This window comes from Marinilactibacillus sp. XAAS-LB27 (assembly GCF_036039175.1).
Taxonomy (GTDB): domain Bacteria; phylum Bacillota; class Bacilli; order Lactobacillales; family Carnobacteriaceae_A; genus Marinilactibacillus.
Genome location: NZ_JAYXKP010000007.1, coordinates 115,343 through 173,013, shown reverse-complemented (window position 1 = coordinate 173,013; position 57,671 = coordinate 115,343). Strand labels below are relative to the sequence as shown.

The following is a 57,671-nucleotide window of genomic DNA, read 5'->3' as shown; positions in this document are numbered from 1 at the left end:
CAAACTCGGTTACACCCCAAGATTCAACAAGCTCACGCATACGGTCAACAAGTTCCGGTTCAGATCCTGCAATTTCTTCTGCAATCGCAATCGTCGCACCATTAGCAGAATAGATTGCCAACGCTTGGTACAGCTCTTCAATGGTATACGTTTCACCTTGTCTTAAGGGAACATTAGACAATTCATAATTCTGGCTGACCTGATGAGCATACTCACTGATCGTCGTTTCTGTGCTCCAATCAAGGTTCCCAGCTTCAATCTCTTGGAATAATAAGTACTCTACTAACATTTTAGTCATTGAAGCGATACCTCTTTGACTATCTGCATTCTGATTCAACAAAATTTGATTTGTATCAAAGTCTACTACTAATGCTGCTTCTGCTTCAATTTCCGGTGCTTGAGGCGCTGCTTGAACGACTGACTCTGCATTCAATGCGATGGGCGCGACTATACTAGCGGTGATTCCTGAAATGATCATACTTTTAAAAGTTTTTTTGAATAGTTTCATAAATAAATACGTTCTCCTAAATGATGCGATTTACATCGAGTTTTTTTGGGTTGAATTTTTCTGGTCGGCTTGTTGCTGATTGTTCTTCAATTTCAACCTTCTTCATGGTACTCTCTCGCTTATGAAAAAACAACTACTTTTCCAGTATCTTCATAAAATAGACATGACTATGTACGTCTATTTTCACTTAGCTTCTTTTTTTAGATGATTGTTACAAAAAAAACACCTATCTTGGGAGGATAGATGCTTTTCAAACTAGCTATTCTTCTTGGATCAAGGGTAATTGAATATCAAAGCTTGTCCATTTTTTACTAGACTGTGCGGTGATGGTTCCTCCGTGTAACTCAATAATACTCTGAGCGATTGCGAGACCAAGTCCTGTACCTGCGGTTTCTTGAGATCTGGATGTCTCTGCTCGGTAGAAACGTTCAAATATCTGGTCGACCGCTTCTTTAGGTAAAGGCTCTCCATCGTTTTTAACAGAAATCACAGCTTTTTCACCTACTCTATTGATTTCTATTGCAATCGTGTTGCCACCTTTTCCGTACTTCAATGCATTGGAAATCAGATTATTAAATACTCTGACGAGTTTTTCTGTATCAGCAGTCATCATAATCCGGTCGACATTTGACGAGACAATGATTTCCATTTGATGACTCTGAGCTTCTAATTCAAAATCAATCGACAACTGCTCAATCAATTGAACCATATCAAAAGTGACTAGCTGAAGCGGTGTAGTCGTTTGCCTTACTTTTGTATATTCAAACAAATCATCTACCAGTACTTTCATCTGCTTAGCTTTTTTATAGGCTGTGTGTACATATTTTTGAATATCTTCTGTAGAGTGAAACCGACCTTCCTCTATCAACCCTAAATACCCAATGATTGAGGTCAGTGGTGTTCGGATATCATGACTGACATTTGTAATTAACTCATCTTTGGACTGCTCTATCCTGCGCTCTTCTTCCATCGCTTCTACAGTTGAATCTACTAATACATGAATACTATCGACTACCTTATCGAATCCACCACTGTAATTCCCTCTGATTCTATGTGTATAGTTCCCTTGGGCAATGAAATGCAGTTCATCAATAATGTGTCGCAACTCGTATTGCTTGTATCTTCTTTTAAGTCTCCAGTAGATGGCGCCCATTGCGATGAGAATTAATAAAAAGAAGACGAACGGTGTCAGCCCCCAAAAACCTTGTCGATTATTTTGTCTGTAGACATCTTCTATCAGCCATAGATCATCAAAAACACTTGGAAAAGCTTCTATGAACCAGCCGAGTATTTCATAAGCTGCCAGATAGCAAAGCAGAATAATCCCTGCTGTGATGAACGCTTCGATCAGTAATCGAAATCGTTCTCTCATGGTTAGTTTCATCTATCTACTCCATTCGTTGAATCAGTCGTAAGCTTTATTCAAAACTTTGCTTTTCTTCTATTTTATACCCGACACCCCAGACAGTTTTAACAACATTCTCTCCGCCAGTAGCTTTTTCGATTTTATCTCTTAAATGGCTCACATGGACCATGACTGTCTTAGCTGGTACAAGACTTTCTTGTTTCCAGACCCGTTCGAAAATCTCATCTGCACTGAACACTCGATTTGGATTGCTTGCAAGCAAGAACAAAATACCAAACTCTAGCGCAGTCAATTGAATTAGTGTTCCATCTACTGTTTCTACCTGATGCTGGTCTTTACGAATGATTAAGGGTCCAATCTCTAATTCGCCCGCTTCAGATTCTCTGTTTGTATAAGAGCTTCTTCTCATTAAAGATTTGATTCGCGCAACCACTTCTAAAGGATTAAACGGTTTAACAACATAATCATCTGCCCCGTTGGCTAGTCCTCTAATTTTATCTACATCAGCCGTCTTCGCACTCAACATCAATATCGGCAGTTGAGAGGTTTCTCTGATTTCTTTTACAACTTCAAGACCTGTTTTCTTAGGCATCATAACATCTAGTACAACACAGTCGATTTCTTGATTATATAATTTGTCGAGTGTCTCCTGACCGTCATGTGCTTTCTCTACTTCAAATCCTTCATTTTTCACATAGATTTCTAGTAGGTCACAAATTTCTTTATCGTCATCTGCAATTAACACTTTCATAATTCTGCCCCCTTCAATTTCATTCTAGTTTATTTTATCATGTTCTATTAGGGTAGTTCGTAAACTTTTCCTTAAATCGTTATAGAAATAGAAAAAGCACTCTTCATAATGAAAAGTGCCGATTTTTTTCTATGAATCTAGTAAATTGAAAACTGTTTTCTGTACTAAAATCGGTGCTACATTGAAACTATAAGTTTTTTCTAGTCGCTCCGTAAATTTGTGAGAATCTTTCCCGAACGGCCCAATATCCACAACTGGTAACTGAAGTTGTTGCATCTCTTCTAATGGTAAAGAGTACTTCACTCCAAAACCTGGCATATTCAGCTTCAATGCGTCTACGGCATCGGCCTCTCTTGGGGCAGCCGCATAACTCAAATCTGATATATAAGGAAAGAACTTTTTATAAACAAGCTGATACTCTGTTTCTGTCGTATCAACAGCTTCTTTGACTGCTTCAAGCAAAACTTTTTCTTGATTTGTTTTTCCTTCCACGTAAATATGCGGATAGTAAGGTGGCGTAAAGTAAATTAAAATAACCGGTTCCTGATTCGTCCACATCGTCTGCAACCATTCTACTTCTTTTAGTGCATAGTCTCGGTCATCGATCGAGTCATCAATCAGCCATTTCTGACGAGCAGATTCAAACTGTTCATCCAGTTCAGTGCCTTTTTCTTCTCGGACAGCCGCATATAACTCACTATAGGTCATGACTTTTGTTTTAAAAGGAAGCTGCTCGAATTCACGGTTCGTCATCTGACTGTATTTTTCATACTGAGTATTCACATCTTTTAAAACAGCATCAAAGGCCTCAATCGCTACTCCTCTCATTTTTTCCAGAACCATATCCGGAGTCGAATAATGAGTAGCGAAGTTGTAGAAAGCTTGTGCCGTCTTAGCTGTCTGCACAGAATATTCCGGCTTCAAATCCTGTTGTTTCAGACTCATCGGCGGTAGTGTTACTTCTCCTTCAACGATATCACAAAGATCTGTATTCAAGTTAATTTTTCTCGTTAGCTCTGCCACGATCTGATTAGGGTCGAGTCCTTTAAACGCTTCCCCAACATGAGTTTCTTTACCAACAACATAAAAGGATGGCATCAATTTTCCGACTGTCCCTACGTATACATACTTGTTCTGGTCACCTGGATATTCTGATGTCATATAATCTGTATTAATCAAAGCCGTATAATCAAATCCATTTTCTTCCCGAAGTTTGACGAGCTCTGGAACACACGAACGCATCCCAACAGAGTTTGCTTCCTCATCACAAACTGCACAATAGATGATTGTCCCCGAGAAATTCTCAAGATCTTTTTCAATCTCTTCCATCAAATGCATGATGATAGCATTTCCGGCTTTCATATCGAAAATGCCTCGACCAAATAGGTAGTCTCCTGAATCTAAATCAATTTGTACCTCTTCTGGAAGCTGTTCTTTTCTTTCGCGAAGTTTTTCTGTGATTTCATAAGGAAGATGCGCAAAATCTCTTAAGTCTCCATAATCAGAAATCCCTACAGTATCCGTGTGACCGATCAAAATAACCGTTTTTTTATTCTGCGGATCTTTTTTTCCACGTAATATAGAAATCAAACTTTTTCTACCCCAAGGATCATTTTGCGCTTGGATTGTCATTAAATCCTTTGGGTTCTGTTTGAAGTAATCTAATTCTTTGAAAAAGTGAGTGACTTTCTCTGTTACGAGTTGCTCCTCAATTGTTTCTGTAACACTTCTCTGTCTTGTCAGCATAACTGTGATTTCTTCAATACGTTCAGGACTCATCGTTATATTCATGCTAGTTTCCTCCATATAAACATCCGTAGATATCTGTAACCCTTATTTACTATATCCTCTGATGTTTATGATTTGTATTTGATGGTTTCTAAATCAAAGTGATAGACGTATCCATCTAGTGAAAGCTTCCCCTCATCCGTCACCTTCTGGTAAAACAGTGCTGGTTCTAAATGAAATGAAACAACTTTTTCTTGTTCACCTGCCATCGTCTCAGAAAACCCTGTGATTGTTTGATGATTGGTTTGCACGAATTTGTACAACAGAGCTGCTTCAGACATTTTCTTCGGTTTAGCAAACCCTAATGTCAAGATTGATTTCAACAGTGCTTTCCAATTGAATTCGGGTGTGCGATAAGCCTCAACGGACTTAATTCTCTTATTGAATTCTTTCATTTTATTCACCTCTATTTATTCGAAAAATCGTGTTTCTTCATTATATAGCTAGTTTCCAACCAATAGCGATGTGAATGACTTTCCAGAAAAAGCAAATAGTCAATCAACTTGGCTTTTCTCTCGTTGAAATCCTTTTGAGAAATCCCTCTACTTTTACGCAGTGCCTGTTCAAGAGAAGGACTGTTCGTATCAATATGACCGCTGCTTTCATCTATAAAAAAATAAACTTCCTGTCCACTTTGATAAACTTTTTGAATCGGACTAGAATGTACATGTTCGAAGTACGGTTCACTTTTTTTATTTTTAACAATTTTATAGAAATGATAATCTTTAGATTTCTCCAGCTCTTCTTTTGTATGGTAAAACTGCTTGTTTAGAATCTGACTATCATTCATATTTTTATAACCATTCGGTAGTTCTGCTACTGATTGTTCTTCGACGTCTACTAAATCAGTCAAATAATCAACTGTACGGACTTGCTTATTTTGTACAAGTATTTGATCTTCCAGCTTAGCAATGATTGCCTCTATTTCTTCTTGTTTAACGTCATTTTCATCCGCTGAGATCGTCAATCCATCTCCCAAGTAAATATCATTGATTGTATCCTGGTTTCTATGCAAAGTAAAATGATCAGGTACTTTGTCTACTCCACCTGAAACGAAAGGATTACATCTAATGATTCTAGCAATAGCCATAGTGCTTCCCTTGACTGCTCCATGCATATCGATGGCTTGCACTGCATAATTAGAACAGGTTGGATAGTACCTACAGGTTGCAGGAAATAATGGAGAAATCAGCTTCTGATATCCTTTTACAAATCCTATGGCAACTTTCTTCAACACCCATTCCTCCTTGGCTCTCAATTGTATCTATTATACCAAACCATAAAAAAAAGAGAAGAGCCTCAAGTGGCTCTTCTCTCTTCTATAACCTTATTTTATTTCAAATAAATCGTCTACAGTTCGTGTAACATAACGTGCACCTTTGATTGAACCAAACAGCTTGATACCGTCTTTTTCAAACAACTCTTGAGAAACGATTGTTTCCATAGCCGATTCCACTGTTTCGACGTCCAGATTAAGTGCCGGCTTATTGATTCCAATTGTTTTGTTCTTTCCTTCGCCTGTTTCAAAGCGTAATTCTAGTTTTGTTGCCATAAAGCATTCCTCCTAATGGTTTGTTTTGTATAAGGGATAGATGATTATAAGGTTCTTGTTACTGTTTAAAATGAATAACGATACTGTTCGACGACCATACCATGTGCGGCTGGTAAGTCACTGACCATGTCGATCGCATTAATGAATTCTGTGATTTGCTCATCTGTCGGTGCTTGAACGACCCCATTGAAACTTTGACGAACTAATCGGTCATTTTCCAGATCCTCTAGATAGATATCTACTTTGCTGTCTGCCCATTCCTTTTGCATGAAAATTCCTCCTTGTAATAGTAGTGATTCGTTTCGTATTCGAATCGGTTAAGCGATGTTTGTAAGTTGTGATCACGTCTTACACTCTTAATAACGATATCGCCCTCAAAAGTGTTACCCTGAAATTTAAAAAAGGTATCTGCTCTATTTGAACAGATACCTTACCTAGCCGATAGTCACTTTTGACTGCACGCTTCATAGCAATCACACGTTGTTAAATGATCATTAACCATCCCTACCGCTTGCATGTAGGCATAACAAATCGTTGGACCTACAAATTTGAAACCATCTTTTTTAAGCTGTTTACTCATTCGAACACTTTCTTCAGAAAAGACTGGTACATCTTCTTGATTCACCCAATGATTCTGGATTTGTTTTCCGTCAACAAACTGCCAGATATATTCTGAAAAGGACTGACCATTCTCTTGAATCTTCAAATAGGCTGCAGCATTTGACTGCACACTTCTGATTTTCAACTGATTTCGAATGATCTCTTTATTGAGCATCAATTCTTGAATCATTTCTTCACTGAAGACAACAATTTTTTCAGGATCAAAGCTTTTAAAAGCTTTACGGTATCCTTCCCTTCTTTGGAGAATCGACCACCAACTAAGTCCCGCTTGCGCCCCTTCTAGACAAAGCATCTCAAATAATCTCTGATCATCGCAAAGTGGTCTTCCCCATTCCTCATCGTGGTAGGCAATATAGAGTGATTCACTCGTAACCCATTCACATCTCTGTGTCATCCCTTCTCCTCCTAAATAGATTCCGCGTCTCTTAAGCACAGTTCCCATGTTTCCGAGATAAGATTTTCTCCGAATTCTGTGTTGATCTCTTCTCCAATTATTTTAAAACCGGCTTTTTGGTAAACATGTCTTGCTGAGCCTAGCATCTGCATTGTCCATAATAAAATCGTCTCATAACCAGCTTCTCTTGAAAACTGAACCACTTCATCTACTAGTCTTTTCGCCAAACCCAGTCCCCGGGCTTCTGGTTCAACAAACAATACCCTTAACTTAGCGGTCTGCTGACCCGCATTTACTACAAAGACACATCCGAGCATCTTTCCGTCTCGCTCGGCAATAAAGCAGCGCTCTTTGGCTGGATCGTATGTTTTTAGAAAATTGGCGGTTATCTCTCCAATCATACTTTCAAAAGGTTGGCCCCAACCGTAATCCAGCGCCACAGTCATCGCGTGACGATAAGTGATCCATCCCATATCACCTAATTGATGTGTGCGTATAGTATAAGCCTTAGTTGACATGCTTTCTCCTTCTTTCCTACATTGTGAGTCCTATTTTTCATCACTACCGAGAGATTGTCAACTTTTCTTTCAGATGCTACCTCCACACTAAGATGAGAAACAAACATTGTCTTTAAAATATAACCAATCAGAACCCGATTTCTGAAAACAACTATCAGAACTTCTTTATTTTTTTATCATTTTTTCTGCAATAATTTTAACATTGCGCACAATTCTTTAACCAACTTATAAGGAACTAAAAACACCTGCATACGACTTTATATTTTCAGCAATTTTAATACGAATCGCTTAAGGACGAACCAAAACATTCGTTATTTAAATTGTACAATTTCTCGAATTCGTATTATTTTCGTGATAGTTATCACGTGATTTTGATAAATGCTTACGTTACAATGATATTACATTCGCAATAGAACGCAGCTAATTCTAATCATATTATTAGAAAGTTATCGCATCAGTATAGTGAACCGTTAACATTTGTTAGATACTCTGTGAAACGGTCTAGATTGTTTTACACACTCACTTTCGTTTGTTACGATTATAGAGGTGCGAAAAGAGGCAATGTTCCAACGTTATGTAAACAATGCCTTTATTCCTATTAGAAGCTGCGAGTAATAAGATGACTAAATCAAGAAAGAACCATATCATAAGAGGAGGTACTAATTTCTTGAATACAAAAGTAGAAATCCAAAATCTGATTAAGATTTTTGGTAAAAAAGAACAACAAGCCCTTGAGCTTGTTCATCAAGGAAAAGGTAAAGACGAAATCTTGGAAAAAACTGGAGCAACTGTCGGGGTTAACCAGGCAAGCTTTGAAATTAAAGAAGGCGAGATTTTCGTTATCATGGGACTTTCCGGTAGTGGTAAATCTACTTTAGTCCGTATGTTGAATCGTTTAATCGAACCAACAGCTGGAAATATTCTAATTGATGGTGAATACATTTCTAAAATGGACAAAAAAGAACTACGTGAAGTCAGACGTAAAAAAGTTTCAATGGTCTTCCAAAACTTCGGTCTGTTTCCACACCGTACGATTCTTGAAAACACCGAATACGGCTTAGAAGTACAAGGTGTTGATAAAGAAGAACGCCAAGCTAAAGCTGAAAAAGCTCTAGACAACGCTGGGCTTCTTCCATATAAAGATCAACTACCCAACCAGTTATCTGGTGGTATGCAACAACGTGTCGGTTTAGCTCGTGCACTGGCTAATGATCCTGAAATTCTATTAATGGATGAGGCTTTCTCTGCATTAGACCCACTGATTCGTCGTGATATGCAAGATGAGTTACTTGAGATGCAAGAATCTATGCACAAAACCATCATCTTCATTACCCACGATTTGAATGAATCATTACGTATCGGTGACCGCATCGCTATCATGAAAGATGGAGAAGTTGTACAAGTCGGTACAGGTGAAGAAATATTGACAAATCCTGCGAACGATTATGTTGAACGTTTCGTAGAAGATGTTGACCGTTCTAAAGTCTTGACAGCTGAGAATATCATGGTTCGCCCACAAACCGTTCGTCTAGGACAGAGTGGCCCACGTGTTGCATTAAACCGTATGAAAACAGAAAGTCTATCTAGTTTACTTGTTGTTGGTGAGAATCAAAAATTATTAGGGTACGTTATTGCTGATGACGCTGCTCGATTAGTTAAAGAAAACATCAACTCATTGGAATCGATTATTCGTACAGATATTCCTAAAGTATCCAAAGGCACATTGATTCACGAATTATATGATGTGATTCACGAAGCACACACACCTGTGGCAGTTGTCGATGATAACGACCGTTTATACGGAATCGTTGTTCGCGGACTTGTTATTGGTGCGCTTGCTAAAGAACGCGAGGAGGTAACAATTGATGGAGAATAGTATTTTAGATAACATCCCACGTCTTCCAGTATCAGATTGGATTTCAAGTGTCATTGACTGGTTAACAATCAATCTATCTTGGCTTTTCGGAGCGATTCAAGATGGTGGTTCAGATTCTATGAACTTTGTAACTGATATGTTGCTTTTGATTCCACCAATCGTATTTATTCTAATTATGGTCGCTTTAGCTTACTTGGCTACTAGAAAATTCGGTCTGCCCATCTTTACTCTTATTGGCTTGATGTATATCCAAAACCAAGGACTATGGGAACCGTTGATGTACACATTCACACTAGTGATTGTAGCTAGTTTAGTGTCTATCCTGATTGGTGTTCCAACAGGTATCTTAATGGCTAAAAGTAAAATTGCGAACATCATTTTAAGTCCAGTATTGGACTTCATGCAGACAATGCCAGCCTTCGTTTACTTGATTCCAGCAGTAGCATTTTTCGGAATCGGTATGGTTCCCGGTGTATTCTCGGCTGTAATCTTTGCCTTACCACCAACTGTTCGTTTCACGAACTTAGGTATTCGTCAAGTTTCTGAAGAGATGGTTGAAGCTGCTGAGTCATTTGGTAGTACAGGTTCTCAGCGTTTATTCAAAGTTGAATTGCCTTTAGCGAAAGCAACAATGATGGCAGGTATCAACCAAACGGTCCTTCTAGCTCTATCCATGGTAGTTATTGCTTCTATGATTGGAGCTCCAGGATTAGGTGAGCGTGTTATTAACGCACTACAACGTGCTCAAGTTGGACCAGGGTTTGTTTCTGGACTAGCACTCGTTGTCTTGGCCATCATCTTAGACAGAATCATGCAAGGCTTTAATACGAAGAAATAATTTAAGTACTAGAAATAGAGTAGCTTGATACGATCTACTCTATTTTTTTACAATCGTATCGCTCATACATTTGTTATTCTTCGTCTTGTATATAAACAAGACGACTAAAAAAAGAAGGAGAGATTTATTTTGACATTAACATGGAAAAAACTAGGACTTACCGCAGCTTCTGCCTCAGCACTATTTTTGGCGGCTTGTGGAAATGACGACTCAGCAGACAATGGTTCTGAATCTAAAGAAATTACTTTAGCATATGTTAACTGGGATTCTGAAGTAGCTTCGACTCACGTCGTTGGAGAGGTATTCAAAGATCTTGGTTACTCAACAACTTTAACGCCGCTAGATAATGCGATTATGTGGGAAGCTGTCGCTAATGACGAAGCTGATGCAATGGTAGCAGGTTGGTTACCAAATACTCACGCTTCTCAATTGGAACAATATGGCGAACAATTAGATCACCTAGGAACAAACCTTGAAGGTGCCAAAGTCGGACTTGTAGTTCCTGAATACATGGATGCTACATCAATTGCTGATCTAACAGATCAAGCTGATCAGACAATTACAGGTATTGAAGCAGGAGCAGGTGTCATGACGGCTACTGAAGAAGCTTTAGACACGTACGAAAATCTATCTGACTGGACTCTACAACCTTCTTCTTCTGGTGCAATGGTCACTACATTAGGACAAGCTTACCAAAATGAAGAAGACTTTATTGTAACCGGTTGGTCTCCTCACTGGAAATTCCAGACTTATGATTTGAAATATCTTGATGATCCTGAAGGCGTCTTTGGAGATGCAGAGACAATCGATACTTTCGCCCGTGAAGGATTAGCAGAAGACATGCCTGAAGCACACGAAGTTCTTGAAAACTTTAACTGGACTGTTGAAGACATGGAAGCTGTTATGCTAGAAATTTCTGAAGGTGTAGATCCTGAAGAAGCTGCTCGTAACTGGGTAGATGCAAATGAAGATAAAGTTTCTGAATGGACTGCTGGCGTTTCAGAAGAGTAATCACTCTTTCGTTATTCCGTTGAATCTATTCAAAAGGACAGGAACGCTCTTACGAGCACACCTGTCCTTTTTTGTTTGTCCTCAAAAATCAGCTCTTCTATCAGGATCAATTCTATTCCATATGATATCTGTCTCCATAGTCTCCAAATCTACTATCTGGGTACATTGATACGTTTTGTACCACGCTTTGATGTTGGGCGTCATGCTATTGATGAACTTGTCATAGGTCGCCCCTTTAGGTGTCTGCCACGCTTCTGGAAAAGAAAGGTTGATGACTGCCTTTTCTTGCTGCTTAACCACATTATACTTCCCGCTAAGTGTCCCAGCTTCTCCGGATGGCTGAATTTCAAATGCTCCAAATTGAGGCATAGCTTCTTTGATTTCTACGTGGTTAGGAAACGGTGGGTCAAAAACGACTTGCACAGGTTCAGAATCGTGCTTGATCGTCATTTTTTTTAAATGATATAAGCCATTTACTAAGTGATATTCATAAAGATGCGTCTCATCTTCTGCAATACCCGCTTCATCGATTTCTACTTCTTTCAGTGTGTAACGACCCTTTTGGTTAAAGTTCGTAATCACTGTGTTCAAAGAAAATTCTACATAGTACCTCGTTTGAAAGTCTTTTGGGAAAGCAAAAGTATCTAGCGTTTTTTCAATATTATTGATAGATAAAAAAATCTCTGTATCTTTTTTTCGAGCAAAATCAAAATCATATAAGAAAAATAGTGGCATCGAATGCGGTTTTTCTGTGTGATTCCCAACCGAAGGTAACCAAGTCAATGGTTTCGTGTCTTTCTCAATCTGTTCATTGATATAAAGAACAATTCTCCGGTCAAACTTATCCTGAAACACAAAGCCAACATTTAGTTGTCCTTCATCATAATCAAAATATGCTTCATCGAAAGTCGTTCTTACTCTTTCTTTCAGCCCCTTGCCACCAACCGCTAAGGGTTCTTCTTCTTTTGACATTTGCAGATTTGTATCTAAATAAGAATCTCTGTATCCATCTGCTCTCCAGGCCAACACTCTGAATCCTTCTCCATAACCACTACCTTGTAGGTATTGCAATTCGAATGCAACATACTCTTCATCGGGATCTTTATGGAAATGAAACATGGCCATCTTTTTGATTGGTGAAAGTTTAAATCTGAACGGGACATATGCTCTACCTTTTTCCATAGCACTCACCTTTCATCTACATTTCTATCCAAGAAATGGCTAAGCAATCATCTGCTTGATACAGTTATTATACCCTATTTCATTCTGGACACACGACAGATTCCAACTCATCAACTGATCTTCTTTACTATAAACAAAAAGTCGTACCGGTAAAGTACGACTTTTAAATGATGCACTTATTGAATTTCAGTTACTTGATAAGTTGTAGCTGAAAGAGACTCTTGCGTGCGGTCTTTAGACAAGGCCTCTTGACTTTCAACGTAGGCAACTTGCTTTTCGAGGTCAACAGTAACCGTGTCTACTGTAGCAATTGACTCCAGATTTTTATGAACATTTCTGGCGCATCCTTCACATTTCATACCCGTTATATTAAGTGTTTGTCTCATCTTTTTTCCTCCTAAGATTCAATTGCTTGATGATGCGGTTTAAATCTTTTTAATCTTAAAGCATTGAGTAAGACGGATACAGAACTGAAACTCATGGCTACTGCAGCGAGTGCTGGGTTCAGTAATGGTCCACCAAATACAAACAATAATCCCATCGCAACAGGGATACCCACCAAGTTATAAGCAAATGCCCAGAAGAGATTTTGCTTAATGTTTTTCAGTGTAGCTTGACTTAAATCCAGTGCAGTGACGACTTCATTCATATCGCTTCTCATTAACACGATGTCAGCAGATTCGACTGCAACATCGGTTCCAGATCCAATTGCCATACCGATTGTAGCTTGTACGAGCGCAGGCGCATCATTGATTCCATCTCCTACCATGGCTACTTTTCTACCTTCTTCTTGAAGTTTTTTGACTTCTTTTGCTTTATCTTCCGGCAATACTTCGCTTAATACGTTATCAATCCCCGCTTGCTGAGCAATGGCTTTTGCCGTACGTGTATTATCTCCAGTGATCATCACAACTTGGATACCTTTATCCTGTAAACTTCGAACCGTGTCTTTACTGTTTTCTTTGAGTGTATCGGCTACAGCAATCACACCTTGTAGTTGACCATCCATCGCAAGGAACATCGGCGTTTTACCTTCATCAGCCATTTGATCTGCTTTAGATTCAAGCTGGCTGATCGTGACTCCCTGTTCGTTCATCAGTCTTCGATTGCCGAAATAAATCGTAGAATCTTCTAAACGTCCTGTGATACCGTGACCAGCGATTGCCTCAAATGACTCAATCTCAATTAATTGAACGGTCTTTTGCTGAGCTTCTTTTACAATGGCTTCTCCAAGTGCGTGCTCACTCCCTTGTTCCATTGATGCTGCTAGTTGCAATAAGGTTTCTTCCGTTAACTTGCCTTTTTCTGATACGACAATATCTGTTACAACAGGTTCACCTTGAGTCAATGTGCCTGTTTTATCAAAAACAACGGTATCTATACTATGCATGGTTTCTAGAGCATCTCCACTTTTGATCAATACTCCGTGTTCTGCCCCTTTTCCAGTGCCCACCATAATGGCAGTAGGTGTTGCCAGTCCCAGTGCACATGGACACGCAATGACCAATACTGAAATCAAAATAGTCAGTGAGAATAAAGGGGATTGACCTGCTATCAGCCAGACCAGACCAGACAAGATTGCGAGACCGATGACGATCGGGACAAAATATCCTGTAATAATATCTGCTAGTTTAGCAATTGGTGCTTTAGATCCTTGTGCTTCTTCTACCAATTGAATGATTTGAGCTAATGTAGTGTCTTTTCCGACTTTTGTTGCTCGGTAATCTACACTACCATTTTTATTTAAGCTCGCTCCAATCAGTGTATCTCCTACCTGTTTTTCTACGGGTAAACTTTCTCCTGTTAACATCGATTCATCAACCGTTGTCTGTCCTTTGATCGCTACACCATCTACTGGGAACTTTTCTCCTGGACGAACCCTTACGATATCTCCCGCTGTAACCTCTTCAAGCTTAACTTCTTCTTCTACACCGTTGTGTACGATGCGAGCTGTGTCAGGAGCTAGATCCATCAGTTTTTGAATCGCTTCTGACATTCTCCCTTTAGACCGCTCTTCCAGATATTTACCGAGCGTATGGAAAGCGAGTATCACAGCGGATGTTTCATAGTAAAGCATCATTGCAAGATCCGCTCCTTGAAACACGATTGCCATTGTTGCACCCAAGCTGTAAACAAAAGCTGCTGCAGTTCCTAAAGAAATCAATGAATTCATATTTGGATGACCTTTTCTCAAGGTCTTGAATCCTTGCTTGAAATAAGGAATACCACTCCACATGACCGGTAAGGTGAGCACGAGTTGCGCTAGTGTATAGGTCACGGGATGCATCATAGGATCAAGAAATTCCGGCAACCATAAACCCATCATATGTCCCATAGAAATATAGAGTAACGGAACTGTGAAAATTGCTGATAAGATTGCTCGATTGCGGTAGCGTTGTTCACTAGTCTCTTTTTCCTCTACAGGTTCTGTCAAAACAGAGTCCTTTGTCGGTTCCTGTTCCAATATAGCTTCATAGCCTGCTTGATGAACTGCATCCGTTACCTGACGAGTAGAAATCTCAAGAGGATTATAAGTCACTGTCATTTTTTCAGTCGCTAAATTAACTGACGCTTTTTCAATTCCATTTAAATGCGCCGTCGTTTTTTCTACAGTAGCTGCACAAGATGCGCAAGTCATCCCTTCTATTGAAAACAACGTAGTTTTGAATTCAGGTAACCTGACTGCATATCCGGCTGCATCAATGTCTTTTTGTAATCTTTCTGGTTCAAATGTTTCATCGACTACTTTTACTTGAAGCTTTTCAGTCGCTAGATTAACTGTGGCCTGTTCAACACCTGGTACATTACCAGCTGTTTTTTCTACAGTGGATGCACAAGATGCGCAAGTCATCCCTTCTATTGGATAAGTTCTAGTGTCCACAATGTATCTCTCCTTCCTGTTTGCACTCGCACTGGCCTGCTGTACATTGACAAGAGACCGTTTCTGGAGCAATTCGTTTTTTTTCACTTAATAATTGCTCAAGCTGCTCGATATCTTCTAAACTTAAAGTTGTTTCTTCTATCATTTGATAAAGAACGTTTCCTCTCTTTTTTGTACAGACTTGCTGCAATAATGCCTGACTCGATTCTTGAAGACTCTCCTGTTCCGTGATGAGAGCCGAGTATTTGAATTTCCGTCCTTCTTCTGTCGCTTTCAGGTGATTTTTTTTAACTAAGCGTCCAATGAGCGTTTTTGTCGTTGCTGCTTTCCAGCTCATTTTCTCTTCTAAAATTGTGCTGATATATTTACTGGTCGTACTGTTATTTGCCCAGACAACCTTCATAACTTCTCTTTCAGAAGTGGTCATTTGATTCTCTTTCATCGCTATTCCTCATTTCATTCGATTTTTCGTTTACAGTTGTAATCTATTATTTGATTTTAGTTTACAACTGTAAACTTAATATGTCAAGTCAGTTTACTCTATTCGTAAAAAAAGACTTAAAGCAAATTTCGCTTCAAGTCTTTTGAAATAAATTTATTCTACTTCCTGCCATTTTGGAGGATTGTTTTTGACTTCTGTAATTCGGAACTCACCTGTTCCAGCACTTTCCTTTAAATTATCTAAAGCATCAATATCATTGAAGTGCCACCATTCAGAAGCGAGCGGTGTAAAACCAGCTTCTGTCATATAGTTTTGCATTCTCAGAGCCGGTTCCGTGACCGCATTACTCAACTCCATATTTCTCCAGCCCTGTTGATCTCTTGCCGCGATTGGCTCTGTAAACATAGCAGAAGCCGTGCTTAATTCATGGAATGGTGTCTGCATCTGATATTCTGTGTAATTTAAAATTTCCGGAACGTAATAATCTCCAACAATCTGTTCAGACAGCTCATCGATTTTTACTAAGGTTAAATCAATTGCCAGTCCTCGCTGATGATTAGACACACTTGTGTTAATGAACCAAGTCATACTCCAAGGTTCTGCTGTGATGCCTTTTTTAACCTCAGCGTTCGTATCTGCAAGTCTATTCAATGCATCGTTAACGAGTAACTGTACATCTCTTGGACGAAAAGTTTCATATACCTTCAAAGACTCTCCGTTTTGTAAAGCGATCCGCTGCGCTTCCTGAACCTTTCTTGCCGTTTGATAAAGAATCGGCATAATAAAGGTTTCTTCACTCAAGCGTTCGTTGTACCCCCGCATATCGTAAAGAGACTGACCTGTCAATTCAGGTATCGGTACAAATGAAGATGTAAATTTTGCATCGTAACTGTTCGAGTGATCATAAATGATAGATGGAATGATATCCGGTAAATTGATCATAGCGTATCGATGTTCCAACCATCCCGTTTCTCCAGAGATTGTTCGGATTTGCCACCAATCGTTCAGCTCATTTTCGATTGAAAATGCTGTCCCTGCAGCTAACTCAGTAGTCTTTGGTGCTCCTACCGAAGGCTGTTCATGAAGATTTTGTTTAATAGACGTATACCCGCCGGCTCCAACAATAGGCAACTCAAACGGTCCTACCTCATTCCAGATTGGCAATTCTACTTCAGGTTCTTTAGGTTCTTCCACTGGTTCTGGGTCGGGTTCATTTGTTTCTGCCGGTAGTTCTGTAGAAGGCTGCTGATTCGTGTCTGTGGTCTCTTCACTCGAACGACTTTGATTTGTTCTCACGTCTTGCACTATAAATACTAATAAAAGAACCAGTATAATGCTTAAAACCGCAATAATAGCAGGTTTTTTATCCTTCAAATAATCGACTCCTTCCTTAAATAGCTAACGTTCATTTAGTTTGATTTGTTTTAAGTATACCTTCTTATTCTATCATATAAATAACATGCTTAATAGAATGAACAGCACTAAGTGAACTGGATAAAACCAATAGAATGCCCATTTATAGAAAGGATTTCTCTTTCCCGGTTTTCCATTATATAAATAAAAGAATAGAATAGCCATCAAAAATCCGAAACGGTAGGTTACAAAAGTGCCCATGCTAAACAAACCCGGAACAGCGTAAAACATTAAGCCAATCAACGTATACGCCAGCATTTTTTTATTGAATTGTTCTCTAAATACTCCAAAACTAACAATCCATAGAACTGCTATGTAATGCCAGTTCGCTGGATACGCTGCTAAGCAGCATAGTAGTACAACACCTACTTTAACTAGTACATGCATCTGCTTATGTTTTGCAGCTGTCAAAGCAACCAGTCCTAAGGTGAGTGACCACATGACGCTTGTTGCCATCCACCAGTTAAGGTTAAATAATATTACATAGGGGATGTGAGAAATGAGTGCAAAAAGAAATAACCTTTTAGTATAAGACCGTTTATCAGAAGTATAGTGATAGCCTTCTGCTATGAGATAGCAAATCAACGGGGCAGCCAACCTGCCAAAAAAATGAACGATCCACCTTAGAGGTGTGTCTCCCGGATCAAATACCTGCAGTGAATGATCGAAAAACATCGCTGTTACTGCAACTAGCTTCAATACATTTGCATTGAGACCTATTTTAACTCGATCGAGTTTTTCTAAATTGTGCTCCATAAGTCCTCCATTACAGAATCATCTGTCTCTTATATTGTCTTAATGTTTATAGCATTAAGCGTTTCTTTTAAATAGCTTGCTAGCTCTAGCATCGCAAATTTTTGAGCTTTTCTTTCAGCATCAGGATTGTAATTTGTATTTGTGTTCACGTCATAAGTATACAATTTGCCACTACGGTTTCTAATAAACTCGATTGCAGCAACTTGTATATGACTTTGTAACAGAAACTGCCGATAGGTTTCAATTTCCGTATCAGTCAACAAGGAGTCTTTGATTTCAAATTTTGGAGACGGATCTGTTTGTTTGACTTCGGATTGTTCTGTTCCCGGTATTTGACAGTTATCTGCTGGACAAAGTTCGAACTCACCATTGGAGTCGACTTCAACGGTATAGAAAAAGGTCTCTCCAATAAATTCAGCGCGTACAATACTACCGGTATCTGACTGGATATACTGCTGAATCAGACTGATTCCATCGATAGAGTCTTCAAATTCTGATCCATTGACATAATTTTCTAGTTCATCCATCGTAAAAATAAGTTTAACACCTAATCCTTTGCCGGCACGGTTATGTTTAATAATAAAAGGCCACTCATTCAACTGTTCTGCAGCTTTCAGAATTTGTGTTTTCCCGACTGCTCCAATCGTTTTCGGAGTTTCTATTCCCGCGTTGTTCAAAGCAATATATTGTTTTAGTTTGCTGACTTCCAGTTGTATCGCGTCAGTCCCGTTAATCACTTTCCGCCCGTGTGCTTCTAGCCAGCTCAAGACATGATCGGTTAATTCTGGTGCGAAGCGGTGGTCTCGAGTATGTGAAGAAGCGCTCATCCGATTATAGAAAACGCCTTCTGGTGGTACTTTTGAAAGATTTACTAATCCCTCTGAAAGGTCCCATTCTTCATAAGGAACCGCGAGCTCCTCTAACCGTTCAATCAAATGTTTTGTCCAGTCCATATTCTCGTGTAAAATATATACTTTACTCATCGTTTCTCCCCTTACTACTTTAAAATTTCTCCATTGAATACTTTCCATCATACTATTATTCACATCTCTATTCTATCTTCTGATCCTTTTGTGATATAAATGAAATGTTTGAAGCTTGTCAGCTGGCAGTAGATAAAAAGACAGATTTTTTACTGAACATACAGTAAAAAACCTGTCTTTAATTTGTAGGATTTGTTAGGCTTTGTGCCAAGACTTGCATAGGGTCAACTAACGGAATTTCAATGTCTTCTTGTTTTAAGGCTAGTTCAATTTCTGTACAGCCCGATACAATGACGTCTACTCCGGCATCAATGAGCTCTAAAGCCGCTTCTTGAAGTAAGCGTTTAGGCGCAATACCTGTATTGCCTTGTTTAATACCTTCCGGACCATAAATCGCCTCCATGACTTTGCTTTCTTGTGACTGTTCACTCGGATAGCAAATATCGAAGGGAAGATTTTTTTGAAAAAGTCCCATTTTACGTGTACCGGTCGTACATAGTATGCCCACTTTTCGGACATCGAATCCATCCGTTTTCAAATACTGTTCGAGTGCTTCAAACACATTGGCGATCGGCGTTTTAACTTCTTTTTGAACTTCTGCTAAAAAATAATTGGACGTGATACAAGGTACAGCAATGACGTCTGCGCCAGCTCTTTCAACATTTTTCGCCGTTTCAATCAGTGCCGATAAGGGACTTTCTCCCTCGCCAAGAATCGCTTTCGTCCTGTCTGGAATTTTCGGGTTGTTGTCGATCACGATTCGGTAGTGATCCTGATCTTTTTTTGCCTCAGTAGATCGAATCAGTTTATAGAAAAAACTAGCCGTTGCTTCCGGCCCCATTCCGCCGACAACACCAATTACTTTCTGGTGGTGATTCACTTTACATCATCCTCAGTTAAAAATGATTCATCAATACCCGCTACTCTATCTTCAAGTGGCGCTAAAATCGTTTCAGCATTCAGCGATGGATTCATTTCAACAATTTGATTTAAAATATATTTAGCACCGAAGTCCATTCCTTGAGCTCCACCAATGACGATTAAGTCTCCTGGCTCTACTTGATCCAAACTCGATTGCAGGGCATCCGGCATTTCGTGGTGCAATTCTACTTCTACACCCACATCTTTCATTGTTTTCTCAAAAGCTGCTAGTTCTTCTGGGGTAACGATATCTTTATCTGTAACATGAGATTCACTTAAAGACACAATGACTTTTTTCAGCCCAAGTTCTGGCACCCATTTCGCAAGCGTCTCTGCATTCTCAAGGTTTGTTGTAACGCCTCGACTTCCACGAATAGCATAGACAAGGTGTAAGTTGTTATAATCCATTTTTGTTAATGTTTCCAGCGTTACGTTAATATTCCCTGCATTTGCGAAGTGGTCATCTACGACTTTGAATTCTTCTTCATAAATAAACTGGAATCTTCTTTCAACACCTTTGAAATTCTTAATTCCCGACTGAATGGTTTCGATTGAAATACCGCTAATCAAACCGATTGCGATAGCCGTTAAGGCATTATAAACAGAATGATACCCTGCCACTGATAGACTAATATCAAAACGCGCTTTTTCCACTTGATTTCCATCAACCGTCATAAATGGACGTTTGATTTCGACAGTAAAGTTACCACGACCTGTAGAAAGATCAATATTTGAGCAATGTAAATGACCTTCTTCACTTTCGATACCGTAAGTCACGGTAGACGCTTTAGTTTCATCGACTAAAGAAGCTGAATACTTGTCATCTAGATTTAAAACTGCAAACTCTTTTTCTGTTGCGTCTCGAATCAAGCTGGCTTTTGCATTGTAGTATTCTTCAAAAGATCCATGAAGGTCAATATGCTCTCTGCTGATATTGTTTAAAGCGACAATATTGAAGTCTACACTGCCTACTCGAGCTAAGTCCAAGGCAGAAGAGGATACTTCCATAGTGACATGAGAAATCTCTTCATCTCTCATTCTTGCAAAATATTCATGTAAATCCAATGACTCGGGAGTTGTCAATATACTCGGGATCAACGTATCTCCGAATTTGACCATAACGGTACCCATTAGTCCTGTCTTCCAGTTGTTTTCTTCTAGTATGGCATTTGTCATAAAAGAAGTAGATGTTTTACCATTTGTTGCCGTTATACCGATAAGGTTCAGATCTTTAGAAGGGTGTCCATAGTACTGATCTCCTAAAGCCGCAAGTGCCTGACGTGAATCTTCAACCAAGTACTGTGCTACAGTGAGTCCCGGAATAAACTCTTCGACTACAAGAGCCGTTGCGCCTTGTTCAACTGCCTGCTTGGCATATTGATGTCCATCCGTTTTATATCCTCTTATACAAACAAATAATGTATCCTGTTTGACCTTACCAGAATGGTAAGCCACTTCAGAAATCATTTGTTCTTTGTGATTTTTGGATTCTTTTACTTTTATCGCGTCAAGTAATTCTGCTATTTGAATCATTAGTCGTTTCTCCTTTATCGATTAACCTTTTGATTTAACCGTTTCTTCTGGTCACTTTTCCAGCTACTCGTTTGACAAATTTACCGATGAACTGGATCCCCGGCTGAGGATCATCTTTTGCCCATACTGCACCTGTCTTGCTCGCTTTATAAGACTTAAGGATCTGACTCCAGGTTAAATCTCCGGCTTTGACATAAGCTCTTGAAGCATGTAAGTCTTCATACATGTAATGGAATACTTGTCCTGTATCCTCTTTAATGACTCTGGTACCAATTGGCTGACCAGTTAATTCTTTGTAAGCAATCAAGGGCATGTTTAGTCCAACGTCTGCAATCATTTGGTTGAAGTTTGTTGTCCGAACATTGATCTCGATCAGATAATAGTCACCTGTATTGGCATCTTTTTTAAATTCAATTTCGGCGAAGCCTTTGTAACCAATCGCTTCAAGGAAAGGTGCACCGATATCAAACAGTTCAGGAACATAGCGCTGTTTTGTGTAAACAGAAGCGCCAAAGTGAATTGGATATTGACGGTGTTTCTGTGCTGTCATCCAATGGGTTACTTCAGAATTCTGGTTCAAGTAAGCATCAAATGTATACATGTGGTCATCAAACCCTTGCACCAGTTGTTGCACAACAACTTCAATATCTGCATCCGCTGCTTTTTTCAAAGCCTCTTCTAGTTCTGTACGATTCTGTACTTTAAACAGTTTTCTACGGAATTTCGCTACGAATTTCGTTGAATCTGCCGGTTTAACAAGACAGGGATAACCAAGCTCGCTCTCAACTGTTTCGATCAAATCTGAACGCGATGTCTGAATAGATTTTGGCATTCTGACATTGTGCTGCTCTGCTATTTCGTAGAGATCATCTTTGTCGATCAATTTTGTCCATAAGCCTTTTTCTTTTTGCGTAATCAGGTAATACTCACCTAATTCATCTAGATACGCATCAATAAATTCTACATATGGATCCGCCGTCGGATATAAGACAGGCTTCTTATCCTGTTTTTTAGCATATTCTATTAAAAAATCTTTTAATGCTTCTGGTTCTTCTTTGTAATTTGGTCCAATCAATTCTTCTGATAAATATTTTGAATGAAGTCCATACGCGCCGTCTCTTTTATACTCTACAGCTACGACTGGTATACCTACACGACCAAGGCAACGAATGATACTTAATCCTATATAATAGTTTGCGCCGAGTACGACTGCTTTGTGCTGTTCTGTCATTTTAAATTCCTTCTCTTTCTCTTATGAGCGTTCGTCTTTTATAATTATTGTGCATCGTTCTCCTGTGAACATCTAGAAAACTTTAAGTTTCTATTCACTGATAACTAGGATCGACACATGTCCACTTATTATACATCATATTGTATGTTTTTTGTAGAATTACCAGTTGTTTAACTGAATTGAAATCTTAAAATTAACTTAACCTATTTTCACTCACTGACAGCAAAGTTGATGTATGGCTTCAGCGTAGATTTCCATTGCGAGATAGAACTCTTTTAAGATGATACCTTCATTTTCTTGGTGAGCCAGACTTGGACTTCCAGGGAAGTGTGCACCGAACGCGACCATGTTTGGCATGGATCTGGCGTACGTTGCGCCACCAGAAGTTAATGGTTCTTGCATGTCACCCGTTTTGTCTCTATAAATTGTCATTAATGTTTCTACAAGCGGGCTATCTTTTGGCACATATAGAGACGGTAAAGCATCATACATCTGGTAAGTCAGTCCGTATTCGGTTGTGACTTCTTCTAATGTTTTCACTAAATCTTCTTGGTTGTAAGAAACAGGAATTCTCATGTCGACCATGACTTCTGATCTCTGTTTATTGATTTCAAGTGATGCTACGTTGAATGTCAGCTCTCCTGTCATCTCATCTTCGATTTCTCCAAAAATACGATAGCCATTTGTTTCCTGACCAATTTTTTCAGCAATAAAGGATAGCATCGGATGTGACTGAAGTGTCACCAAGCCTTCTACCAACCTTGTAATTGCATTGGCTCCTTCAAAAGCTGTACTGGCATGAACGGCTTTTCCGTAAGTGACTATCTCTTCTTCAGTCTGCTCATAAGGAAAGTTTTGTTGTTTTAGAATTTCAGCTAGCTCCGCTTGTTGTTCTCCTCTATAAGCCGCTACAGCGGGTACCACATTTAGTGCGCCCGAACAATCTAGCTCGATAGTTTCAGATCCGGGACCTGTTAGTTTGAATTGTAGCAAGCCTTTTTCAGCATAGGTTAGGGGAAAAGCACTGTCTGGGACAAAGCCCATATCCGGCATTTTTTCATGTTGCTTATAAGCTTCCATACAACGCCATAGGTTTTCTTCATCTGTACCAAAGACAAACCTGATCTTACGATTAAAGGGTACGCCTGCATCGACTAATGCTTTGAAAGCGTAAAGTGCAGAGATGGTTGGACCTTTATCATCTTGCGTTCCTCTTCCATAAATTACACCTGCTTTTTCTGTAGCATCAAAAGGATCTGTTTCCCATTTCGAGCGATCACCTTCAGGCACGACATCTAAGTGGCATAATATTCCGACAGTCTCTTCTCCATTACCGTAATCTGCATAGCCATAGTATCCGTTTGGATCACAAAAGGTTTCCATACCAAGTGTTTTGCATAAAGCCAGTGCCTCTTTCAACACCTGATCAATGCCTTCTCCAAAAGGTTTGCTCGGTTTACTTGAATCTGCCGGCTCTAAGTAAGATGGAATATCGACGAGCCTTTTTAACGCAACAAGACTTTCTTTTTTTATCTGTTCTGTAATATATTTTGTCATGTAGGTACTCCCTATTCTTTATTGAATGAAAAAGATGCGATTCATTCAATCTTTTAGTTAAGTTCACGTTACTAGATTATGTAAAAAAGTCAAGCAAACGTATAGAGCTCTTCGTCATCTTTCAAATTAAAATAAAAATCGCCTCTCTGATTAGGAGAGACGATTCATTTTTATTTTAATTTATGCTAATTCTTTTGCTGAAATTTCTTTGTTTGTATCTTCAACTCTTGGCTTCCATAGCCCTAAGATTACTGTAGAAACTACTGTACCAATCAGTAATGCTATGAAGAACATAAACGGATTATCTCCTAGTACTAAAGCAACAACAGCTCCTCCGTGTGGTGCTGGCACAGCTGTATTCCATAACTGGCTCAATCCTCCACCGATAGCCGCTCCTACCACAGACGATCCAATAACACGTAGTGGATCAGATGCTGCGAAGGGGATTGCTCCTTCAGTGATAAATGAAAGACCTAATACAAAGTTAGATAAACCAGAACTTCTTTCAAGCTCAGTAAATTTATTGCTGAAAATGATTGTTGCAAGACCAATTGCTAGTGGTGGAATCATTCCACCAATCATAACTGCAGCCATCAAGCTACCATCACCGGTATCTGTAAAGATTCCGATTGAGAACGCGTAAGCTGCTTTGTTGAAAGGACCACCCATATCAATCGCCATCATACCACCCAATACAGCTCCAAGTAGTACTGCGTTACCAGTTCCTAAGTTGTTTAAGAAACTAATCATTGTTGTGTTAATGGTTGTAAAGATTGGAATGATTAGCACCATGACAATTCCGGCTACCAATAGACCCAATACTGGATATAAAAGAATCGTTTTTAACCCAGCGAATGCTTGCGGTACACCGCGTAACATTTTTTTCACGAGGTTCATGAGATAACCAGCTAAGAAACCACCAATTAGTCCTCCTAAGAATCCCGCTTCACCTTGTACAGCCATATATCCTGCTGCCATACCCGGAAGTAGTCCCGGACGATCCGCAATACTATAAGCAATGTAACCTGCTAGAATCGGGATAAGGAATTGAAATGCTGAACTACCAATCGTGTTCAATGATGTAACCACAATATTACCTTCATCAAAGAAAGGCTCTAATGCGAATGATAACGCTAGAATAATTCCGCCACCAACAACAAATGGTAACATGTGAGAAATACCGTTCATCAAATCTTTATACAAAGTATTCCAAACGCTTCCGCCTTCTTCATCTTCGTATTTCTCGCTAGAACCTTCACTGTCAACATTTAATATAGGCGCTTGCTGGTTCATTGCTTTAGTAATCAATTCTTCTGATTTGTTGATACCCTCAGCGACTGGACGTTGTAATACATGTTTACCATTAAAACGAGCCAGTTCCACTTTTTTACTTGCTGCAATAATGACACCATCAGCGCGACGAATCTCATCTTCAGTCAAGACGTTTTTTGCACCGTCTGAACCATTCGTTTCAACACGAATCGTTACACCCATTTCGTTTGCTTTACGTTTCAAAGCATCTTCAGCCATATAAGTGTGTGCAATCCCTGTAGGGCAAGCTGTTACAGCTACGACAAATTTTTCTTTTCCTGAAACATTTTCCGTGTCAGGTTTAACTTCATTGGTTTCTTGTTCAGAGTCCGCAAAGACTGCTTGGACATCTTCTGGTGTTTCTGCCTGACGTAAATGCTCTAAGACTTCTGGGTTTACCAATTTACGAGAAAGAGAAGCCAGTACTTGCAAGTGTAAATCATTTCCGCCTTCTGGTGCAGCGATCATGAACAAGAAGTGCGTTGGTTGTCCATCAAGTGATTCGTAATCCACACCGTTAGTTGATTTAGCGAACAATACAGCAGGATTTTTAACTGCAGGGTTTTTAGAATGAGGCATTGCAATTCCATCACCTAGGCCTGTTGAAGTCTGTGCTTCACGTTTCATAATGCCTTCTTTATAAGTTGCAACGTCAGAGATGACATCTTTCTCAGCTAAGCGTGCAATCATTTCGTCGATTACAGCTTCTTTTTCAGTTGCTTGAAGATCAAGTATCATCAAATCTTTTCTTAATAAGTCGTTGATTTGCATTTATTTTTCCTCCAGTTCATTAATTTCGATTTGTGGGAGTAAAGCTTCTATTTTGTCTATCGTTGCTAAGTCTTCTTCAAAAGCTGTTGCACTACCGCAAGCAATACCATATTTAAATGCTTCTAATGAGTCATTCGTTTTTGCAAATATCCCTGTGAAGCCAGCTACCATTGAGTCACCTGAACCGACAGAATTTTTCAAATTCCCTTTTGGCGCTTTTCCATGGTACACACCCGTTTCAGTAAATAGCATAGCGCCTTTTTCTGCCATTGAAATAATGACGTTCTGCGCGCCTTCTTCTACTAACTTTTTGCCGTAGAAAATCATATCTGCTTCATTCTCAATTGATACACCGTATAACTCTTCAAGCTCGTGATTATTCGGTTTGATCATAAGTGGTTTTGAAGCAAGAGAATCTTGGAGTTCTTTCCCTGTTGTATCTACAACAAATTGCGTACCAGATTGTACCAGTTTCTCTATAATTTCCTGGTAATAACTTTCTGATAGACCTGCTGGTTTACTACCAGACAAAACAACAACATCATTTTTTGTCAATTCAGACAGCTGATTAATCAGTTCTTCTGCTTTTATACTTGAAATGTGTGGTCCAGGACCGTTGATTTCTGTTTCATTACTACTTTTAACTTTCACATTAATTCTTGTATCTTCATCTACTTGAACAAAATCTGTCTGGATCATTTCTTTTTCCAAAGCATCTTCGATAAATTTCCCAGTGAATCCGCCAATAAATCCTAATGCTTTATTCTCTATAGATAACTGCGATAAAATTCTGGAAACATTGATGCCTTTTCCACCAGGGAATTTACGGTCTTTTTGAATACGATTTACAGCACCAGGCTGAACCTCTCCGTTCATATAGACAACATAATCAATGGATGGATTTAATGTAACTGTATAAATCACTTGGTATTCTCCTCTACTACTCGTGTCATTTTCACGAGTTCCCTATTTTCCTCTGACAATTGAGTTGTAATGATCGTACAATCTTCAATGTCACTTACTTTAACGAAACTGACCTTATTGAACTTAGATTCATCGACCAAAACATACGCTTCGTCCGTCTGAGAGATGGCAACCTTCTTCATAGAAGCTTCTTCCAAATCCGGAGTCGTATAACCGACTTCCTTGTCAATGGAATTCATACCTAGAAAGGCTCTACTAAAACGATAGTTCTTCATTTGTTCCTGTGCGAGTGTTCCAATAATAGCTTTCGTATTCTGCTTGATTTTACCACCGAGTAAAATCGTCTCGATTTTGAGATCAGTCAGTAATGAAGCATGTGGCACACCATTCGTGACTACAGTTATTTCTTTGTTCTTGAGAAAGGGGATCATTTCATAAGTCGTTGTTCCAGCATCAAGATAGATTACTTCATTATCTTGTACAATATCAGCTGCTCTTTTCGCGATCAACTGCTTACCTTGAACGTTTTTGACTGTTTTCTCTTCCATTGTATCTTCTGTAGAAACTGCGACTCTTCTTTTGGCTCCTCCATGAATACGGATCAGCTTCCCTACCGACTCAAGTTGACTTAAATCTCTTCTGATAGTGGATTCCGAATGATTTAGACTGTCCACCAGTTCTTGAACGGTTACGGTATTTTTCTGATTGATTTGTCTAATGATATAAGCGTGTCGTTCATCTGTAAGCACTTACTTCACCTCTCACTTCATAATATACCACCCCATACAATCAAAATCAATCATAAATGAGCTTTTTCAGTCATTTCTAACAATTGTCACGTCTTGTTCAATTCTTCTAATTGCTTACTTATTTTTTGTATAGAAAACCTATGATTCTATTGCATTTATCTTGGTTAAAGCTATAATAACTTGGTACTATCTATTATTCTTATTTATAACGGAATTGGACTTATAAAAATAGAAAAAACGATTATTTTGAAGGAGTGTATAAATGAAGAAAGACATGACACAAGGTAGCCCAATGAAATTAATATTGAGCTTCGCGGTGCCTTTGTTGATCGGTAACTTGTTTCAGCAATTTTATAATATGGCGGATTCGTATATCGTTAGTCAAACAGTCGGCGTTGAGGCCTTTTCTGCTATCGGATCAACGACTAGTCTACAGTTTTTAATTATTGGTTTGGCAATCGGTCTAACCGCCGGATTGTCCGTAATCACTGCTCAACGGTTTGGTAAAAAAGACGAGGTAGCGCTTAGAAAAAATCTTGCTGCCAGTGTCGTCATTAGTGGTGTAATTGCCATTATACTGACTGTACTTACAACAACTTTTTCCCGACAGATTCTTACCCTTATGCAGACCCCTGCTGAAACATATGAATATGCTTATGATTACTTAAATATTATTTTCTGGGGTATTGGTGGAACGATTCTCTTCAACTTGCTGGCAAACCTATTGCGTGCTCTTGGAGATAGCAAGACACCTCTATATTTCCTGATCTTAACTTCGATGTTGAATATTGGTCTGGACTACTTATTTATCCTTACTTTTGATATGGGGATTAGAGGAGCGTCAGTCGCAACGGTCATCTCACAAGTTGTTTCAAGTATTTTATGTTTGATCTTTATATGGAAGAAAGTGCCTCTTCTTAGAATTCATAAAGAGGACTGGACATTCAACTGGGCCGAGTACAAAGAACATTTGCGCATTGGACTTCCATACGGGTTTCAATATTCCATTATTGCCATTGGTGCAGTAGCGATTACGATTACATTGAACAAACTAGGAGCAGATGCTGTGGCAGCTTTTACAGCGGCTCAAAAAGTTGATACGGTCGCTATGCTTCCCTTGCAATCATTTGGTGTGACAATGTCCACTTTCGCGGCACAGAATTATGGTGCACGTAAATTCAACCGAATCTGGTATGGTGTAAACCAAGCCATCAAATTAAGTATCACTTATAGCGTTGTGATCGGTGTGGTTCTCCTTTTATGGGGAAGACAAGTTGCTTTGCTCTTTATCGGCTCAGATGCTTCACCTGAAGTGATTGCCATGATTCAACAATTCTTCCTAACAAACGCTACCCTTTATGCCGTTTTATCTTTATTATTCATTTACCGTCATACGCTACAAGGTTTGGGCAACAGTTTTGCACCTACCGTAGCAGGTATCGGTGAACTTGTTGGGCGAGCACTTGCTGCAACCTTGTTATCTATTCCATTCGGATTTTTAGGTGCTGCACTTTCCAATCCACTTGCATGGATTGCTGCGCTAGTCCCATTAGCTATTGCTTATTATTCAACGAGAAGAAGCCTATCCGGTCGTGTTTCACTTTCTACAGATGATATAGAAGAAATCGTTCCTGAATTCGAACCACAAAAAGCTAAATAAATAGTAAACCCATCATTGAAACGTCCCTTTCAGAAATTTGAAAGGGACGTTTTTAGCATTTCCAATTTGGACACTACTGAGATTATGATTGTGAAATCTCAATAAATTCTCATATTTATTAGGTGTTCACTTTTTTGTCTCATTTTCAGAAAAACTATACAAGATCAACGTTTACTGTTATGAAAACAATGAAAACGTATAACAATATCTCTCTATTTAGTTGTTCACAATTCTTTCACAAAGAATTATTTTAGTGGGTTGTTTTCTAAAATAAAGTCCCTATACTTGGCAAAAGTGTTATCAATTCAAAAGCTTCGATATACACTTGAATTTAGCGTTGGCCTTATTTATCAAGTACATGCACTTATCCTTGAGTCAACTTAGATTCGCCCTATTACATTATTGCTTATAAACGACTCACGAATAACTGGAGGTTATTATATTGTACAAAGACATGACAAAAGGCAACCCACTCAAATTGATCGTAATGTTTTCCATCCCACTGATTCTTGGAAATTTATTCCAACAAATGTATCAAATGGCTGATACGTTTATCGTTAGTAAAACGATTGGTGTCGAAGCTTTCGCTGCAGTAGGTGCTACCGGAAGTATTAACGGTCTGATACTCGGACTAGCTATAGGTCTAACGGCCGGATTGTCCGTTATTACCGCTCAACGTTTCGGTCAAAAAGACGAAACTAAAATTAGACAGAACTTAGCAGCAAGCGTCATTATTTCAGGAACAATGAGTGTCATTTTAACTATTTTGGCTGTTATCTTTACTCGCCAGATTCTAGAATTTATGAACACACCCGCTGAATTGATTGAACATTCTAATAGTTATTTATCGGTATTGTTTTCAGGTATCGGCGCTGCTGTGATGTTCAACCTGATTTCTAATGTTTTACGTTCTATTGGAAATAGCCGTGCACCTTTATTCTTTTTGATCATCACTTCAATTTTAAATATTGGTTTAGATTTACTCTTTATTCTTGTATTCGATATGGGCGTTGCGGGTGCTGGTCTAGCAACTGTGATTTCTCAGTTTGTTGCAAGTATTGTTGGCTTGATTTACATCAAACGTTATGTCCCAATTCTTAGAATCCATAAAGAAGATTGGGCAGCTGGTTTCAAACAAATCAAGGAACATGCTGCAATTGCTTTCCCAATGGGCTTCCAAAGCTCCATTATTGCAATTGGATCTATTGCGATTCAAATGACATTGAATAGCCTTGGACCAACTGCAGTAGCTGCAACAACTGCTGCTCAAAAAATTGATGGGATCGCAACACTTCCATTGGTATCTTTCGGTATTACTATGGCGACTTTCGCTGCTCAAAACTATGGTGCCGGAAAAGTTGAACGTGTCTGGCAAGGTGTTCGTACGACAATGAAAGTTGTGTTAACTTATAGTGCTGTTGTAGGACTATTACTTGTCTTATTCGGTCGTAACTTGACTAGCTTGTTTGTTGGATCAGAAAGTACTGAGATATTAGAACTATCTCAATTGTACTTTATAACCAACGCTTCTTTCTACTTCTTACTAGCTATGCTATTTATTTACCGTTACACTTTACAAGGCTTAGGTAGAAGTACAGCACCTACCTTGGCTGGAATTATGGAATTATTTTCAAGAGTTGCTGCTGCGCTCCTTCTTTCTAACACTTTAGGATTTGCAGGCGTAACACTTTCTAATGCTTTGGCTTGGTTAGCTGCTTTGATTCCACTGACTTTTTCATACTACAGTTTGAAACGTCAATTATCTGGCGAAGAACGTCCCAAATTACTGCCTAAACTTGCAGAATTGATTCGTTAAAATTTTATACTAAAAGAAGTCCATTGCTTAAAAATATAAGCAGTGGACTTCTTTTTTACTTATCTAATTGATTCACCCAGTCTTCTACAATACGAGCAAACTGGTTTGGGTCTTCCAAATGCGCACCATGACCGACTTTCTTCATCATACAAGACGTGCCATTTCCAACAAGATCTGCACATGTAGCAGCGAATTCTCCAGGCCAATGCGGACTATGCTCCACTCCAACGAATAAGGCTGGCTTCTTCATTTTCTGCAAACTCTCTCGCCAATCGCCTTTTACGTAGTCCTCAAACAGAGGTAGTTTTTCTTTTACAGAAAAAAGAGAGACTTGTCTTATGATCATCGTATTTAATAACAACCAAAGCACTTTAAGCTTAGGAATCCGCCTTACTGGAGTGGTTAGACGTTTCGTATGATTAGTAAGAGAAGCTACCGATCTTCCAGCAAATCCTTCATTCCATGTAGCGTCATTCAGCATTTTAGGTGTCTGATCTACAAAAATAGCACCAGTAATATCTTGATCTCCAAATTGATCTAAGTAACTCATAATGACAGATGCACCTAAAGAGTGGCCAATGAGGATAGGATGATCTAATTGCATGAATTGAATGAATTCATCAAGATCTTTTCCCTGCTTTTGCATCGTCAGCTCTTCTAGTCTTGCTTTTGTTTCTCCTTCAAATCGTCTTTCCAGACCAATAACACGGTACTTGTTTTTTAATTTCTTTACAACATACCGATAAGTTTGAACGCTCGTCTGAGCGCCTGCCAATACTACAATCGGTCTTCCTTCTCCAACATCAAAGTAATACAGTAAAGCACCATCTTCTGTTGGAAATGGCTTAACTCGTTCTAATTTCAATGCTCATTCTCCCGTTTTCTCTAAAGTACGTTCACTTGATTTTGTTCATAATACAGTTCAGATACTGAATGCTTTTGAAAAACTTCCAGTAGCTGGTCAAAGTCCTCTACTGTATCAGCCTTTTTTAACTGATTAAGGGGTATCCATTTCACTTCTCCCTCATCTGAAGAAACTAATGTCCCCTTGTATACATCTGTTTTATAAAGAAAAACTATGTAACGCTCATCCAACTCCGTTTGAAATTGCTTCACTCCACAAAGCTGAAGGCTACTTACTTCTAAACCAGTTTCTTCTTTTACTTCTCGGATAGCCGATTCAACAAAGGATTCCCCTTTTTCTACTTTTCCTCCGGGAAACGCTAGGCCTTTCCACGTTTTTATGCGATCTTGTACAACGACATTTCCTTTGCCATCTTCAATCATGACCATATTCGTTAGTATTGTCTTTTCCATACTACACCTCAAACTTCGTATCTTTTCTCTAGTATAACAAATATTACAAATAAGTGTTGACTTCCAAACTGTATGCACTATATAATACAGCCATCAAGTGTATTATGTAGTGCATACAGTCTCGACTCTCTATTTATCTTTTGTGTATTAAATGGTTAACACACTTTTTGACAACTTATTTTCTGATGGATAAGCTTGATATAAGAGCCTTTAGACAGAAACAAAACACGACTATTTTATTAAAATGTTTCACGGGAAACATTTTTCTAGATTGAAAGAACCACATTTTCACATAGAAAGGAGTACTTAAGATGAAGCTTACACTGAATAAACGAGACCCGATTTACTTACAAGTTATAGCCTACCTGAAGCAAGAGATTATTTCTGGTCAGCTACAACCTGGACAAGAAATTCCCTCTAGGAGACAACTGGCAAACGACTTAAAAATCAATCCTAATACTGTTCAACGAGCGTATAGCGAAATGGAGGCAGAACAATTGATTTATACAGAACCAAATCGTCCAAGCAAAGTGACTGAAGATCCTAATACACTAAAAAATTTGAGAAACGAATGGTTTAACCACGCTGTTAAAGACTTCGTCGTCGCTATCAAAACGGTGGATATTTCAATTGAAGAAGTAACAGATATGATCAAAACTGAAATGAACAAACAACCTTAGGAGGTTAAAATATGCTTGAAATTAAAGATATTCACAAAAAATTTGGAAGAAAACAGGTTCTTAAAGGGGTATCCTTCACTGCTGAAAAAGGCGATATTACTTGTTTGATTGGAATCAACGGTGTTGGTAAGACGACAATCTTGAACTCTATTATGAAACTCACCCCTATTCAAAAAGGAGAAGTTTTAATAGATGGTCAGCCTCAGTCACCTGACATGTATAACCACATCGCTTTTATACCAGATGCTTCTATCATGCTTCCTGGAATGACGATACAGGAAACAATAGAATTTATGAAAGATTTTTATGAGGTTTGGAACGATAAGCGCGCGAAAGATTTAATCCGCTTTTTCCGACTAAAACTTACCGATAAGCTTCAAGACCTATCTAAAGGTAATCAGGCCAAAGTGAATTTACTTGTTGGACTTGCTTTGGATGTAGATTACATATTAATGGATGAACCCTTTTCCGGTATAGACATTTTCACTAGAGAACAAATTACCGAAGTCTTCAGTAGTCACCTTGTAGACGATCGTGGTGTGTTAATTACCACGCACGAGATCAATGATATTGAACATTTAATCGACAAAGTCGTCTTACTAGGTGAAGGAACCATCTTAAAAGAATTCTACGCTGAAGAAATGAGAGAAAAAGAAGGTCTATCTGTAGTTGATGTAATGAGAGAGGTGTATAACGCATGAAAAAGCCATTAGCACATTTTATTCGCTTATTGAATTTTGAATTTGAACGTATGTATAAATTTCTAGTTGGAATTATGTCCGTCGTTGTTGTTTCTAACTTGATTGGGTTTATAGTAGTGCCTTTGTCTTATATGAGTGACGCAAGAGAAACTATATCTTCAGAGTCACTGAGTATAGCACAGTATTTATCAACCTATTCTCCATTCTCTTTGAACACAGTATTAGGTTCTTTATGGATCTATGGCCCATTGGCTCTGGGCATAATCGGATTTATGTTTTTCGCTATCTTCACTTGGTACAGAGAGTGGTTCGGAAAAAACACCTTTGTTTATCGCTTGCTTATGTTACCAATTTCTAGAATGTACATTTACTCTGCGAAAATTCTTACGGTTTTTCTTGGAATATTTAGCTTACTGACGCTTCAATACATTGTGATTTGGATTGGACAATTCATTAGTCGTTCTTTAATTTCATCCGAATTTTATAATCGAGTAACTCTAGCAGAAGCCTTTGATTCAAATCAAATCCTTCAATTTCTTTTACCGAGTTCGATGGAATTATTCTTCATTTTTTACTTACTAGGATTTTTATTTATTCTAGTCCTTTATACAGCTATTTTGCTTGAAAGAAGTTACCAGCTTAGAGGATTTTTAATGGGTTTAGTATTTAGCATCTTTAGCTTGTTACTAATTGTTTCCCCCCATTTACTGCCTGCTATCTTCAGAAACTACTATATACTTTTTCCCTCTGAGGAGTTGTTAGCTACTATTTTACTAGCTATTGTCGTAGGAGCATTCTCGATAGGGACAAGCCGATATTTGCTAAAACATAAAATCACAATATAGAAAGGAAGACTCGTATGAAAAAATACACAAAGTTGTTTAGCTTTTTCATTTTCTCAATAGTTTTTTTAAGTATCTATTGTATCTCTAAAGTTGCCGCCCAACCAAGTAAGGTTGACCTCGTATTTACTACCTTTGAAGGCGAGGAAACTTATTTAGAGCCGCTTGTATTAACAGGATTCGCTTCCAGTACTCCAAGCGAAACAGATCCTCGTTTCACATATAAAGACGGCCAATTTTCTTACCAAAAACAACAATCTCTATTTAAAAACATAGATCGAGTAGATAATCCACGTATTGATTCTCTTCGAGAAAACTATCGATCTTTTGTCAGAGGAAAGAATCCTTTTAATCACTACAGCGAAACAGAGGACTTAGTCGTTTATACCAACACTAATTATGAAACTTATTGGCAAAGTAATGATTATAGTATAGAAATCTCTGTACTTGATAAATCCGATGAGTCCGTTTCAGACTACACATTAAAGTTTCCTGAAGATGAATCTAAATTATTCACATTAGAAAGTGTAAACATTAGTTATCCAAATGTTTACTATACGATTACCAGTTCTGAAGAGTTGAAATTGTACTCAACGAACTTAACTGATAACAACCCGACCTTAACATTAGAGCAGAACTTTACTGATCAATTAGGACCTAATACTACTAGTTATTCTATGTTTAATACTAATGAAGCGAACGATACTTTCTTAGAGCTTGGCACTTTAGTGGCGACTGGATCTTATTCCAGTTACGAAGCACAGTTATCTCATCTTTATAGTTACGATACAGGTGACATACTTGAAATCGATGCAATCCAAAATGAAGATACAGTAAATACAGTATACAATGAAGATGATATTTATCTTTACGGTGAAACCGAAGATCATTTCACCCTTCAACAAGTCGACTTTGAAGGTGGGAATTCTGAGAATACAGTAGAGTTTGAAAAACAAAGATTACCTCAGAGAGAAACTTCCGAAGCCGATGAACTTTACTATAGTACAATAGGTATCAAAGATGGTGCTCTTTACACAAGCATATCTGACTATCAAGAAGATCTAAGTAGACAAGGTCTTCAAGTCAATGACATTCAAACTGGTGAGCTATTATACTTCGGTATGATAGAACCTAATGATGTAGATGTTTGGTCATCTAACTATTATTTAACTGATTAATCCTTTGCAAGAGACTAGCCCTTTAAGACTAGTCTCTTTTTGTATGGTAAAATTACTCTACAAATAACTAAAGGAGGCTACCCATTGCAGTATAGTATTTCTATATTGGCTCCGTTTGAGACGGATTCTTTTTCGTCGAACTTATTTGAACAGGTTACACCTCTACTCACTCGATTGGAATCAGATTACTATAATACTCAACTTAAAGTGACTATAGATCAGTCTATTGTTGCTGTAGCGGTCAGCTGGTCTAATCCCTTTCACCCTCATGCTAAGTATTTCAGGATTTACTTAGATGATTCTGTAAAAGAATCCAATGCACTCAAAAATCAGCTTCTTGAAAGTTTGGAAACATCTCCAACTTCTACTGCCGACCGTTTCATTTGTGCTTTGATGAGTAACCAAACATCAATGATCCGTACTCTAGAGTCTAATCATTATGAGTTGATTCGTAAAACTTACGAGTCCGAATGGACGCTAGATCAATGCCTGAATAAATTATCTATTTCAGCGCATACAAATACCTTGTCCTATAAGGATGTCTTTCAAGACGCTCAGCTTAAAAATCAGCTGATTACTTTACTTAAACAAAATTACGAAAATACGCATTTAGTCAATCCCACTGCTGATATGACCTTACACGAGTGGGAATCGTTCTTGCTTAATGAAGAACCCGACTTAGAATTAAGTCTCGTTGCTCTAGATGATCATGGAATTACAGCTTATGTAACTGTTTTTCAATCAGAGACTCGTGTAGAAGTCGCTTGGTTAGGTATGAGGGAAGCTTATCCGACATCCTTTCTCTCTTTAAAATGTTTGTTTAAAACTCAACTGTTCTTATTTAAACAACGTGAAATTAATTTGATTGAACCTGAAATTGATACAACCGATCATTTTGCGTTAGGTCTATTTTCATTTATAGACTATTTAGAAGAAGAAAGTTTTCAAACTTACCGTAAATTTATCTAAAACTCTCTGTTTCTGTACCCTAGATTTTCTTAATATAAATTGTTATACTGTTTTAAAATTATAGTACGTTAAATAAACTAATTGAATCTACGAATTCTAGAATGGATGAACTCATGTCACACTCTTCAAGACAAAGCTTAACTAAAAGTAACCGAATCGTTGTTAAGGTTGGGACTAGTACGATTATGTATCCAAATGGTTCTATCAATTTACAGAGATTAGAAAAACTAGCCTTCGTGTTAAGCGACTTAAAAAATCAGGGAAAACAAGTGATTCTTGTCTCTTCAGGAGCTATCGGTGTTGGACTCGCACGTATGAATCTAACAGAAAGACCCGTAACGATTCCCGAACAGCAAGCAATCGCTGCAATCGGCCAGACAGAATTAATGAATTTATATAGCCAATTCTTCTATCATTATGGTCATCAAGTTGGCCAAGTCCTTTTGACCAAAGATGTGATTGATTTCCCCGTTAGTCGAGAAAATACGGCCAATACCTTTGAACAATTGCTAATTAAAAATGTAATTCCTATCGTGAATGAAAATGATACAGTTTCTGTAGAAGAACTGGACCATCTGACGCGTTTTGGGGACAATGATACCTTGTCAGCTCTTGTTTTAGAAATCACCGATTCGGACTTACTGGTTTTACTTTCTGACATTGACGGCTTTTATGACAAGAATCCCACTCACAACGAAGATGCGCTACTCTTTGATACGATTCAAGAAATCACCGAAGATACGTATGCTTTAGCGAATGACGCTGGATCTCGTTTTGGAACAGGCGGCATGACAACTAAACTGAGCGCTGCCGAGCAAGTCCTTGCTCTTAAAAAACAAATGGTCCTTGCGAATGGCGAGGATCCTACTGTTCTATTTGATATACTCAAAGGAAGCCATGTCGGCACCCTATTTACCCCTCTGAAGAAAGGAGACATCTTATGACTGACTTAATAACTTTAGGAAAACAGGCAAAAGCAGCTACTCGACTTTTGTCACACGCGTCTACGAAGGATAAAAACGTTGCCCTTCGTAAAATGGCTCAGTCTTTACTGGACCACAAAGAAGCTATTTTAAAAGCCAATCAATTAGATACAACTTCTGCAGCTGAAAATGGTGTTTCGGAAACAATGCTGGACCGTTTGACACTCACGTCAGAACGCATCGAGGCGATGGCTGAAGGACTTGTGGATATCACCCTACTTCCAGACCCGATCGGTTTAGTCAAAAATATGTGGACAAATGAAGCTGGACTAAGAATTGGTCAACAGACTGTCCCTCTTGGTGTCATTGGAATCATTTATGAATCTCGTCCCAATGTAACTTCAGACGCTGCTGGACTTTGTTTCAAATCTGGTAATGTCGTGATATTACGAGGTGGAAAAGAAGCATTCCACTCCAATAAAGAGATTGTAAGTGTACTTCAAGAAGGTTTGAAAGAAACAGCTTTTCCTAAAGAAGTTATCCAGTTCGTCGAAGATACTTCTAGAGAAACAGCACGCGCACTCATGCAACTAAACCGTTACTTGGATGTTTTGATTCCTCGAGGTGGAGCTAACTTAATTAAGACGGTTGTTGAAAATGCAACAGTTCCGGTTATTGAAACTGGAACTGGGAATTGCCACGTTTATATTGATCAATCTGCCGAGCTTGAAATGGCCAAAGATATTATCGTTAATGCCAAGACGACAAGACCTTCTGTTTGTAACGCTGCAGAAACCTTGCTCATACACGAATCTGTCGCTAATGAATTCTTACCGGTTATTGAGTCCGCATTAGCTGAGTGGAATGTTGAGTTACGAGCTGATGCAGCTGCTCAAGCGATTTTTAGCCAATCGATTCCTGCAACTGAAGAGGATTGGGAAACAGAATTCCTAGACTACATTTTGGCAGTCAAGGTTGTTTCTTCTATAGATGACGCGATTGCTCATATCAACCAATACAGTACAGGTCACTCTGAAGCGATTGTCACAAGTGACTATAGCGCTAGTCAGCAATTCCATAAAGAAGTAGATTCAGCTGCTGTCTATGTCAATGCTTCAACTCGTTTCACCGATGGATTCGAGTTTGGCTTCGGTGCAGAGATTGGCATTAGTACACAAAAACTACACGCTAGAGGGCCTATGGGCTTGCCTGAACTAACTTCTACAAAGTATATTATCTTTGGAGAGGGACAAATCAGATAAATTTAAAAGGCAATGGACATCCTGAATTGGATCTCCATTGCCTTTCCTTTTTTAATTGACTTTTTTATCCATCATTTTTGTTTGAGTCTCTTTGGTGATATCCATCATAGACTGGAAAAATTTCGTTAACTCTTCTTCAAATTGCTTGTCTTCTAAGCGTCCAACATTTTTTTCAATGACTTTTTGCTCGCGACTAGCGTCCAACACAGGTAAATCATGTTGTATCTTGTATTCTCCGACTTTTAAAACTGTCTTTAGACGGGCTTCAAATAGTCGGGTCAGGTCCTGATCGATTGCGTCGATCTCTTGACGGTACTGTTCTAACTCACTCATTATGCTGACCTCCCATCATTAAATCCATCAACCCTAGAGCAGTCACTGCTTCTAGTACAGGCAACACACGTGGTACGATACACGGATCATGTCTGCCTACTACTTCGAGTTCTGCCGCTTTTCCTTCTTCGATGTTGATTGTTTGTTGTTTCTTTTTAATAGAAGCTGGTGGCTTGACAGCTGCTCGGAATACAACCGGCATTCCATAAGTGATTCCCCCGATAATTCCGCCATTGTTGTTGGAACGGGTTTTAATCTTTCCATCTTCATTATAGTAGTATTCGTCGTTTGCTTCAGAACCACGCATTTTCGTAATATCAAATCCTGTTCCGAACTCGATTCCTTTAATTGCAGGCACTGCAAAGACAAGATGCGCTAACTGCGATTCCACAGAATCAAAGAACGGATTACCGTAACCTGCATCTAGTCCTAAGACGAAGGTCTCTACGACACCACCGACAGAATCGCCGTCATCTTTGGCTTCAATAATCAGATCTTTCATTTCTGCTTCTTTTGTTTCGTTGAATAAAGGTAGTTGTTGTTCTTTAAATTTCTCAATCTGTTCAAGTGTCACTTCTTTTTGATCGGCAAATGATTCATCTTCGATTGTACCGATAGACTGAATATGCGAACCAACCGTTACCCCTTTTTGTTTCAGCCATTGCTTACAGATTGCGCCAGCGAATACTAAAGGTGCCGTGATTCTTCCGGAGAAGTGTCCACTCCCTCTATGATCGTTGTGTCCTTTATAGCGCATACGTCCTGGATAATCGGCTTGACCCGGTCTCATCACATTTTTGAGTAAGCTGTAATCTTTTGAGCGTGTATTGGTATTCCAGATGATTGCCGTGAGTGGCGCTCCCGTTGTTTTCCCATCTAAAAGTCCGCTTAAAATCTCAGGAAGATCTTTTTCTTTTCTAGGTGTGGTTAATTCGTTTCTACCCGGTGCTCTTCTAGCCATTTCAACGAGTACTTCATCCATATCTACTTCCATACCAGATGGTAAACCATTAATCGTAATACCGATTGCTATACCGTGTGATTCTCCAAATATGGATACTTGGATGTTTTTACCCCATACTCCACTCATCTGTTCTTCCTCCTACTTCTTTGAAAACTTCCCAGAAATCGGGATATGATTTTTTAACGCATTCTGGATCCTTTAATTGAATAGGCTCTTCGCATACTGTTGAAGCGACCGCTAGCATCATAGCCATTCGGTGATCTTTATGACTCCAGACTTCTGCCCCACCTTTAAGGCTTTTGACACCTTCAATATGCAACTGATCTTCTACAATCTTAATTTGTGCGCCTATTGCGGCTAACTCTTTTTGAGTCGCGACTAATCGGTCACTTTCTTTGATACGGAGTCTTTCCAGATTAATCAGTTTAGTCTTACCTTTGCTTAGGGCAGCCGCCAGTGCAACGGTTGGAATAATATCTGGAACTTGAGATCCATCGATGATCCGTTCCTCTTCATTAGCACCAAGCTGTTCAAGTATACGAACAATCTCGCGGTCTCCTTGTAAGGAGTCCTGATCTAAGCCTTCTACTTTAATTTCATTACCAAGTAATTGTGCACTTAACCAGAACGCTGCTTGAGAATAATCTCCTTCTACTGTGTAGTCCCTAGCTTGATAGTGTTGGTTGCCTTTGATTTTAAATGTTTTATACCCATCGTCATGTTTAACGGTTATCCCAAATGCTGACAAGACAGACAAGGTTAAATCTATATACCCTTTAGATTCAAGGTGTGTCGTGATTTCAATCTTTGAATCACCATCAAGTAACGGGAGTGTTAGTAGCATACCTGTGATGAATTGCGAGCTGATATCGCCGCGCATTTCAAAAGTTCCTGACTTCAACTGTCCCTGTATGGTTAGGTCCAACTGTTTTGATGTTCCGGCTTCATATCTCAAGCCCTGATGTTCAAACAATTCTCGGTAAGTTTCCAAGGGTCTTTGACCTAATTTCCCTTGTCCTACAAAGTGTGTTGACCCTTCAAAAAGAGTGGCTAAGGGTACAAAGAATCTCAACGTAGAGCCCGACTCATTACAATCGATTTCTTGACTTATTCTTGTAGTATCTAGTCCGCATCCATTAATTATTAAGGTATTTCCTGTTTGTTCAATCGTTGCACCAAAAGCACGCACACCTTCCATCGTCGCTATAATATCATCAGAGAGTTGAATGTTACGAATCACACTTTGCCCTTTTGCGAGACCTGCACAGATCACTGCTCGGTGTGCCATACTTTTAGAGGGAGGAACGGTAACCGTGCCTTTCAATCTATTTGGTTCTATCGTTATCATTGTCACGGTTTGATTCCTCCTGTTTCCAGTATACTAAAAAACTGTCGATCTGTTTTGATCCTTCGTGCCTGACCAATCCTATCTAAGACGATCACATTCAAACTTCCTCTGAAGTTTTTCTTATCTTTTTCTATATAAGGTAAAATTTCAGCGTAATCTGCTGGTTGTTCTAACTCTGTCGGTAATTGATGATTTTCAAGGATCTCAATCATTTTTTCAGTTGTTCCGGCTTTTGTTAACTGTTTTTCTTCTGCGATTTTGGAGAGTTCGACCATTCCAATCGCAACCCCTTGACCATGTGAGTAGACTTCATAATGGTAAAAGGCTTCGATTGCGTGCCCTAGAGTATGTCCAAAGTTTAGTAGCATACGCTCACTAGTATCTTTCTCATCAGCTTGTACAACGACTTTTTTGATCGTACAACAAGTTTCAATCACCCATTCGATTTGATCCATCACTTCTTCTCTTGAAGACATCTCCATCAAACTCTCAAATAGAGCCTGGTCTTTGATACATCCGTACTTGATGACTTCTGCCATACCGTCTGCGAATGCCTGGTCTGTTAAAGTTTTTAAAACCAGTGGATCGATCAGAACGAGTTCAGGATGGTAGAAAGCACCGACTAGATTTTTACCTTCTGGCAAATCTACACCAACTTTTCCACCGACACTACTATCTACCTGTGCTAATAGCGTTGTCGGAATCTGTACAAAAGAAATACCTCTCAAGTAAGTCGCTGCTGCAAATCCTGTGATGTCTCCCACTACTCCGCCACCGAGTGCAATAATTAAATCACTTCTGGTCAAGCCACATTCAATCAATTGACTGAATATAGCGGGCATAGAACTAAAAGTTTTGGTTTGCTCACCTGGTGGTAAGACAATGCACTGAACTTCGAATCCTGCTTTCTTTAATTGATTCAAAACAATTTCTCCATAGTGTGTATGGACTGTCTCATCTGTTACGATCATAATTTTTTGACCGTTGAATAGCGCAGAGATTTCTCTACCAACCTGATTCAATAGGTTTTTCTCAATTTTTAATGCATAACTTGTCTCCTGAGCAGGAACTTCTACGATTAATTCAGGCATGTCTTTCCTCCTTTAAATTATTTAGATAAGATTGTTGAGGCCGCTTGAATGGAACGTCCTTCGATTTCAGCTAGTTTGCTTGCTTTGACCATTAATTCTTCAAATTCATCTGGTGTTAAACATTGTTCGCCATCGCTCCATGCGTTTGCTGGATCATCGTGTACTTCAATCATCAGACCGTCTGCTCCAGCAGCTATTCCTGCTTTTGCTCCAGCTTCTACCAGGTAAGACATTCCACCAGCATGACTTGGGTCAATAATAATAGGCAAGTGAGATAATTTTTTAATAACCGGTACTGCTTGAATATCTAGTGTATTTCTTGTTTCTGTTTCAAATGTACGAATACCACGTTCACATAAAATGACGTTTTCATTTCCTTCAGACATGATGTATTCAGCTGACATTAACCATTCTTGGTATGTTGCAGATAGGCCTCGTTTTAACAAGACGGGTGTCTGTGTTTTTCCGACTTCTTTTAGAAGATCGAAGTTTTGCATATTGCGGGCGCCGATTTGGATCATATCAACAGAGTCAACGAACTCGTCAATCCATTTAGTCGACATCAATTCTGTAACGATCGGTAGACCCGTTTCAGCTTTAGCTGCTTGTAGCATTTTCAAGCCTTCTAATTCAAGACCTTGGAAGCTGTATGGAGAAGTTCTAGGCTTGAATGCTCCTCCTCTTAGGAAGTTCGCTCCGGCAGCTTTGATACGTTTGGCAACATGAATGATTTGTTCTTCACTCTCTACTGAACAAGGTCCAGCAATGATTCCTAATTGTCCGCCACCAATGGTTTCTTTGTCAATTTTGATAATAGAGTTTTCTGGATGGAACTTTCTATTTGCTCGTTTGTAAGGATCTTCTACACGCACGATTTGGTCAACTTCTTTCAGTGCTTGTAACTGGTGTGTATCGATCCCACTAGTATCTCCAATCAATCCTAAAAAGTCTCTTTTGATATCTGAAAAATGACTAACAGATACACCTTTTGCTTCAAGTCTTGCTGTAATATCCTTCACTGCTGCTGCGGTTGTACCTTGTTTTAATACGATTATCATGTTTATTCTCCTCTTTTTTAAATAATTTTGTAAAGACACCAGACCATTACTGGTTCATATCGTTCTTCTACTTTGTGTTCGGGGTATTTCTCTTTTTCAAACACGTCCTCACTAATGATGGTATACTTCAAGTTTTTCTTACAAAAAGCTGTCCATGCTTTGTATTTACTGTCTGCAAAATTAATCAGCGTATGTTCTGCTGTTGATTCCAAATACTTTTTCATGAATATAGTGGTGGCCGGATGAATCATGGCTGAATTTTCTGAGTATTTAGTGTTTCTGACCAGTACCATCGGTTTGGTTTTCTTCTGAAAAACTTCAACGAGTTCTACTTTATCCCAGTAGTCATAGTTGAATTCTTTCCATCCGTAATCCCTTCTAGCACTTTTGAAAGCAACCGGAAACAGTACATGTTCACCTTTCAGTGAATCGATATTGTGTAGCAAATTGTCAAATGACGGATAGGCTACAATATCATCTTCCTCAGATTTGATGAATGATTCAGCTGCTGCATAGCTATCTGTACTACTTGGTCCTAATGTATGGATAATCATGTATTCATCCCTCACTATTTTCTTAAATATTGGTATTCTCGTTTTACAAACTTTCGATTACGATTGAACAGCTGGCTTCAAAGCTGCTTGTCTATATTTGCTTCGAACGTTCGCCTAGTATTGTGGCCGTAACTCGCTTTGCTTCGAACAGGCGCCTGTTGGCTGTGGTGACTACGCTCTCTTCGTTCGCCTAGTACTTTGCCTGTAACTCACTATGTTCGAACAGGCAAAACAAAAACGCCGCATTCGATTTCTCTTTTTGGGAGAAGTTCGAATGCGGCGTTGGTTAAATTCACTCATAAAATGTTACTTAATTTTATTTGTGCGCCCCATTCGATTTCTCGTGAAATCTATGGGACGCTGTTGTCAGCAGCTTAAAGCTCTTTAGCCTCCATAGATTTAATCTTAAAGAAGCTAAAGTAATAACTATTCAATTGTGGAGCCATTTCGATTTGTAATTGTCTATTCATCTCAATTTCTCTCCTTCAATCAATTAGTATCAGCTGTTGTTCAACTGTGACCCAATACTAGCAATTAGATTTATCCTTGTCAACAGTCATTCTCAAAAAATCTCAAATATTTTTTTAATGTTCTTTTTCAAATTCTCATTTTTCAGCTCAACCATAAGGGTTTGTTAGCAAATTTACCCTCGCAAAAAAAGTTTCAAAATAAATTCTGTTTGTGTTTTATTTTTCTTTTGTCTATACTTCAAACCAATATACAGATAACGAAAGGAGCTTACCATGCACTTTTACGGTTTATTTGGAGAGTCACTTTCCCATACGCTTTCCCCGGCTCTACATAAACAGATTTATCGGAAGTTAGGAATCGACGCTGCTTATAAAGCTTTCGCATTCAAACCAGAACTCCTTGAGCAAGCTATTTCTGGAGTACGCGCCTTAACAATCAATGGTGTAAATGTGACCATCCCTTATAAAGAAAAGGTCATTCCCTATTTAGATGAACTGGATTCCTTTGCTAAAAAATTGAATGCTGTTAATACTATAGAACATAGAAACAACAAATTAATCGGACATAATACCGACTACTCTGGTTTTGGTTTGATCTTTGAAAGACGAAACTGGGTAATTGAAGGTAAAACAGCACTCATTCTAGGAACAGGTGGTGCTGCGAAAATCGTTGAAGCCTATCTTCTTGATCATGGTATTGATCACCTTATTATCGCTTCAAGGTCACCTGAACGATTCGAGAATACTGATAAAAAGACCTATACCAATTACGAATCGTTGTCTTCTTATAACGGAGACTATCTCATTAATACGACACCTATTGGTATGTATCCAGATATTGCGTCTTCTCCTTTGAATGCGAGCGTTGTTCATCAGTTTGATACAATTATAGATTTAATTTACAACCCAGAAATGACTACTTTGTTGCAATTAGGTGTCCAGCAACATAAGCAAGTCGCTAATGGATTAGATATGCTAGTTGGACAAGCTGTCAAAGCAGTTGAAATCTGGGAAAACTGCACAATCGAGAACAGTCTAGTCGATGAACTGATCGATTACTTTCAAAATAAAGTGAGTGAAACAAAGTGAAAACAAATATCGTTTTAATCGGTATGACCGGATGTGGGAAAACAAGCTTCGGTAAAACATTAAGTATCAAATTAGACCGTCCTTTTCTTGATACAGATGAAATTATTGAAGATACAACCCGTCAGACGATACCAGAATTATTCAAGATTGGTGAACCTCATTTTAGAACAATCGAAACAACGATTTGTCAGCAAGTCGCTTCCGAGTCTTCCTATAGTATTATCTCATGCGGTGGTGGTGTGATCTTAAAAGAAGAAAATATACAGGCACTCAAAAAAACTGGATGGATTGTATTTATCGATCGACCTGTAGAGAACATTGTTAAAGATATTCAACTGGATCATCGTCCTTTATTAAAAGAGGGTGTTAATAAACTATACCAATTACATGATGACAGAATCGCTCTTTACCGTTCTGCTGCTGACTTCATTGTTGAGAATCACTCCGATGAAGCTTACGTGCTCACGACAATTGAAAAAAATCTTCCCGAAACCATCAAAAAAGGAGTAAGCAAATGAATTTACTGATTCTCAATGGACCGAATCTGAACTTTCTGGGTATTCGTGAACCGGATATCTACGGTACTCAGACTTTAAAAGATATAGAAGACCATATTGAGCAATATGCTACTAAGCTTGGCCATCAGTGTACCTTTTTTCAAAGTAATTCTGAGGGTGCTCTGGTCGATCGTTTGCAGCAAGCGCATATGGATGAAGTAGACGGTATTATTTTTAACCCGGCTGCTTATACACACTATAGTTATGCGATTCATGATGCCGTTAAAGCCATCTCAGTCCCTACTGTAGAAGTCCATCTGAGTGCGATTCATGCTAGAGAGTCGTTTAGAAAAGAATCCGTTGTTGCCCCTGCTTGTATTGGGCAGATCTCTGGATTTGGTCCTACAGGTTATACACTAGCGATTCATGCTTTAGAAGAAAAATCCGTTTAAAGGAGTTTGAAATGAAAATTGCACTTATAGGCTTAGGCGCGATTGGTGGTTCATTTGCTATGGGCCTCAAAGCGGCAGGATACAAAGAGGTTTACGGTGTGGATCTTGATCCAGAAACGATTGCAACTGCAGAAAAAGAAGCGCTGATCATTAAAGGTTACGCCGATGCAAAAGCCCTTTTACCTGATATGGATCTTGTGTTACTTTCGCTTTATCCAAATCAGATTCCGCTTTTTGTAAAAGAACACCGCGACGTATTTAAATCATCAGTCATTTTAACAGACGTGACCGGTGTAAAAACAGCTATCATTGATCAAGTGATGCAGTTCTTACCAGAAACAGCTGACTTTGTCTTTGCGCATCCAATGCGCGGAAGTGAAAAAAAGGGGATTTCTGGAGCTGATCATAAAAGATTTATTGGAGCAAATGCGCTTATCACACCGATTCCTTCTAACAAAGAAAGTAACCTTGCATTGGTGGAACAACTTTACCATGATATCGGATTTAAAAACCTTTCACGGGTTTCTCCAGAACTACACGATGAACAGATCGCTTATGTTAGTCAACTGATGCATGCGCTCTCTGTTGCTGTAGTGAATAGCAGTCAAGCTTCCGAAGAAACGTTAACTTTTGCAGGAAATAGTTTCAAAGAACTTACCCGCATTGCAGATATTAATGGTGACTTATGGAGTGAATTGTTTTTGAATAATCGTTCTGCTCTCTTAAATTCTATCGAAGCATTCGAAGACGAACTCGACAAACTTAAACAGACATTAGTCAAAGACGATGAGGTAGCTTTAAAATCCATTTTCAAAAAAGCCAGTACTCAGAGAAGAGATTGGTACTAAAAAGAAGGAAACTCTACTATTTTTCAAGTAGAGCTTCCTTCTTTTGTATTATTCTTCCATTGTTGAAAACACGTAAACCTCTTTCCCCTTCAAATTAACCGTTTTCTTGATCTGCATCCCATTTGCTTCTGCAACTTTTCTTGAACCTTTGTTACCTACATGAACTAAAGAAATGATCTCATCTAAGTGGAGCTGTTGTTCTCCAAATGCTCTCAAGGCCGTTGCGATTTCTGTAGCGTAGCCATTTCTCCAATGTTCTTCCGCAATCCAATATCCGATTTCCATATATTCTATTCCTTCGATCGTTTGAGGGAGAAACCCAGCATGTCCAATCGGTGTTCCGCTATCTTTTAACTCGATGACTTTCAGCCCCATATACGTATTACCTTCATACAACTTGAACATTCGCCCTAAAGCAGCTTTTGTTTGTTCTTTTGTATACACTTCTCCTATGCCTATGTAGCGCACAACATTTGGATTTGAAGTTAAGGTATATAGAAATTCAAAATCTTCTTCTGTATAGTCTCTGAGTCTTAATCTTTTCGTTTCTAGCAACGCCTCTCCTACTTTCTTTTTTTAGAATAGAAAAGATACACAAAGACGCTTTAAGGCGCCTCTCGTGTATCTCATAAACTGTCTTATTTGAAATAATTGATTCCCATAGCACTTTTTACTTCATCAAGTGTTTGTGCAGCAACTTTTTCTGCCTTCTCGCTGCCGGCTTTCAGCATAGCTTGAATGGCATCCAAATCTTTTGAAGCCTCTTCTCGGCGTTCGCGAATCGGTTGTAGTTTAGCTTGAAGCACATCGTTCAAATAACGTTTGATTTTAACGTCGCCCAATCCGCCTTTTTGGTATTGATCTTTCAACTCTTGAACTTTGTCTGTATCTTCATCGAATACATCAAGATAAGTGAATACAACGTTTCCTTCGATCTGACCCGGATCTTCCACTCGGATGTGATTCGGATCTGTATACATACTCATAACTTTTCTCTGAATATCATCTGCTGAATCTGATAAGTAAATACCGTTATTGAGTGATTTGCTCATTTTCCCTTTGCCATCGATCCCAACTAATCTTCCGTGTCCTTTTGGCGGTAAAATGATATCCGGTTCAATTAAAGCATCTGTATGATAAATCCTATTAAAGTCACGCGCAATTTCTCTTGTCTGTTCCAGCATAGGTCTCTGATCCTCTCCTACTGGCACGTGTGTTGCTTTAAAAGCTGTGATATCGGCAGCTTGGCTGACAGGATACATAAAGAAGCCAGCAGGTATGCTTTCATTGAAGCCTTTTTCCTGGATCTCAGATTTCACTGTGGGGTTTCGATTCAATCTGGATACTGTAACGATATTCAAATAATACATCATCAGTTCAGCTAATTGAGGAATCTGCGACTGAATAAAAATAGTTGTTTTTTCTGGATCCAACCCTACTGCAAGATAATCAAGTGCCACTTCTGTTACACTTTTCTGAACTTTTTCAGGTGTTTTAGCGTTATCTGTTAAAGCTTGCTGGTCAGCAATCATAACATAAACATGGTTATCTGGATCTTGTTGCATGTTCAAACGATTTTGAAGAGATCCTACATAATGTCCTAGATGCAATTTCCCTGTAGGACGGTCTCCTGTCAAGATGATTCTTTTCATAAATCCTAGCTCCTTAATGTTGTAATTGGCTTTTACTTATTGTATCGTAATCATACTATATAAAACAACGTAGAATCTGTTTATTTTAGAGAACTTTTCACCCTTTCGTGCAATCAAAAACCAGTCTAAGGTCTGATGCAAAATTAGTTGGATAAGCGTACAGTGATGATAGTAGCATTAAAACATATGAACATTATTACAAGTACTTTTAACAATTCGTAAAATTTGCGTGATATTTTTGAAATTCAGTCTATTTTATAGAATTTTTAGAGTATAATGAAGACAATCAATTTTGGAGGACGATATGAAGATATTAATTACAACAGAATGGTACACTCCAACTGTTAACGGTGTAATCACTTCTATTATCAACCTAAAAGAGATTTTGACAGACATGGGACACGAAGTCCGCATACTGACTCTATCAGAAAAATCCAACTCTCATATAGATGAAGAGCAGGGTTTATATTCAATGCCTTCTTATGGTGTCGGAAAAATTTATCCCGGTGCACGAGTGGCTTTGACGATGGATGATGATGTGTTGTCTCATATTGTGGACTGGAACCCTGACGTTATTCACACTCAGTGTGAGTTCAGCACGTTTAGAATCGCAAGAAGAATCTCTCAGACTCTAATGATTCCAATAGTGCATACATATCACACTGTCTATGAAGATTATACGCATTATTTCTCACCAAATAAAAAATGGGGCAAAAAGGCTGTTGCTTTGTTCAGCAAAAGAGTCTTGAACCATTCTGATGCCGTGATTGTTCCGACAAAAAAAGTCGAATCCCTTTTAAAAGGATACAAGGTAAATCAGCCTTTACATGTTATTCCAACAGGTTTGGATTTAGAGAAATTCAACAAACCTGTTAAACAGCAAGAAATCACTGCACTGAGACGCTCTCTTTCTATACCAGATGATTGTTCCGTACTTGTCAGTGTTGGAAGAATCGCTAAAGAAAAAGATCTTGAGGAAATCATTTCTTACCTTAAAGAACTTGATGATCCAAAACTTCGACTTTTGGTTGTCGGAGATGGTCCTTACAGAGAAACATTGGAAGATTTTATTGATGAGATAGACGCTCGTGCCTTTGTAGTCTTCGCCGGCATGGTCGATCCTAGTGAAATCGCTACTTACTATCAGGCAGGAGATCTTTTTGTCAGTGCGTCTACTAGTGAAACACAAGGTCTTTCTTATATCGAAGCCCTTGCAAGTGGCGTATTTGCTTTATGTAGAAAAGATGATTGTCTAATTGACGTCATTGAAGATGGAGAGAATGGATTTCAGTATACTCAATTTTCTGAATTCAAGTCTTCTCTTTATACTCTATTAGCTCAAGATGATTTTGATGATTCAAAAAAACTGGCAGCACAAAACAAAATCGAAGAAACGTACTCTATCGAGGCTTTTGGAAAAAATGTGGAACTGGTCTATTTAGAAGCCATCAGAACCCATACGCATCAGCACGTTTTCTCTCTCTAGGAATGAGGATTTAATTGGAACACTTCAACAAGAAAGTCTTACTGTATAAAGGTTCAGAAAAAGTCATCACTCAAAGTGGGATTGGTGAAGCACTTCGTCACCAGAAACAAATGTTAGAATCTTTGAATGTGACTTATACTGAAAATCCTAAAGAAGACTATGACGTAGTGCATTTGAATACGATACTTCCCGACTCCGTATTTATGGCGAAAAAAGCTCATAGAGATGGGAAAAAAGTCATCTATTATGGACATTCCACTATGGAAGATTTTAGGAATTCTTTCCGTGGATCCAATATGATTGCGCCACTTTTCAGAAAATGGCTGCAGTATTGCTACCGCCAAGGAGATATCATTGTTACTCCAACAGTATATTCTAAAAAACTATTACTGAATTACAGATTAAACCGGCCCATCGTTTCTTTATCGAACGGAGTCGATACCGCTTATTTTACTAAAGTATCTTCTAATGGCGCGCGCTTCAGAAATCAGTATCACTTGGCCGAAGATCAGAAGGTCATTGTTTCCGTTGGACACTTGATCGAACGGAAAGGTATTCTAGACTTTTTAACCTTAGCTAGACAGTATCCTGAATACTTGTTTTTCTGGTTTGGACATACATCAAAGTCTCTTATGACTCGTGCCGTTCAAAATGCCATTAAACACGCTTCAGATAACGTACGATTCCCTGGATTTGTTTCTTCTTCTGAACTACGAGATGTCTACTCTGGTAGTGATTTATTTCTATTCATGACACAGGAAGAAACAGAAGGTATTGTACTGTTAGAAGCTTTAGCTAATGAAATTCCTGTATTGGTTAGAGATATTCCAATTTATAAAGAGTGGTTACCCGATAAGACAGTGGTTTACAAAGCATCCACTCTAGAAGAATTTAAAAAAATACTTCCATTGATTTTAGAGAAAGAACTACCCTCACTGACTACCCCAGGTCGCCATGCTGCTGAACAGCTTGACCTTCAGAAAGTGAGCCTGGATCTAGCTATTATTTACAAAAAATTATTCAATGATTAACCGTTAACAATTGGATTTATACGATAGAGAGAAAGTTTTGAGGTTGACTCGATGCTTTCTCTCTTTTTATCTAAATAGATTTAGTATCTATTATTTATAATTTCACTAAGGATGACTGTTTCTCATTGTATTCTTATCTCATTCTATTTACAATTATATAAACATATTCATCTGGTTTAATTTTCGATCCTATTCCTTTAAATCAGTAAATCAGGAGGCTATACCTTTGACTTATTCAGTACAAACAGAGCAATCCATTGCAAAACTACATACATTAATTGATACGGTCGATCAGATTGTAATCGGTAAAAAGGAAGTTACCCGACATACCTTGATTGCCATGCTGGCAGGCGGTCATGTCCTTTTTGAAGATATTCCCGGTGTAGGTAAAACGCTCCTGATCAAAACCATAGCCAAGTGTCTGGAAGCTGATTTCTCACGAATTCAATTCACCCCAGATTTGATCCCTTCTGACATCATTGGTTTTTCCGTACCCAACATGCAAGATGCTCAATTCGAATTTCGACACGGTCCCTTATTCAATCAGATCATACTAGCAGACGAAATCAATCGTACTTCTCCTAGAACACAGGCTGCCATGCTGGAAGCCATGTCTGAAAAGCAAGTTACACTTGATGGTAAGACCCATTTATTACCGGACCCTTTCTTTGTTTTGGCTACTCAGAATCCTATCGACTACGAAGGAACCTATCCTTTACCTGAAGCTCAGCTCGATCGTTTTCTTTTTCAACTTTCTCTAGGATATCCTAGTAAAGAACAGGAAATCCGAATGCTCGAATCTCCAGATCAATTAAACTCAATAGAACAATTACAACCAATTTTATCTTTGGAGGAATTCAATACACTTAAAGAACTCGTAAAATCTGTTTATGTCAATCCTCAACTATTAGATTATATGATTATGCTTGTTGACCGTACCCGTAACCATTCTGAACTTAGACTTGGTATTAGTCCGAGAGGAACCCAGTATTGTCTAGCTGCTGCACGAGGACAGGCTCTTTTAAGTGGTCGTGATTATGTCACTCCTCAAGATATTTTATCTATTATCAAACCTTTATTTAGACATCGTCTTTTATTTGTAAATAGAATGACCGCTCAAACAATTGATGCCTTTATTGACGAATTGATCAGCCAGGTAGATATCCCTACTAAAATCAGGAGCTCGAAATGAAGCTGCGTTTTATCAATTGGCGTGGATTCGTGTTCTTATTGGTGTACTTTTTTACCATTCTCTACACATTAACTTTTCCTTCTTCTGTATCCTGGTTTATCTTCTATAGCTTTTCATTTGTTTTACTGGCAGCTTTTTTTTCAGCTCGCCTGAAGGTCTATTTCAAGAATATTCAATGGGTTGTTACGGAAGATAATCGTTTAGATCTTTCTTTTACTCTTTATAGAAGATGGCATCTCTTATTCTTATTATCTTCATTTGAATTGATTTTAACTGATCAGCAAGGTACTCAGCTTTTTCAGACCATTTATCCAGATCTATTTTTAAAGAATCACTCGGAGCTTCGTGCTTTGTCTCAGCCTATGACCAGGGGACATTACGAACAATTAGCTGTTCAAATTCGAGGTATTGGTTTGTTTGGTCTATTTAGACACCGTTCCACGCATTCTCTCTCTGTTGACTTTGCAATTTATCCCAAAAAAGTGCCACAAGATCGGATATTGAAACTTTTATCTAAGCAAGCCATTCGCTTAACAGATTTAGATTCTCTTTCCCACGCCTTTGAAGTCAAGGAATTAAGAGCTTATCAACCCCGTGACGCGATTGGATCTATTGATTGGAAGTCAAGCTTGAAACGGGAACAGTGGATGATCAAAGAGTATGATCGTGAAGACCATTTATCTATCAGTTTGTACTTTTTAGGCTTCTCTTCTTCACAATTTGAAGACTTGCTTAGTTTAGCCTACAGTCTGGATCAGTATCTATCTGCTTATTCTAAAAATGACCTTACCTTATTAGGTTCATTTAGTGGACAGACTGCCAAACATAGCCATCCCAATGATTACCTGACGATTCAATCAAGTGAGGATCATCAGCACTTACTCAAATTACTAGGTCCTTTGGATACGTTTAAAACGACTATTTTAATTATAGCGCCAAGGAATATGTCTTTTCCTGATTCAATCAAAAATACGCCCAACCTTTTTATTTTGGATGAGCGTCAACTGGATTCACTGAAAGGAGGCGCTGAAAAGTGAAAACTTATTTCAATTCTTTATCAGAAGGTATGCGTTCTTTACTAATAGGACTGGTTCACAGTTTTTTACTTCTTCCTGTACTTTTTTTATTTTTACGGATCAATGAATTGTCTGGTTTTGAATCTATTGTCCTCTTTTTCGCGATCACTCAGTTAACGGCTGCCTTTTTCAAAAAATGGTGGTTGTACTTTGTAGTCCAGATCAGTGTGATTTTCGTCTTTCTTTATCGATCCTTTCCGTCTTTGACCGTTGAAGCATCACTGACTAAGTGGCTCTTTAACTTATGGCAATTAGGTCAACAAGAATGGAATCAAGTGATTTCTGGAAGTACGTCTTCCGTACCTTTATTTCTTGCTATTCTAGTCCTATTTGTGTTAGCCACATTACTAACCTTTACCACGATTCATCAAAAATTTGCTTATCCATCCTTTCTTATCGCTTTTGGTTATCTCATGATTTTACACACATTTACAAGTTACGCGATTCTTTCTCAGGCGGTAACCGTTATTGGGTTTGGTGTACTCTTGATTGGTCTTACAAAACTGAATCAAAGCCAGAGTAATTGGTACTTTTTTAAACTTTCTACTTTGACGAGCCTTCTCACGGGTGCACTGGTTGGACTAGCTTACTGGGGAGTCGATTGGTTTATGCCTTCTCAAGAATGGGTTGAAATGAGTACGATCGGTTATCAAAATAGATTAGAAAGCCGTGGATTTTTTGACTGGATTGATGCCCAGTCTCCAGGTTCAAGATACCGCCAGACAGGCATAGGAACCAACGATGAACAATTGGGTGGTCCTTTGAAAAAAGATTACACAAGATTATTTCAGGCTTATCTACCGGAGCCTAGCTACTGGAAAGTGCTTCATCGCTGGAATTATACTGGTGAAGGTTGGTCCAGTTCAAATACTAGTCAATCTGAGCAGGCTTTCTCTCCATACGACCGAGTCCCTTCGTTCTCATCGTTTGGAAACGACGACGGTTATTACGGTGAGACCCTTGAGACAGCCACTATCAACTGGCAAACACCTACCAACTACATTGCTCAACCCTACGGTTGGTCTACATTAAGAGTCGAAGCTGATTATACTCAGTATTCATTAACACATGGTTATTATAGTGACTACTTTGCCCTTGAGAGTCAAAATGATGCGGTTGAAGGTTATTCGATTGACTACTATACGGACTATCCAGATCGTTCTAGCGAAGAAACACTTCGTGGAGATGACGGCTGGCGTACCGACTTTCTGGAGAGTTACTTACAGTATTCTGAGGATACACAAATCGAAGACATCATGACTGTCAATGAGTGGATGACTAATAGTTTCGAAATAGAAGAACTGCAACTCCCGACAGAATTTCCACAACGCGTTAAAGACCTTGCGCAAGAACTAACCGAAGGAATGGATAGTGAGTACGAAATGGTTCGTGCAATCGAATCTTACCTTAAAAGTGAAGGTGGTTATCGCTACAGTTTAAGAGATACTGCTCAGACACCTCCTGGAGAAGATTACGTTGATCATTTCCTATTTGATACTGGCGTTGGTTACTGCGATAATTTTTCGACTGCGATGGTCACCATGTTACGTGCTGTTGGCATACCGGCACGCTGGGTAAAAGGTTTCACGCCTGGCAGTAGTCAAACCGATACTAACGGTGAAAATTATTACCAGATCACAAATGCAAATGCCCACTCTTGGCCTGAAGTTTACTTCCCAAGTGTTGGTTGGGTACCTTTTGAACCTAGTCCTTCATTTGCTAATCCTGTCACGCGAACAGAAGATGATGTCTCTCCTGAGGATGACCGTTTTTCTTTCGATGATCAAGCTGTAACATTGGAAGATCTTGAAACAGAAACGGATACAACAGTCGATGAAACTACTGAAGAAGAAACCTTGTCTGAAGAAGTTGGAGAGGAATCAATAGAGGATCCTGTAGCTGAAGAAGCGAGCGAAACAGAAGAAGCCCAATCTCCTGATCGTTCTCCCTTTTCTATCGCTCTGTTCATGCTTACAATATCTAGTCTGATTCTATTTGTTTTCGGTACACTGTATTTTTCATTACACTTACGTCTTGTGACTTGGTTGTTGAAAAAAGCCATTTTAGGTGATAAGATTTCTCTTGAAAAAGCTTGTCACTGGACATTGCGACTCTTTGACCAGAAACAAAAAAGATTGAAAAGTCAGACTGTTCCTGACTATATGAATACATTTCAGCCATTGACAGAAGAAGATACAAAAACCTTATCTGAGTTCGCTGCATTAACAGATCACACGTTTTATAGTAAAACGAACTCGGACGCATCTATTTCCCCTCTACAAAAAGAAACGTTAATCAGCACGCTGGACATTTTAGCAAGAAGTCTTAAAAGGAAACATTGAGTCAACATAAAAGCAGCCGAACGCCCTTTTAAAAGGTGTTCGGCTGCTTTTGGTTAGTCCATTTTAAGTTTAATTTTATTGAAACCTCTTGTCAGCATCCATCCATCTACAGCCAGTAAGATGACCATCAAAAGATAAACGCCAAACGGTACTAGCTCTTGGATAGCGAACATTCCTACTGCAACAATCCCTGTAATGCCTATAAAAATAACCGTCGCAAAGCATCCTTGATTTGCTTCAGAAGCATTATATTTCTTTGAAAAAGGATAAGTTTGTATTGTACGTTTAACTTCCACTGAGAAGATCAAGACAACTAGCAATAATCCATTCAACAAAGCTGGTAAAATCTCAAAGCCCGAGAAGACTAAAACGACACCTGATAAAATCAAATAGATTGGAAAGACCAACTTCATGATCAACGCTTTGATCATACCTCTCAAAAAGACGCCCGCATTGTCTTCAGAACTCATTCCAAATATCCAACTCCCTTTGAAGTTTTTCGAGTACTTCACTGAAACAGCCAGCATTGGAATGATCAAAAGTGCATAGTAAGGCATATATTTGAATACGGACAATTGATTGATTCCTACTCCGCTATCTTCTGTCAACTGGTATGTTGACCCTATAAGTACAATTGGAAAGATAAAGATGGTTGCCAGAGATGGATATAGTCTCGTTTTGAATTCTCTTTCATTTTTAGTCAATTGCCAAGTGAAATGATAGTAGCCTCTTTCTTTTTTATCCCAGCATAACCACTTACTCGAAAACGTTTCGTACCATGAGCGTTTGTCTGTATCGCCCTCTCCACTTTCAAGTTTCTGCAAGTTTGCTTCTAGTTTATCACTATTGAAATGATACAAAACAATCAACCCGATCGTTCCTCCAACGAGTAACACGATATACATGAGATAAGTCAGTGAAAAGCCATTTTGCAACAGCCCAAATGGTGCAACAAACCATAGC

Annotated in this window: 53 protein-coding genes and 2 pseudogenes (2 of these 55 running past the window's edge); 20 read left to right on the top strand and 35 right to left on the bottom strand. The window is 38.7% G+C overall.

Features of this window, described 5'->3' with window-relative positions; genetic code table 11:
- The 10 genes and pseudogenes from VXN63_RS10075 to VXN63_RS10030 all read right to left on the bottom strand — a co-directional run.
- On the bottom strand, nt 1-508 hold the 5' end (the start) of the coding sequence (locus VXN63_RS10075; RefSeq protein ID WP_327757932.1) for a serine hydrolase. 827 nt of this gene lie to the left of the window's left edge; only the first 508 of its 1,335 coding nucleotides appear in the window; the start codon lies at nt 506-508; the stop codon falls past the left edge of the window.
- Between the two features lie 259 nt (nt 509-767).
- Nucleotides 768-1,892, bottom strand: coding sequence for a sensor histidine kinase (locus VXN63_RS10070; protein ID WP_327757931.1), 1,125 nt, complete (start codon nt 1,890-1,892; stop codon nt 768-770).
- Between the two features lie 34 nt (nt 1,893-1,926).
- Nucleotides 1,927-2,625, bottom strand: a complete 699-nt coding sequence (locus VXN63_RS10065) for a response regulator transcription factor (RefSeq protein WP_225742718.1) — start codon at nt 2,623-2,625, stop codon at nt 1,927-1,929.
- A gap of 129 nt (nt 2,626-2,754) precedes the next feature.
- Nucleotides 2,755-4,416 (bottom strand): M20/M25/M40 family metallo-hydrolase, encoded by a 1,662-nt coding sequence (locus VXN63_RS10060; RefSeq protein WP_327757930.1) that lies wholly within the window; start codon nt 4,414-4,416, stop codon nt 2,755-2,757.
- A 65-nt stretch (nt 4,417-4,481) separates the two neighbouring features.
- Complete coding sequence (locus VXN63_RS10055) at nt 4,482-4,808, bottom strand: hypothetical protein (protein WP_327757929.1); 327 nt, start codon at nt 4,806-4,808, stop codon at nt 4,482-4,484.
- A gap of 608 nt (nt 4,809-5,416) precedes the next feature.
- Nucleotides 5,417-5,647, bottom strand: a pseudogene (gene yidD / locus VXN63_RS10050) (membrane protein insertion efficiency factor YidD); the annotation flags it as partial.
- Between the two features lie 93 nt (nt 5,648-5,740).
- Complete coding sequence (locus VXN63_RS10045) at nt 5,741-5,965, bottom strand: DUF2922 domain-containing protein (RefSeq protein WP_327757928.1); 225 nt, start codon at nt 5,963-5,965, stop codon at nt 5,741-5,743.
- Nucleotides 5,966-6,030: 65 nt separating this feature from the next.
- On the bottom strand, nt 6,031-6,234 hold the full coding sequence (locus VXN63_RS10040; protein WP_327757927.1) for a DUF1659 domain-containing protein: 204 nt from the start codon (nt 6,232-6,234) through the stop codon (nt 6,031-6,033).
- Nucleotides 6,235-6,410: 176 nt separating this feature from the next.
- Nucleotides 6,411-6,980: a DNA-3-methyladenine glycosylase I gene (locus VXN63_RS10035; protein ID WP_327757926.1), complete on the bottom strand. Its 570-nt coding sequence runs from the start codon at nt 6,978-6,980 to the stop codon at nt 6,411-6,413.
- A gap of 11 nt (nt 6,981-6,991) precedes the next feature.
- Nucleotides 6,992-7,498 carry a GNAT family N-acetyltransferase gene (locus VXN63_RS10030; RefSeq protein ID WP_327757925.1) on the bottom strand — a complete coding sequence of 169 codons (507 nt, stop codon included), beginning with the start codon at nt 7,496-7,498 and terminating at the stop codon, nt 6,992-6,994.
- 667 nt (nt 7,499-8,165) lie between these two features.
- Between VXN63_RS10030 and VXN63_RS10025 the strand changes: the two genes are divergently transcribed.
- Together VXN63_RS10025 and VXN63_RS12120 are read left to right on the top strand one after the other, a co-directional pair.
- Nucleotides 8,166-9,374, top strand: coding sequence for a quaternary amine ABC transporter ATP-binding protein (locus tag VXN63_RS10025; protein WP_327757924.1), 1,209 nt, complete (start codon nt 8,166-8,168; stop codon nt 9,372-9,374).
- Nucleotides 9,364-11,223 (top strand): annotated as a pseudogene (locus VXN63_RS12120) (ABC transporter permease/substrate binding protein). Before VXN63_RS10025 ends, VXN63_RS12120 begins: the two are co-directional and overlap by 11 nt.
- 81 nt (nt 11,224-11,304) lie before the next feature.
- Here VXN63_RS12120 and VXN63_RS10010 read toward each other — a convergent pair.
- The 14 genes from VXN63_RS10010 to VXN63_RS09945 form a co-directional block, all read right to left on the bottom strand.
- Nucleotides 11,305-12,405, bottom strand: a complete 1,101-nt coding sequence (locus VXN63_RS10010; RefSeq protein ID WP_327757922.1) for a hypothetical protein — start codon at nt 12,403-12,405, stop codon at nt 11,305-11,307.
- Between the two features lie 176 nt (nt 12,406-12,581).
- Nucleotides 12,582-12,791 (bottom strand): heavy-metal-associated domain-containing protein, encoded by a 210-nt coding sequence (locus VXN63_RS10005; RefSeq protein ID WP_327757921.1) that lies wholly within the window; start codon nt 12,789-12,791, stop codon nt 12,582-12,584.
- Nucleotides 12,792-12,802: 11 nt separating this feature from the next.
- Nucleotides 12,803-15,256, bottom strand: a complete 2,454-nt coding sequence (locus VXN63_RS10000) for a heavy metal translocating P-type ATPase (protein ID WP_442915309.1) — start codon at nt 15,254-15,256, stop codon at nt 12,803-12,805.
- Between the two features lie 19 nt (nt 15,257-15,275).
- Nucleotides 15,276-15,728, bottom strand: coding sequence for a CopY/TcrY family copper transport repressor (locus tag VXN63_RS09995; RefSeq protein ID WP_327757919.1), 453 nt, complete (start codon nt 15,726-15,728; stop codon nt 15,276-15,278).
- Nucleotides 15,729-15,881: 153 nt separating this feature from the next.
- Nucleotides 15,882-17,102, bottom strand: coding sequence for an SH3 domain-containing protein (locus VXN63_RS09990; RefSeq protein WP_327757918.1), 1,221 nt, complete (start codon nt 17,100-17,102; stop codon nt 15,882-15,884).
- Between the two features lie 72 nt (nt 17,103-17,174).
- A complete protein-coding gene (locus VXN63_RS09985) occupies nt 17,175-17,897 on the bottom strand; it encodes a TraX family protein (RefSeq protein WP_225742734.1) in 723 nt (240 codons plus the stop codon).
- 29 nt (nt 17,898-17,926) lie between these two features.
- Nucleotides 17,927-18,880, bottom strand: a complete 954-nt coding sequence (locus tag VXN63_RS09980; RefSeq protein ID WP_225742735.1) for an ATP-grasp domain-containing protein — start codon at nt 18,878-18,880, stop codon at nt 17,927-17,929.
- Between the two features lie 178 nt (nt 18,881-19,058).
- A complete protein-coding gene (locus tag VXN63_RS09975; RefSeq protein ID WP_225742736.1) occupies nt 19,059-19,760 on the bottom strand; it encodes an aspartate/glutamate racemase family protein in 702 nt (233 codons plus the stop codon).
- Nucleotides 19,757-21,334, bottom strand: a complete 1,578-nt coding sequence (locus VXN63_RS09970; RefSeq protein WP_327757916.1) for a Mur ligase family protein — start codon at nt 21,332-21,334, stop codon at nt 19,757-19,759. The genes VXN63_RS09975 and VXN63_RS09970 overlap by 4 nt, the downstream gene beginning before the upstream one ends.
- A 34-nt stretch (nt 21,335-21,368) precedes the next feature.
- Entirely contained in the window at nt 21,369-22,565 is a 1,197-nt protein-coding gene (locus tag VXN63_RS09965) for a carboxylate--amine ligase (protein ID WP_327757915.1), read from the bottom strand.
- A 213-nt stretch (nt 22,566-22,778) separates the two neighbouring features.
- Nucleotides 22,779-24,122 carry a M20 family metallopeptidase gene (locus VXN63_RS09960; protein ID WP_327757913.1) on the bottom strand — a complete coding sequence of 448 codons (1,344 nt, stop codon included), beginning with the start codon at nt 24,120-24,122 and terminating at the stop codon, nt 22,779-22,781.
- A 180-nt stretch (nt 24,123-24,302) separates the two neighbouring features.
- The gene (locus VXN63_RS09955; protein ID WP_327757912.1) at nt 24,303-26,204 is read right to left on the bottom strand and encodes a PTS fructose transporter subunit IIABC; all 1,902 of its coding nucleotides are present in this window, start codon (nt 26,202-26,204) and stop codon (nt 24,303-24,305) included.
- Nucleotides 26,205-27,128: a 1-phosphofructokinase gene (gene pfkB / locus VXN63_RS09950; protein WP_327757910.1), complete on the bottom strand. Its 924-nt coding sequence runs from the start codon at nt 27,126-27,128 to the stop codon at nt 26,205-26,207.
- A complete protein-coding gene (locus tag VXN63_RS09945; RefSeq protein WP_327757909.1) occupies nt 27,125-27,877 on the bottom strand; it encodes a DeoR/GlpR family DNA-binding transcription regulator in 753 nt (250 codons plus the stop codon). The genes pfkB and VXN63_RS09945 overlap by 4 nt, the downstream gene beginning before the upstream one ends.
- 262 nt (nt 27,878-28,139) lie before the next feature.
- Between VXN63_RS09945 and VXN63_RS09940 the strand changes: the two genes are divergently transcribed.
- Both VXN63_RS09940 and VXN63_RS09935 read left to right on the top strand, forming a co-directional pair.
- Nucleotides 28,140-29,537, top strand: a complete 1,398-nt coding sequence (locus tag VXN63_RS09940) for an MATE family efflux transporter (protein WP_327757907.1) — start codon at nt 28,140-28,142, stop codon at nt 29,535-29,537.
- A 442-nt stretch (nt 29,538-29,979) separates the two neighbouring features.
- Nucleotides 29,980-31,353, top strand: coding sequence for an MATE family efflux transporter (locus tag VXN63_RS09935; RefSeq protein WP_327757906.1), 1,374 nt, complete (start codon nt 29,980-29,982; stop codon nt 31,351-31,353).
- A gap of 55 nt (nt 31,354-31,408) precedes the next feature.
- On the opposite strand, the gene VXN63_RS09930 is transcribed toward VXN63_RS09935, so the two are convergent.
- Together VXN63_RS09930 and VXN63_RS09925 are read right to left on the bottom strand one after the other, a co-directional pair.
- Entirely contained in the window at nt 31,409-32,218 is an 810-nt protein-coding gene (locus tag VXN63_RS09930) for an alpha/beta fold hydrolase (RefSeq protein WP_327757904.1), read from the bottom strand.
- A 20-nt stretch (nt 32,219-32,238) separates the two neighbouring features.
- Nucleotides 32,239-32,670, bottom strand: a complete 432-nt coding sequence (locus VXN63_RS09925; RefSeq protein ID WP_327757903.1) for an 8-oxo-dGTP diphosphatase — start codon at nt 32,668-32,670, stop codon at nt 32,239-32,241.
- Nucleotides 32,671-32,981: 311 nt separating this feature from the next.
- On the opposite strand from VXN63_RS09925, the gene VXN63_RS09920 reads away from it, so the two are divergent.
- From VXN63_RS09920 to VXN63_RS09890, 7 genes are all read left to right on the top strand, one after another.
- Nucleotides 32,982-33,350 (top strand): GntR family transcriptional regulator, encoded by a 369-nt coding sequence (locus VXN63_RS09920; protein WP_327757902.1) that lies wholly within the window; start codon nt 32,982-32,984, stop codon nt 33,348-33,350.
- 11 nt (nt 33,351-33,361) lie between these two features.
- Nucleotides 33,362-34,051: an ABC transporter ATP-binding protein gene (locus VXN63_RS09915; RefSeq protein ID WP_327757901.1), complete on the top strand. Its 690-nt coding sequence runs from the start codon at nt 33,362-33,364 to the stop codon at nt 34,049-34,051.
- Nucleotides 34,048-34,896: a hypothetical protein gene (locus VXN63_RS09910; protein ID WP_327757900.1), complete on the top strand. Its 849-nt coding sequence runs from the start codon at nt 34,048-34,050 to the stop codon at nt 34,894-34,896. The genes VXN63_RS09915 and VXN63_RS09910 overlap by 4 nt, the downstream gene beginning before the upstream one ends.
- Nucleotides 34,897-34,910: 14 nt before the next feature.
- Nucleotides 34,911-36,071 carry a hypothetical protein gene (locus VXN63_RS09905; protein ID WP_327757899.1) on the top strand — a complete coding sequence of 387 codons (1,161 nt, stop codon included), beginning with the start codon at nt 34,911-34,913 and terminating at the stop codon, nt 36,069-36,071.
- Between the two features lie 84 nt (nt 36,072-36,155).
- Entirely contained in the window at nt 36,156-37,040 is an 885-nt protein-coding gene (locus VXN63_RS09900; protein WP_327757898.1) for a hypothetical protein, read from the top strand.
- 113 nt (nt 37,041-37,153) lie between these two features.
- On the top strand, nt 37,154-37,984 hold the full coding sequence (proB, locus tag VXN63_RS09895; protein ID WP_327757897.1) for a glutamate 5-kinase: 831 nt from the start codon (nt 37,154-37,156) through the stop codon (nt 37,982-37,984).
- Nucleotides 37,981-39,225: a glutamate-5-semialdehyde dehydrogenase gene (locus VXN63_RS09890; RefSeq protein ID WP_327757896.1), complete on the top strand. Its 1,245-nt coding sequence runs from the start codon at nt 37,981-37,983 to the stop codon at nt 39,223-39,225. The genes proB and VXN63_RS09890 overlap by 4 nt, the downstream gene beginning before the upstream one ends.
- A 51-nt stretch (nt 39,226-39,276) precedes the next feature.
- On the opposite strand, the gene VXN63_RS09885 is transcribed toward VXN63_RS09890, so the two are convergent.
- Genes VXN63_RS09885 through VXN63_RS09860 form a run of 6 tightly spaced genes read right to left on the bottom strand, consistent with a single transcriptional unit; the run spans nt 39,277 to nt 44,573 of the window.
- Nucleotides 39,277-39,558, bottom strand: coding sequence for a chorismate mutase (locus VXN63_RS09885; RefSeq protein WP_327757895.1), 282 nt, complete (start codon nt 39,556-39,558; stop codon nt 39,277-39,279).
- On the bottom strand, nt 39,551-40,648 hold the full coding sequence (aroC, locus tag VXN63_RS09880) for a chorismate synthase (RefSeq protein WP_327757894.1): 1,098 nt from the start codon (nt 40,646-40,648) through the stop codon (nt 39,551-39,553). The genes VXN63_RS09885 and aroC overlap by 8 nt, the downstream gene beginning before the upstream one ends.
- On the bottom strand, nt 40,629-41,870 hold the full coding sequence (gene aroA / locus VXN63_RS09875; RefSeq protein WP_327757941.1) for a 3-phosphoshikimate 1-carboxyvinyltransferase: 1,242 nt from the start codon (nt 41,868-41,870) through the stop codon (nt 40,629-40,631). The genes aroC and aroA overlap by 20 nt, the downstream gene beginning before the upstream one ends.
- A 2-nt stretch (nt 41,871-41,872) precedes the next feature.
- Nucleotides 41,873-42,961 (bottom strand): 3-dehydroquinate synthase, encoded by a 1,089-nt coding sequence (gene aroB / locus VXN63_RS09870; protein ID WP_327757893.1) that lies wholly within the window; start codon nt 42,959-42,961, stop codon nt 41,873-41,875.
- Between the two features lie 17 nt (nt 42,962-42,978).
- Nucleotides 42,979-44,019 (bottom strand): 3-deoxy-7-phosphoheptulonate synthase, encoded by a 1,041-nt coding sequence (gene aroF / locus VXN63_RS09865; RefSeq protein WP_327757892.1) that lies wholly within the window; start codon nt 44,017-44,019, stop codon nt 42,979-42,981.
- A 17-nt stretch (nt 44,020-44,036) separates the two neighbouring features.
- Nucleotides 44,037-44,573: a hypothetical protein gene (locus VXN63_RS09860; protein ID WP_327757890.1), complete on the bottom strand. Its 537-nt coding sequence runs from the start codon at nt 44,571-44,573 to the stop codon at nt 44,037-44,039.
- 743 nt (nt 44,574-45,316) lie between these two features.
- Here VXN63_RS09860 and aroE point away from each other — a divergent pair.
- From aroE to VXN63_RS09840, 4 genes are read left to right on the top strand one after another with little or no spacing between them, the layout of a single operon-like run.
- Nucleotides 45,317-46,132, top strand: coding sequence for a shikimate dehydrogenase (gene aroE / locus VXN63_RS09855; RefSeq protein WP_327757889.1), 816 nt, complete (start codon nt 45,317-45,319; stop codon nt 46,130-46,132).
- Complete coding sequence (locus VXN63_RS09850) at nt 46,129-46,650, top strand: shikimate kinase (protein ID WP_327757888.1); 522 nt, start codon at nt 46,129-46,131, stop codon at nt 46,648-46,650. The genes aroE and VXN63_RS09850 overlap by 4 nt, the downstream gene beginning before the upstream one ends.
- Nucleotides 46,647-47,081: a type II 3-dehydroquinate dehydratase gene (gene aroQ / locus VXN63_RS09845; protein WP_327757886.1), complete on the top strand. Its 435-nt coding sequence runs from the start codon at nt 46,647-46,649 to the stop codon at nt 47,079-47,081. The genes VXN63_RS09850 and aroQ overlap by 4 nt, the downstream gene beginning before the upstream one ends.
- An 11-nt stretch (nt 47,082-47,092) precedes the next feature.
- Entirely contained in the window at nt 47,093-47,929 is an 837-nt protein-coding gene (locus VXN63_RS09840) for a prephenate dehydrogenase (RefSeq protein WP_327757885.1), read from the top strand.
- 48 nt (nt 47,930-47,977) lie between these two features.
- Here the strand turns inward: VXN63_RS09840 and VXN63_RS09835 are convergent, their stop codons facing one another.
- Both VXN63_RS09835 and trpS read right to left on the bottom strand, forming a co-directional pair.
- Nucleotides 47,978-48,484 (bottom strand): GNAT family N-acetyltransferase, encoded by a 507-nt coding sequence (locus tag VXN63_RS09835; RefSeq protein WP_327757884.1) that lies wholly within the window; start codon nt 48,482-48,484, stop codon nt 47,978-47,980.
- A gap of 83 nt (nt 48,485-48,567) precedes the next feature.
- The gene (gene trpS / locus VXN63_RS09830) at nt 48,568-49,581 is read right to left on the bottom strand and encodes a tryptophan--tRNA ligase (protein ID WP_327757883.1); all 1,014 of its coding nucleotides are present in this window, start codon (nt 49,579-49,581) and stop codon (nt 48,568-48,570) included.
- A 304-nt stretch (nt 49,582-49,885) separates the two neighbouring features.
- Here trpS and VXN63_RS09825 point away from each other — a divergent pair, with 304 nt between their 5' ends.
- The 5 genes from VXN63_RS09825 (at nt 49,886) to VXN63_RS09805 (ending at nt 56,708) form a co-directional block, all read left to right on the top strand.
- The gene (locus tag VXN63_RS09825) at nt 49,886-51,067 is read left to right on the top strand and encodes a glycosyltransferase (protein ID WP_327757882.1); all 1,182 of its coding nucleotides are present in this window, start codon (nt 49,886-49,888) and stop codon (nt 51,065-51,067) included.
- Nucleotides 51,068-51,081: 14 nt separating this feature from the next.
- On the top strand, nt 51,082-52,098 hold the full coding sequence (locus VXN63_RS09820) for a glycosyltransferase family 4 protein (protein WP_327757881.1): 1,017 nt from the start codon (nt 51,082-51,084) through the stop codon (nt 52,096-52,098).
- A gap of 226 nt (nt 52,099-52,324) precedes the next feature.
- Complete coding sequence (locus tag VXN63_RS09815; RefSeq protein ID WP_327757879.1) at nt 52,325-53,290, top strand: AAA family ATPase; 966 nt, start codon at nt 52,325-52,327, stop codon at nt 53,288-53,290.
- Nucleotides 53,287-54,327 carry a DUF58 domain-containing protein gene (locus VXN63_RS09810; protein ID WP_327757878.1) on the top strand — a complete coding sequence of 347 codons (1,041 nt, stop codon included), beginning with the start codon at nt 53,287-53,289 and terminating at the stop codon, nt 54,325-54,327. The genes VXN63_RS09815 and VXN63_RS09810 overlap by 4 nt, the downstream gene beginning before the upstream one ends.
- On the top strand, nt 54,324-56,708 hold the full coding sequence (locus VXN63_RS09805; RefSeq protein WP_327757877.1) for a transglutaminase-like domain-containing protein: 2,385 nt from the start codon (nt 54,324-54,326) through the stop codon (nt 56,706-56,708). The genes VXN63_RS09810 and VXN63_RS09805 overlap by 4 nt, the downstream gene beginning before the upstream one ends.
- Before the next feature lie 53 nt (nt 56,709-56,761).
- Here the strand turns inward: VXN63_RS09805 and VXN63_RS09800 are convergent, their stop codons facing one another.
- On the bottom strand, nt 56,762-57,671 hold the 3' portion of the coding sequence (locus tag VXN63_RS09800) for a hypothetical protein (protein ID WP_327757876.1). Its footprint extends 788 nt past the window's final position; 910 of the gene's 1,698 nt are visible here — the last part of the coding sequence; the start codon falls outside the window, past its right edge; its stop codon occupies nt 56,762-56,764.

What these genes read in the sequence shown, in the direction of transcription:
- VXN63_RS10070 (WP_327757931.1), bottom strand. Translation starts at nt 1,892, where the DNA reads ATGAAACTAACCATGAGAGAACGATTTCGATTACTGATCGAAGCGTTC.
- VXN63_RS10065 (WP_225742718.1), bottom strand. Translation starts at nt 2,625, where the DNA reads ATGAAAGTGTTAATTGCAGATGACGATAAAGAAATTTGTGACCTACTA.
- VXN63_RS10060 (WP_327757930.1), bottom strand. Translation starts at nt 4,416, where the DNA reads ATGAATATAACGATGAGTCCTGAACGTATTGAAGAAATCACAGTTATG.
- VXN63_RS10055 (WP_327757929.1), bottom strand. Translation starts at nt 4,808, where the DNA reads ATGAAAGAATTCAATAAGAGAATTAAGTCCGTTGAGGCTTATCGCACA.
- VXN63_RS10045 (WP_327757928.1), bottom strand. Translation starts at nt 5,965, where the DNA reads ATGGCAACAAAACTAGAATTACGCTTTGAAACAGGCGAAGGAAAGAAC.
- VXN63_RS10040 (WP_327757927.1), bottom strand. Translation starts at nt 6,234, where the DNA reads ATGCAAAAGGAATGGGCAGACAGCAAAGTAGATATCTATCTAGAGGAT.
- VXN63_RS10035 (WP_327757926.1), bottom strand. Translation starts at nt 6,980, where the DNA reads ATGACACAGAGATGTGAATGGGTTACGAGTGAATCACTCTATATTGCC.
- VXN63_RS10030 (WP_327757925.1), bottom strand. Translation starts at nt 7,498, where the DNA reads ATGTCAACTAAGGCTTATACTATACGCACACATCAATTAGGTGATATG.
- VXN63_RS10010 (WP_327757922.1), bottom strand. Translation starts at nt 12,405, where the DNA reads ATGGAAAAAGGTAGAGCATATGTCCCGTTCAGATTTAAACTTTCACCA.
- VXN63_RS10005 (WP_327757921.1), bottom strand. Translation starts at nt 12,791, where the DNA reads ATGAGACAAACACTTAATATAACGGGTATGAAATGTGAAGGATGCGCC.
- VXN63_RS10000 (WP_442915309.1), bottom strand. Translation starts at nt 15,256, where the DNA reads ATGACTTGCGCATCTTGTGCATCCACTGTAGAAAAAACAGCTGGTAAT.
- VXN63_RS09995 (WP_327757919.1), bottom strand. Translation starts at nt 15,728, where the DNA reads ATGAAAGAGAATCAAATGACCACTTCTGAAAGAGAAGTTATGAAGGTT.
- VXN63_RS09985 (WP_225742734.1), bottom strand. Translation starts at nt 17,897, where the DNA reads ATGGAGCACAATTTAGAAAAACTCGATCGAGTTAAAATAGGTCTCAAT.
- VXN63_RS09980 (WP_225742735.1), bottom strand. Translation starts at nt 18,880, where the DNA reads ATGAGTAAAGTATATATTTTACACGAGAATATGGACTGGACAAAACAT.
- VXN63_RS09970 (WP_327757916.1), bottom strand. Translation starts at nt 21,334, where the DNA reads ATGATTCAAATAGCAGAATTACTTGACGCGATAAAAGTAAAAGAATCC.
- VXN63_RS09965 (WP_327757915.1), bottom strand. Translation starts at nt 22,565, where the DNA reads ATGACAGAACAGCACAAAGCAGTCGTACTCGGCGCAAACTATTATATA.
- VXN63_RS09960 (WP_327757913.1), bottom strand. Translation starts at nt 24,122, where the DNA reads ATGACAAAATATATTACAGAACAGATAAAAAAAGAAAGTCTTGTTGCG.
- VXN63_RS09955 (WP_327757912.1), bottom strand. Translation starts at nt 26,204, where the DNA reads ATGCAAATCAACGACTTATTAAGAAAAGATTTGATGATACTTGATCTT.
- VXN63_RS09940 (WP_327757907.1), top strand. Translation starts at nt 28,140, where the DNA reads ATGAAGAAAGACATGACACAAGGTAGCCCAATGAAATTAATATTGAGC.
- VXN63_RS09925 (WP_327757903.1), bottom strand. Translation starts at nt 32,670, where the DNA reads ATGGAAAAGACAATACTAACGAATATGGTCATGATTGAAGATGGCAAA.
- VXN63_RS09920 (WP_327757902.1), top strand. Translation starts at nt 32,982, where the DNA reads ATGAAGCTTACACTGAATAAACGAGACCCGATTTACTTACAAGTTATA.
- VXN63_RS09915 (WP_327757901.1), top strand. Translation starts at nt 33,362, where the DNA reads ATGCTTGAAATTAAAGATATTCACAAAAAATTTGGAAGAAAACAGGTT.
- VXN63_RS09910 (WP_327757900.1), top strand. Translation starts at nt 34,048, where the DNA reads ATGAAAAAGCCATTAGCACATTTTATTCGCTTATTGAATTTTGAATTT.
- VXN63_RS09905 (WP_327757899.1), top strand. Translation starts at nt 34,911, where the DNA reads ATGAAAAAATACACAAAGTTGTTTAGCTTTTTCATTTTCTCAATAGTT.
- proB (WP_327757897.1), top strand. Translation starts at nt 37,154, where the DNA reads ATGTCACACTCTTCAAGACAAAGCTTAACTAAAAGTAACCGAATCGTT.
- VXN63_RS09890 (WP_327757896.1), top strand. Translation starts at nt 37,981, where the DNA reads ATGACTGACTTAATAACTTTAGGAAAACAGGCAAAAGCAGCTACTCGA.
- VXN63_RS09885 (WP_327757895.1), bottom strand. Translation starts at nt 39,558, where the DNA reads ATGAGTGAGTTAGAACAGTACCGTCAAGAGATCGACGCAATCGATCAG.
- aroC (WP_327757894.1), bottom strand. Translation starts at nt 40,648, where the DNA reads ATGAGTGGAGTATGGGGTAAAAACATCCAAGTATCCATATTTGGAGAA.
- aroA (WP_327757941.1), bottom strand. Translation starts at nt 41,870, where the DNA reads ATGATAACGATAGAACCAAATAGATTGAAAGGCACGGTTACCGTTCCT.
- aroB (WP_327757893.1), bottom strand. Translation starts at nt 42,961, where the DNA reads ATGCCTGAATTAATCGTAGAAGTTCCTGCTCAGGAGACAAGTTATGCA.
- aroF (WP_327757892.1), bottom strand. Translation starts at nt 44,019, where the DNA reads ATGATAATCGTATTAAAACAAGGTACAACCGCAGCAGCAGTGAAGGAT.
- VXN63_RS09860 (WP_327757890.1), bottom strand. Translation starts at nt 44,573, where the DNA reads ATGATTATCCATACATTAGGACCAAGTAGTACAGATAGCTATGCAGCA.
- aroE (WP_327757889.1), top strand. Translation starts at nt 45,317, where the DNA reads ATGCACTTTTACGGTTTATTTGGAGAGTCACTTTCCCATACGCTTTCC.
- aroQ (WP_327757886.1), top strand. Translation starts at nt 46,647, where the DNA reads ATGAATTTACTGATTCTCAATGGACCGAATCTGAACTTTCTGGGTATT.
- VXN63_RS09840 (WP_327757885.1), top strand. Translation starts at nt 47,093, where the DNA reads ATGAAAATTGCACTTATAGGCTTAGGCGCGATTGGTGGTTCATTTGCT.
- trpS (WP_327757883.1), bottom strand. Translation starts at nt 49,581, where the DNA reads ATGAAAAGAATCATCTTGACAGGAGACCGTCCTACAGGGAAATTGCAT.
- VXN63_RS09825 (WP_327757882.1), top strand. Translation starts at nt 49,886, where the DNA reads ATGAAGATATTAATTACAACAGAATGGTACACTCCAACTGTTAACGGT.
- VXN63_RS09810 (WP_327757878.1), top strand. Translation starts at nt 53,287, where the DNA reads ATGAAGCTGCGTTTTATCAATTGGCGTGGATTCGTGTTCTTATTGGTG.